Annotated in this window: 50 protein-coding genes (2 of these 50 only partly in view); 12 read left to right on the top strand and 38 right to left on the bottom strand. The window is 56.2% G+C overall.

Annotated features, from left to right (window positions below; all coding sequences use genetic code 11):
- Together iolB and FY156_18290 are read left to right on the top strand one after the other, a co-directional pair.
- Positions 1 to 704 carry the 3' portion of a 5-deoxy-glucuronate isomerase gene (gene iolB, locus FY156_18285; protein UXS03506.1) on the top strand. It extends 109 nt beyond the left edge of the window, so 704 of the gene's 813 nt are visible here — the last part of the coding sequence; its start codon lies beyond the left edge, outside the window; its stop codon occupies positions 702 to 704.
- Positions 705 to 745: 41 nt separating this feature from the next.
- On the top strand, positions 746 to 1,873 hold the full coding sequence (locus tag FY156_18290; protein UXS03507.1) for a Gfo/Idh/MocA family oxidoreductase: 1,128 nt from the start codon (positions 746 to 748) through the stop codon (positions 1,871 to 1,873).
- Positions 1,874 to 1,928: 55 nt separating this feature from the next.
- Here FY156_18290 and FY156_18295 read toward each other — a convergent pair whose 3' ends face one another.
- From FY156_18295 to FY156_18310, 4 genes are all read right to left on the bottom strand, one after another.
- Positions 1,929 to 2,753 (bottom strand): TIM barrel protein, encoded by an 825-nt coding sequence (locus FY156_18295; protein ID UXS03508.1) that lies wholly within the window; start codon positions 2,751 to 2,753, stop codon positions 1,929 to 1,931.
- Between the two features lie 56 nt (positions 2,754 to 2,809).
- Positions 2,810 to 3,841, bottom strand: coding sequence for an ABC transporter permease (locus FY156_18300; protein ID UXS03509.1), 1,032 nt, complete (start codon positions 3,839 to 3,841; stop codon positions 2,810 to 2,812).
- A 30-nt stretch (positions 3,842 to 3,871) separates the two neighbouring features.
- A complete protein-coding gene (locus FY156_18305; GenBank protein ID UXS03510.1) occupies positions 3,872 to 5,413 on the bottom strand; it encodes a sugar ABC transporter ATP-binding protein in 1,542 nt (513 codons plus the stop codon).
- A gap of 73 nt (positions 5,414 to 5,486) precedes the next feature.
- Positions 5,487 to 6,416 (bottom strand): sugar ABC transporter substrate-binding protein, encoded by a 930-nt coding sequence (locus tag FY156_18310; GenBank protein UXS03511.1) that lies wholly within the window; start codon positions 6,414 to 6,416, stop codon positions 5,487 to 5,489.
- 630 nt (positions 6,417 to 7,046) lie between these two features.
- Here FY156_18310 and FY156_18315 point away from each other — a divergent pair.
- The 3 genes from FY156_18315 to FY156_18325 all read left to right on the top strand — a co-directional run bounded on the left by FY156_18315 (position 7,047) and on the right by FY156_18325 (position 9,339).
- Positions 7,047 to 7,820, top strand: coding sequence for an amino acid ABC transporter substrate-binding protein (locus FY156_18315; GenBank protein UXS03512.1), 774 nt, complete (start codon positions 7,047 to 7,049; stop codon positions 7,818 to 7,820).
- Between the two features lie 86 nt (positions 7,821 to 7,906).
- The gene (locus tag FY156_18320) at positions 7,907 to 8,587 is read left to right on the top strand and encodes an amino acid ABC transporter permease (GenBank protein ID UXS03513.1); all 681 of its coding nucleotides are present in this window, start codon (positions 7,907 to 7,909) and stop codon (positions 8,585 to 8,587) included.
- A complete protein-coding gene (locus tag FY156_18325; GenBank protein UXS03514.1) occupies positions 8,584 to 9,339 on the top strand; it encodes an amino acid ABC transporter ATP-binding protein in 756 nt (251 codons plus the stop codon). The genes FY156_18320 and FY156_18325 overlap by 4 nt, the downstream gene beginning before the upstream one ends.
- A 469-nt stretch (positions 9,340 to 9,808) precedes the next feature.
- Here FY156_18325 and FY156_18330 read toward each other — a convergent pair whose 3' ends face one another.
- From FY156_18330 to FY156_18350, 5 genes are all read right to left on the bottom strand, one after another.
- Entirely contained in the window at positions 9,809 to 11,209 is a 1,401-nt protein-coding gene (locus FY156_18330; GenBank protein ID UXS03515.1) for a CehA/McbA family metallohydrolase, read from the bottom strand.
- Positions 11,210 to 11,222: 13 nt separating this feature from the next.
- Positions 11,223 to 12,323: an ABC transporter ATP-binding protein gene (locus tag FY156_18335; protein ID UXS03516.1), complete on the bottom strand. Its 1,101-nt coding sequence runs from the start codon at positions 12,321 to 12,323 to the stop codon at positions 11,223 to 11,225.
- A gap of 15 nt (positions 12,324 to 12,338) precedes the next feature.
- Entirely contained in the window at positions 12,339 to 13,169 is an 831-nt protein-coding gene (locus FY156_18340) for a carbohydrate ABC transporter permease (GenBank protein ID UXS03517.1), read from the bottom strand.
- Positions 13,169 to 14,077: a sugar ABC transporter permease gene (locus tag FY156_18345; protein ID UXS03518.1), complete on the bottom strand. Its 909-nt coding sequence runs from the start codon at positions 14,075 to 14,077 to the stop codon at positions 13,169 to 13,171. Before FY156_18345 ends, FY156_18340 begins: the two co-directional genes overlap by 1 nt.
- An 80-nt stretch (positions 14,078 to 14,157) precedes the next feature.
- Positions 14,158 to 15,522 carry an extracellular solute-binding protein gene (locus FY156_18350; protein ID UXS03519.1) on the bottom strand — a complete coding sequence of 455 codons (1,365 nt, stop codon included), beginning with the start codon at positions 15,520 to 15,522 and terminating at the stop codon, positions 14,158 to 14,160.
- 266 nt (positions 15,523 to 15,788) lie between these two features.
- On the opposite strand from FY156_18350, the gene FY156_18355 reads away from it, so the two are divergent.
- Together FY156_18355 and FY156_18360 are read left to right on the top strand one after the other, a co-directional pair.
- Positions 15,789 to 16,829 carry a LacI family transcriptional regulator gene (locus FY156_18355; GenBank protein UXS03520.1) on the top strand — a complete coding sequence of 347 codons (1,041 nt, stop codon included), beginning with the start codon at positions 15,789 to 15,791 and terminating at the stop codon, positions 16,827 to 16,829.
- Between the two features lie 11 nt (positions 16,830 to 16,840).
- Positions 16,841 to 18,778: a DUF5054 domain-containing protein gene (locus FY156_18360; protein ID UXS03521.1), complete on the top strand. Its 1,938-nt coding sequence runs from the start codon at positions 16,841 to 16,843 to the stop codon at positions 18,776 to 18,778.
- A 77-nt stretch (positions 18,779 to 18,855) separates the two neighbouring features.
- Here FY156_18360 and FY156_18365 read toward each other — a convergent pair whose 3' ends face one another.
- From FY156_18365 to FY156_18385, 5 genes are read right to left on the bottom strand one after another with little or no spacing between them, the layout of a single operon-like run.
- Entirely contained in the window at positions 18,856 to 19,620 is a 765-nt protein-coding gene (locus tag FY156_18365) for an amino acid ABC transporter ATP-binding protein (GenBank protein UXS03522.1), read from the bottom strand.
- Positions 19,620 to 20,726, bottom strand: a complete 1,107-nt coding sequence (locus FY156_18370) for an amino acid ABC transporter permease (GenBank protein UXS03523.1) — start codon at positions 20,724 to 20,726, stop codon at positions 19,620 to 19,622. The genes FY156_18365 and FY156_18370 overlap by 1 nt, the downstream gene beginning before the upstream one ends.
- Positions 20,723 to 21,847, bottom strand: coding sequence for an ABC transporter permease subunit (locus tag FY156_18375; protein ID UXS03524.1), 1,125 nt, complete (start codon positions 21,845 to 21,847; stop codon positions 20,723 to 20,725). Before FY156_18375 ends, FY156_18370 begins: the two co-directional genes overlap by 4 nt.
- Before the next feature lie 16 nt (positions 21,848 to 21,863).
- A complete protein-coding gene (locus FY156_18380) occupies positions 21,864 to 22,889 on the bottom strand; it encodes an amino acid ABC transporter substrate-binding protein (GenBank protein ID UXS03525.1) in 1,026 nt (341 codons plus the stop codon).
- A 39-nt stretch (positions 22,890 to 22,928) separates the two neighbouring features.
- Positions 22,929 to 24,125, bottom strand: a complete 1,197-nt coding sequence (locus FY156_18385; protein ID UXS03526.1) for a PLP-dependent transferase — start codon at positions 24,123 to 24,125, stop codon at positions 22,929 to 22,931.
- A 109-nt stretch (positions 24,126 to 24,234) separates the two neighbouring features.
- Here FY156_18385 and FY156_18390 point away from each other — a divergent pair, with 109 nt between their 5' ends.
- The 3 genes from FY156_18390 to rpsU all read left to right on the top strand — a co-directional run bounded on the left by FY156_18390 (position 24,235) and on the right by rpsU (position 27,562).
- The gene (locus tag FY156_18390) at positions 24,235 to 25,122 is read left to right on the top strand and encodes a LysR family transcriptional regulator (GenBank protein ID UXS03527.1); all 888 of its coding nucleotides are present in this window, start codon (positions 24,235 to 24,237) and stop codon (positions 25,120 to 25,122) included.
- 225 nt (positions 25,123 to 25,347) lie between these two features.
- On the top strand, positions 25,348 to 27,219 hold the full coding sequence (recQ, locus tag FY156_18395; GenBank protein ID UXS03528.1) for a DNA helicase RecQ: 1,872 nt from the start codon (positions 25,348 to 25,350) through the stop codon (positions 27,217 to 27,219).
- A gap of 112 nt (positions 27,220 to 27,331) precedes the next feature.
- Complete coding sequence (gene rpsU / locus FY156_18400) at positions 27,332 to 27,562, top strand: 30S ribosomal protein S21 (GenBank protein UXS03529.1); 231 nt, start codon at positions 27,332 to 27,334, stop codon at positions 27,560 to 27,562.
- Between the two features lie 92 nt (positions 27,563 to 27,654).
- Here rpsU and FY156_18405 read toward each other — a convergent pair whose 3' ends face one another.
- The 16 genes from FY156_18405 to FY156_18480 all read right to left on the bottom strand — a co-directional run bounded on the left by FY156_18405 (position 27,655) and on the right by FY156_18480 (position 47,937).
- Complete coding sequence (locus tag FY156_18405; GenBank protein ID UXS03530.1) at positions 27,655 to 29,097, bottom strand: amidohydrolase; 1,443 nt, start codon at positions 29,095 to 29,097, stop codon at positions 27,655 to 27,657.
- A 122-nt stretch (positions 29,098 to 29,219) separates the two neighbouring features.
- Entirely contained in the window at positions 29,220 to 30,764 is a 1,545-nt protein-coding gene (locus FY156_18410; protein UXS03531.1) for an ABC transporter substrate-binding protein, read from the bottom strand.
- A 30-nt stretch (positions 30,765 to 30,794) separates the two neighbouring features.
- Positions 30,795 to 31,637, bottom strand: a complete 843-nt coding sequence (locus FY156_18415; protein UXS03532.1) for a class A beta-lactamase-related serine hydrolase — start codon at positions 31,635 to 31,637, stop codon at positions 30,795 to 30,797.
- A gap of 13 nt (positions 31,638 to 31,650) precedes the next feature.
- On the bottom strand, positions 31,651 to 33,285 hold the full coding sequence (locus FY156_18420) for an ABC transporter ATP-binding protein (GenBank protein ID UXS03533.1): 1,635 nt from the start codon (positions 33,283 to 33,285) through the stop codon (positions 31,651 to 31,653).
- A complete protein-coding gene (locus FY156_18425) occupies positions 33,282 to 34,100 on the bottom strand; it encodes an ABC transporter permease (GenBank protein ID UXS03534.1) in 819 nt (272 codons plus the stop codon). The genes FY156_18420 and FY156_18425 overlap by 4 nt, the downstream gene beginning before the upstream one ends.
- Positions 34,097 to 35,041, bottom strand: coding sequence for an ABC transporter permease (locus FY156_18430; protein ID UXS03535.1), 945 nt, complete (start codon positions 35,039 to 35,041; stop codon positions 34,097 to 34,099). Before FY156_18430 ends, FY156_18425 begins: the two co-directional genes overlap by 4 nt.
- Positions 35,042 to 35,222: 181 nt before the next feature.
- Positions 35,223 to 36,128, bottom strand: a complete 906-nt coding sequence (locus FY156_18435; GenBank protein ID UXS03536.1) for a LysR family transcriptional regulator — start codon at positions 36,126 to 36,128, stop codon at positions 35,223 to 35,225.
- Positions 36,129 to 36,300: 172 nt separating this feature from the next.
- A complete protein-coding gene (locus FY156_18440) occupies positions 36,301 to 37,245 on the bottom strand; it encodes an isoaspartyl peptidase/L-asparaginase (GenBank protein ID UXS03537.1) in 945 nt (314 codons plus the stop codon).
- Positions 37,246 to 37,278: 33 nt separating this feature from the next.
- Positions 37,279 to 38,817, bottom strand: a complete 1,539-nt coding sequence (locus FY156_18445; protein UXS03538.1) for a hydantoinase/oxoprolinase family protein — start codon at positions 38,815 to 38,817, stop codon at positions 37,279 to 37,281.
- Positions 38,814 to 39,890 (bottom strand): DUF917 domain-containing protein, encoded by a 1,077-nt coding sequence (locus tag FY156_18450; protein ID UXS03539.1) that lies wholly within the window; start codon positions 39,888 to 39,890, stop codon positions 38,814 to 38,816. Before FY156_18450 ends, FY156_18445 begins: the two co-directional genes overlap by 4 nt.
- 152 nt (positions 39,891 to 40,042) lie before the next feature.
- Positions 40,043 to 41,638: an ABC transporter substrate-binding protein gene (locus tag FY156_18455; protein UXS03540.1), complete on the bottom strand. Its 1,596-nt coding sequence runs from the start codon at positions 41,636 to 41,638 to the stop codon at positions 40,043 to 40,045.
- Between the two features lie 39 nt (positions 41,639 to 41,677).
- Positions 41,678 to 42,811, bottom strand: coding sequence for a DUF917 domain-containing protein (locus tag FY156_18460; GenBank protein UXS03541.1), 1,134 nt, complete (start codon positions 42,809 to 42,811; stop codon positions 41,678 to 41,680).
- Positions 42,804 to 44,360 carry a hydantoinase/oxoprolinase family protein gene (locus FY156_18465; GenBank protein ID UXS03542.1) on the bottom strand — a complete coding sequence of 519 codons (1,557 nt, stop codon included), beginning with the start codon at positions 44,358 to 44,360 and terminating at the stop codon, positions 42,804 to 42,806. Before FY156_18465 ends, FY156_18460 begins: the two co-directional genes overlap by 8 nt.
- A gap of 17 nt (positions 44,361 to 44,377) precedes the next feature.
- Complete coding sequence (locus FY156_18470; GenBank protein UXS03543.1) at positions 44,378 to 46,024, bottom strand: ABC transporter ATP-binding protein; 1,647 nt, start codon at positions 46,022 to 46,024, stop codon at positions 44,378 to 44,380.
- Between the two features lie 3 nt (positions 46,025 to 46,027).
- Positions 46,028 to 46,909 carry an ABC transporter permease gene (locus FY156_18475; GenBank protein UXS03544.1) on the bottom strand — a complete coding sequence of 294 codons (882 nt, stop codon included), beginning with the start codon at positions 46,907 to 46,909 and terminating at the stop codon, positions 46,028 to 46,030.
- Positions 46,909 to 47,937: an ABC transporter permease gene (locus FY156_18480; GenBank protein ID UXS03545.1), complete on the bottom strand. Its 1,029-nt coding sequence runs from the start codon at positions 47,935 to 47,937 to the stop codon at positions 46,909 to 46,911. The genes FY156_18475 and FY156_18480 overlap by 1 nt, the downstream gene beginning before the upstream one ends.
- 132 nt (positions 47,938 to 48,069) lie before the next feature.
- Between FY156_18480 and FY156_18485 the strand changes: the two genes are divergently transcribed.
- Positions 48,070 to 50,424, top strand: a complete 2,355-nt coding sequence (locus FY156_18485) for a helix-turn-helix transcriptional regulator (GenBank protein UXS03546.1) — start codon at positions 48,070 to 48,072, stop codon at positions 50,422 to 50,424.
- Positions 50,425 to 50,435: 11 nt separating this feature from the next.
- On the opposite strand, the gene FY156_18490 is transcribed toward FY156_18485, so the two are convergent.
- The 4 genes from FY156_18490 to FY156_18505 all read right to left on the bottom strand — a co-directional run bounded on the left by FY156_18490 (position 50,436) and on the right by FY156_18505 (position 54,626).
- The gene (locus FY156_18490; GenBank protein ID UXS03547.1) at positions 50,436 to 51,194 is read right to left on the bottom strand and encodes an ABC transporter ATP-binding protein; all 759 of its coding nucleotides are present in this window, start codon (positions 51,192 to 51,194) and stop codon (positions 50,436 to 50,438) included.
- Positions 51,188 to 52,255, bottom strand: a complete 1,068-nt coding sequence (locus tag FY156_18495; protein ID UXS03548.1) for an iron ABC transporter permease — start codon at positions 52,253 to 52,255, stop codon at positions 51,188 to 51,190. Before FY156_18495 ends, FY156_18490 begins: the two co-directional genes overlap by 7 nt.
- Complete coding sequence (locus FY156_18500) at positions 52,256 to 53,392, bottom strand: ABC transporter substrate-binding protein (GenBank protein ID UXS03549.1); 1,137 nt, start codon at positions 53,390 to 53,392, stop codon at positions 52,256 to 52,258. It abuts the gene before it with no gap.
- Between the two features lie 100 nt (positions 53,393 to 53,492).
- A complete protein-coding gene (locus FY156_18505) occupies positions 53,493 to 54,626 on the bottom strand; it encodes an ABC transporter substrate-binding protein (GenBank protein UXS03550.1) in 1,134 nt (377 codons plus the stop codon).
- Between the two features lie 110 nt (positions 54,627 to 54,736).
- Between FY156_18505 and FY156_18510 the strand changes: the two genes are divergently transcribed.
- The gene (locus FY156_18510) at positions 54,737 to 55,561 is read left to right on the top strand and encodes a class I SAM-dependent methyltransferase (protein ID UXS03551.1); all 825 of its coding nucleotides are present in this window, start codon (positions 54,737 to 54,739) and stop codon (positions 55,559 to 55,561) included.
- A gap of 48 nt (positions 55,562 to 55,609) precedes the next feature.
- Here FY156_18510 and FY156_18515 read toward each other — a convergent pair whose 3' ends face one another.
- The 4 genes in view from FY156_18515 to FY156_18530 are tightly spaced (each overlapping or abutting the next) and all read right to left on the bottom strand, a layout consistent with a single transcriptional unit that may run on beyond the window.
- Positions 55,610 to 56,392 (bottom strand): methyltransferase domain-containing protein, encoded by a 783-nt coding sequence (locus FY156_18515; protein ID UXS03552.1) that lies wholly within the window; start codon positions 56,390 to 56,392, stop codon positions 55,610 to 55,612.
- On the bottom strand, positions 56,389 to 56,832 hold the full coding sequence (locus FY156_18520) for a pseudoazurin (protein ID UXS03553.1): 444 nt from the start codon (positions 56,830 to 56,832) through the stop codon (positions 56,389 to 56,391). Before FY156_18520 ends, FY156_18515 begins: the two co-directional genes overlap by 4 nt.
- Positions 56,829 to 57,629 (bottom strand): ABC transporter ATP-binding protein, encoded by an 801-nt coding sequence (locus tag FY156_18525; protein ID UXS03554.1) that lies wholly within the window; start codon positions 57,627 to 57,629, stop codon positions 56,829 to 56,831. Before FY156_18525 ends, FY156_18520 begins: the two co-directional genes overlap by 4 nt.
- Positions 57,626 to 57,671: the final stretch of an iron ABC transporter permease gene (locus FY156_18530; GenBank protein UXS03555.1), read on the bottom strand. It continues 953 nt past the right edge of the window; 46 of the gene's 999 nt are visible here — the last part of the coding sequence; the start codon falls outside the window, past its right edge; it ends in the stop codon at positions 57,626 to 57,628. The genes FY156_18525 and FY156_18530 overlap by 4 nt, the downstream gene beginning before the upstream one ends.

A 57,671-nucleotide genomic window follows, 5' to 3' on the forward strand; every position in this document is an offset into this window, starting at 1 on the left:
CGGGCGAAACGGCGGCGGAAAAGACGGGAGATACGGAAGTCATTCTTGTTCTTGTCGAAGGAAAGGCAAAAATCTCTGCGGGTGGCAAGGACTTCGGTGAACTCGGTGACCGTATGAATGTCTTCGAACGCAAGCCGCCGCATTGCGTCTATGTCCCTGCCGGCTCCGAATGGTCAATTGAAACGACCACGAATTGCACGGTCGGCGTATGCACTGCTCCGGCTGATGCTGGTACCCGTGAAGCAAAGCAGATCGGTCCGGCAGGGGTGGTGTTGACCGAACGTGGCAAGGGCGCCAACACACGTTATATTTTCCCGATCGCCATGGAAGAGCGAGATGTCGCTGATAGCCTGCTTGTAACCGAAGTCTTCACGCCGTCTGGAAACTGGTCGTCTTACCCCCCTCATCGTCACGACGAGGATAACTACCCTGAGATGACCTATCTGGAAGAAACCTACTATCACCGGCTGAACCCGTCACAGGGTTTCGGTTTCCAACGCGTCTTCACTGAAGATGGATCGCTGGACGAAACCATGGCCGTCGCGGATGGCGATGTCGTACTCGTTCCCAAGGGTCATCACCCCTGCGGCGCGCCTTATGGTTACGAGATGTATTACCTGAATGTCATGGCGGGCCCGATGCGCAAATGGCGCTTCAAGAACCATCCTGATCACGACTGGATTTTCAAGCGCGACAACCCCTGATCGCGTCGGACAAGCATTCACGATTTCTGGAGGAGGAAACGATGGCCGCTTTGGGTGTGGGCCTCATCGGCACCGGCTATATGGGCAAATGCCACGCACTTGCCTGGAACAATGTCGCCAGCGTTTTTGGAGATGTCGAACGACCGAGGCTCGTTACCCTCGCCGAGATAAATCCGGAACTGGCTCGTCAAAAAGCACAGGAATTCGGTTTTTCCCGATCGACGGCAAACTGGCGCGATCTTTTGTCTGATCCCGATATCGATGTGATCTCTGTGACCACGCCGAATGCGTTTCACCCGGAAATGGCAATTGCCGCCCTTGAGGCTGGCAAACACGTCTGGTGCGAAAAGCCAATGGCACCGGCGTTTCAAGACGCGGTCAAGATGTGCGAAGCAGCACGAAGCTCGGGCAAGACTGCAGCCATGGGCTACAACTACATCCAGAACCCGGTGATCCGGCACATGCGCCGCCTGATCGATGAAGGGGCAATCGGCACGGTCTACCACGTACGTGCGGAGATGGATGAAGACTTCATGGCCGATGCCACCGCACCGTTCTATTGGAAGAGCGAGGCGTCATCCGGTTACGGCGCATTGGACGATTTTGCCGTTCATCCGCTTTCACTGCTCTACGCCCTCTTCGGCCATGTCGAAAGTGCGATCACAGACATGGTGAAACCCTACGCGACGCGGCCACTCGCAAGCGGTGGCACGCGGGCCGTCGAAACCCACGATCTTGCCAGTGTGCTGCTGAAACTGGAGGGCGATATTTCCGCCGTCCTGATGGCCAACCGCTCCGCTTGGGGACGCAAGGGGCGCATTGCCATCCAGATTTTTGGGTCAACCGGCTCTATGCTTTACGATCAAGAGCGGATGAACGAGTTCCAACTTTATACCACCGACGGCCGTTCGGAAGAGCAAGGTTTCAGAACCGTCCTGACGGCACCGCATCACAAGCCCTATGACCGGTTTATCCCGGCGCCCGGCCATGGCCTCGGCTTCAACGACCTCAAGGTTATCGAATGCCGTGAACTGCTGACGGCAATCGGGGGACAGAACGCACACATCATTGATTTCGAGAACGGCCTTCGCATCGAACGGAGCATTCACGCGATGGCGCGTTCGTTCGCAGAGCGGCGTTGGGTGACAGCGAACGAGGTCCACGAATAATATCGGCGAGGCGACCTGCGACTGGCATCGCGCCAGTCGCAGGGACCTTAAAACACTAGCGTGCTCCGCCAGATGCACCGCTGATATGTGACAGGGACGCCATTAGTGCTGCGCGCGGATCATCAAGCGAATGAACCGTTGCAGCAAAGGGCTCGAAGGAAAAGAACCCTCTGTAGCCGCGGGCGACAAGGGTCTTGACCTGATCGATATTGCCAAGCCTGTCGTTTTCATCGACCAGTACGCGGTGCGCATCCAACATGTCGGCGACCGGCACTTTGGCGTCTGTAACTCCGGAGATATGCACCAGGCCTGTTCTGTCGGCAAAGAACTCCGGTTCACCGGCGAGGTGATGATGGAACGTATCGTGGACGAGGCGGAAAGTGCTGTCTGCACCAATATCTGTAATCGCTTCGACAGCTTCACGCTTCGAGCGCAGTGAGCAAATGGCAAAACCGAGCGGCTCGACCAGGCCGACAATTCCCGCATCAGCCAGGATCGGCAACAGTTCCTTGAGCGCACGGCGCAAGTTCGCCTGACGCTCACCGTCTCCACGACCGGACCCGTCATTGACCGGTACGAGGACAAGTGCCGCTGCACCGCAATTGCGTGCGTAAGAGACCAGCTCACGGGCTTCCTTTTCCCGTTCAGAAGACCACTCATTGAACCGTTGAAGCGCATTGATCGACAGGATCGAGATTTCGGCCGAAGCTGCGATATCCCGTATTCTTTTCGCTGGCGTTCCATCAATGATGGCATTGCCTGCGAGATCGTTGCGGATTTCGACAGCTTTAATACCGAGCTGTCTGGCGAGATCGAAGAACGCTTCGGCAGATTTCTGTGGCGCGACCATGTGGTTCAGCGCAAAGCGGAGAGATGTCATGAGCTTTTCCAAAAAAATGGGCAGGATCGCTCCTGCCCCAGGTCTGGGAGGAAAGACTAGCGTTTTGCGCGCTTCTTCTGACGGTAAACGTCGGCGACAACCGCTGCGACAATGATGAGGCCTTTGACGATCTCCTGATAATAGGCATCGACACGCAGGAACGTGAAACCCGAGGTCATGACACCAAGAATGATCGTGCCGATCACTGTCCCGGTGATACGGCCAGCACCTCCGGCAAGCGACGTGCCGCCGATTACGGCCGCCGCAATCGCATCGAGCTCGTACATAACCCCCATTCCAGCCTGCGCGGTTTGCGCGCGGGCCGCTGTCACGACGCCGGCAAGCCCTGCCAGCATACCGGCAATGGCATAGACTTTGATCAGGTGAGCCTCGATATTAATACCGGAGACACGCGCGGCCTGTTGATTGGCCCCGATCGCGTAGGTGAACTTACCGTAGCGGGTATAACGAAGGGCGATGTGGAAGATCACGGCAACGGTCAGGAACACGACAACTGGCCAGATACCGGAACCGATGAAGTTAAACCCATCAGTCAGGCCCGAAATTGGTTGTCCTTTCGTGTACCACTTCGAAATACCGCGCGCCGTCACCATCATGCCGAGCGTTGCGATGAAGGGCGGAATTTTCGTTCTGGCAATGAGCTGTCCGTTGATGAACCCTGCCAGCATGCCGGCGAGAATGCCCACAGCGAGAGGAATTACAAATGGCAGGTCGGTCAGTCCAGGATAAAGCGCCCGCGGCCAGGTCGAGGATTGACCGACGCTTGCTGACAGCATTGCTGTCATGCCCACGACCGAACCCGAGGAGAGATCAATGCCCCCGGTGATAATGACCTGCGTTACTCCGACAGCGATGATGCCGATAACGGAGACCTGCAGGATCATGATCGTCAGTCGCTGCTGGTTCATCAAAAAGCTCTGACCGATCAAAATCCAGCCAAGTATCTCATAAACGAGAGCTATGCCGATCAGAACGAAGAAAATATTGGCTTCCGGTGGCATGCGACGATGCGGCTTACGCCCCGATTTGACGTCCTGCTCGCTCTTTGCCGCGATGTTGGTATTCATCAGTTATCCTCCCAAAAATCTCGCCGCGCCTTAACGCGATGCGAGATCCATAACCTTGACCTGCGTGGCTTCGCTTCTTTCGAGAAACCCTGTAACCCGGCCTTCATGCATGACCATGATGCGGTCGCTCATGCCCAGAACTTCAGGCATTTCCGACGAGATCATGATCACCGCGACACCCCGACGGGCCATTTCGCATACCAGCTTGTGAATTTCCGCCTTCGCGCCGACATCGATCCCGCGTGTCGGCTCATCGAGGATCAGGATACGCGGATTGGTCAACATCCAGCGACCGATAAGCACCTTCTGCTGATTGCCGCCCGACAGATTTTCGATCCTTTCCTGCAGATTGGGGGTTTTGACACGCAATTTGCGGCACATATCCTCGCAGGCTTCGGAAAGCCCTTTTTCCTGCACAAAGCCGTTGCTGACGAATTTGTCCTGCAGAACAGCAATCTGCATGTTTTCGAGTATGTCGAGGATCAGGAGGCAGCCAGTGTCCTTGCGGTCCTCTGTCAAAAACGCCATTCGGTTGCGAATTGCCTCCGTCGGGTTTGTGATCGTCACGGGCGTTCCATCGATCTCCACCTTGCCGGATGAGGCAGGCGTAACACCAAATACGGTCTCCGCCACGTTCGAGCGGCCAGAGCCGACCAGGCCTGCAACACCGAGAATTTCGCCGGCCCGGACGTCGAAGGAAACATCCTGGAACACGCCGTCCAGGCTGAGGTTTTTCACCGACAGCACGACCTCACCGATCGGCACGTCTTCCTTCGGGAACATTTGCGTTATCTCGCGCCCGACCATCATGCGGATAATGTCATCACGGGTAACGTCGGTCGACGCATGCGTCCCGATGTATTTGCCATCGCGAAATACCGAAAATTCATCGGCAATCTCGAACAACTCGTTCATCTTATGGGTGATGTAGACGATGCCGATGCCACGTTCGCGCAGGTCACGAATAATCCGGAACAAATGCTCCACTTCGCGTTCCGTCAGCGCCGAGGTCGGTTCATCCATGATGAGAACATCGGAATCGTAGGAGACGGCCTTGGCAATTTCCACCATCTGACGGCTGGCGACAGAAAGCTCCTTCACCGGCGTTTCTGGATCGATATCGATCCCGAGCCGCTCCAGAAGGGCTTCCGTGCGCCGATACATTTCACCGTGATCGATGAAGCCGAGGCGGTTCTTCGGTTCGCGGCGTATCCAAATATTCTCCGCAACTGTCATATAGGCCATCAGGTTAAGTTCCTGATGGATCATGGCGATGCCGTTCTCGAGCGCGTCGAGTGGGGAATTCAGCCGGATCGGAGCACCTTTCAGGCGGATTTCACCTTCATCGGGCTGATAAATACCGGCGAGAATTTTCATCAGCGTGGACTTGCCCGCGCCGTTTTCTCCCATCAGCGCGTGGACACTTCCTCGTTTGAGACGGAACGACACATCATCGAGCGCAACCACGCCCGGAAACTCTTTTCGGACACCTTCCGCCGCAAGAAGAAATTCTGCATTCGGTATGGCACCGCTGGCGCGCACAGCGGCCATCGTAGACGGACTGACGACCATCTCATCCTCCACAAGACAAGGAATTTATCAGAGGAAGGGGAAGCGATTAACGACCCCTTCCTCCCGGGAGGTTTTAGTTCTTAGCCACGTAGTCCTTGACGTTTTCAGGCGTCACGAGCTGGAAAGGAATGTAGACCTTCTTTTCCACCTTATCGCCCTTGGCAAGCTTGAGGGCGGCATCAAGAGCGCCCTTGCCCTGTCCGGCTGCGTCCTGGAAAACCGAGACATCGAGGTCACCGGCCTGCATGGCGGCAAGAGCGTCCTGGGTCGCATCCACGCCGGCAACAACATAATCCTTCATGTCCTTACCTGCAGCCTTGAGGGCCTGGATGGCGCCAATCGCCATTTCATCGTTATTTGCGATCACAGCGTTGAATTCGATGCCGCTGGAGAGCCAGTTCGTTACGAGGTCCGCGCCCTGTGTGCGCTGCCAGTTTGCTGTCTGCTCCTCGACGATCTCGATCCCCTTGCATTCATCGGTCTTCACGACGTCATGCACGGCCTGCGTACGCATGCGCGCACCCTGGTTGGAAAGCTCGCCCATCATGACGACGGCTTTGCCCTTCCCACCAAGAAGACGGCAAACTTCCTTAGTTTCGAGCGTTCCGGCGACGACCTCTTCGGAGGCGACGAAAGCCTGTCCGTCAGGAAGGCTATCAACATTCACAGGCTGGCGATTGACATAGACGAGCGGGATTTTGGCTTCAGCTGCAAGCTTCGACATCGCAGCGGTCGCATCTGTGTCGACCGGATTGACGATGATTGCATCGACCTTCGATGCTATGAAGTTCTGGATCTGGCTTTGCTGCTTGGCTACGTCGTTCTGTGCATCCTCCACCTGCAACGTCACGCCGTTCATTCCCTTCGCATAGTCCTGCATGCCGTTGCGCAGAACCGTCAGGAAGTTGTCATCAAACAGAGCCATCGAAACACCAACGGTTTCGGCATGCGCCGCGGTACCGAGCAGCAACGACATTGCCGCGCTGATAATAAGCTTTCTCATTGTGATTTTCTCCTCCTCAGTGTCCGGCGCCACCTCTCCCAGCCGGAAGCGAACTTGAGTTCGCCGCTCCTCCTCACATCAAAAACGGAATAATGAAACCGATTTATCTGATGTACGGTATATTTATTCTATTTTTAGACCAAACGTCAATCTTTTCTTGATGGCCATCCCGGTGATCCAGTTTCTTTAGTCTGAGCAGCCTTGCCGTGGCAGGATCGAAACTTAGACATGGCCACATTCTGGTGTTGCACCGTTGGCATGATCTTCATTGCAGTAAGATCGAGTGCCAAAGTTACTAAGAGAAATAACGGCGTATGCGACGCGCAAGCGGATAACTTGGCCGAGAAAGATCAGCGGCCCTTGCAACCTTCACAAACTCTGTGAATTCGGCCTCGACGATACACGCTGCGATCCTATCTTCTGACGATAGATCGGCCTCGCTGACTGGGCGGCGGTTGGCATGTTTTTCGCCTCAGTATTCACCAGGCAGCGCACAAGAGAGAAATGCTTGGGGAAAGCGTTGGAAAAATATTCTATCCGGATGCGGATTTTTACTTTTCTTTGTCGTGCGAATGACCATGCCCCACCCTATATGGCTGTGCATTCGAAATCCTCTAAAGGAACCCGGACATGGGCTGGATAAAAATCATCGCGACTGCGGCTGCACTTCAAGCATTAGCTTTTTCTCCGTCGATGGCGGGCGAAAACCTAGACCAGGTCAAGTCGGCTGGCGTCATCAAGATCGGGACTGAAGGCACCTACGCTCCATTTACGTTCCATGACTCATCCAACAAGCTCGTTGGGTTCGACGTTGAGATCGGCGAAGCCGTAGCAAAGAAACTCGGGGTTAAAGCCGAATTTATCGAAGGCAAATGGGACGGGCTGATCGCAGGTCTCGATGCGAAGCGATACGACGCCGTTATTAACCAGGTCGGCATCACGGAAGCACGTAAACAGAAGTACGCGTTTTCCGAGCCGTATATTGCCTCGAAAGCTGTCTTGATCGTGCGTGATGATAATACGGACATCAAGGGCTTTGAGGACCTGAAAGGCAAGAAGTCTGCACAGTCCCTTACGAGCAACTTCGGAAAGCTTGCCGAGGCAGCTGGAGCAGAGTTGGTTGGCACAGATGGTTTCGATCAGTCTATCCAACTGGTTCTTACCCGCCGCGCTGACGCCACGGTGAATGACAGCCTGTCGTTCCTCGACTTCAAGAAGCATCAACCTGATGCTCCTGTGAAGATCGTTGCCGAAAAGTCGGACGCAGACTTCTCGGGCATCATCGTTCGCAAGGGGGATGATGATCTCATCGCTTCTATCAACAAAGCCCTCTCGGATATCAAGGCAGACGGGACCTACAAGGCTATTTCCGACAAATACTTCGGACAGGACGTATCCAAGTAAACCTGTCATTCTGCTCTCATCTGCGCAGTCACGTTCAATCAGTCGTCCGGTGTTTACGCCGGACGGCTTTGTTTTAGAGGTGTGCTTTGCCCCACTGGCTTCAGTTGATGTTGGATTCATTTCCCACTTTGTTGTGGGCAGGCATCCGCTTCACCATTCCACTCACACTGCTCTCTTTTGCACTTGGCCTCGCTTTAGGTCTGGTGACTGCTGTTGCTCGGCTATTTGGACCCGCACCGGTCTCGGCGCTCGCCCGTTTTTACGTCTGGATCATTCGTGGCACACCCTTGCTGGTCCAGTTGTTCGTGATCTTCTACGGGCTGCCAAGCATCGGTGTGCTTCTCGATGCATTTCCTGCGGCGCTAATCGGCTTCACCCTCAACGTCGGAGCTTACACGTCCGAGATCATCCGTGCGGCGATCAGTTCTGTTCCCAAAGGGCAATGGGAGGCGGCATATTCAACCGGAATGAATTGGCAGCAGGCGATGCGCAGGACGATCCTACCGCAGGCTGCAAGGGTATCCGTGCCACCACTTTCGAACTCTTTCATCTCGCTCGTCAAGGATACCTCACTTGCTGCGGCGATCACGGTTCCGGAGTTGTTCCAGGCGGCACAGCGTATCGTTGCGACAACGTATGAACCACTCATTCTCTACATCCAGGCTGCACTGATCTATCTCGTATTGAGTTCCGTTCTTTCCGCCTTGCAATCGCGGCTGGAAACCAGGTTCTCCCGCTACGGCGGGCTATTGGAGGCGAACCGATGATTGAGCTCAGCAATATCGAAAAACGCTTTGGAGAAGCGGTGATCCTCAAAGAGGTCTCACTGCAATTTCCGGAGGGAAGCGTCACGGCACTCGTCGGACCTTCCGGTGGTGGCAAGAGCACATTGTTGCGCTGCATCAACCTTTTGGAACAACCTACGTCGGGTTCGGTCAGGGTCGGTTCCGAGGTCGTGGAGTTTCATCCTGGTCGTAAGGCTCGTTGGCAGGATATCCAGAAAATCCGGAAGCAAACCGGGATGGTTTTCCAGAACTTCCAGCTGTTTCCACATCGAACGGCCATAGAGAACGTGATGGAAGGCCTTCTTGTCGTCCAAAAATGGACGAAGGAAAAGGCCCGCATCCGAGCCATGGAGTTGCTTACAAAAGTCGGAATGGCGCACAAGGCGGACGCTTGGCCTGCCAATCTCTCCGGTGGGCAACAACAGCGCATCGCAATCGCCAGAGCCTTGGCACCGTCGCCCCAGGTACTCCTTTGCGACGAGCCAACTTCCGCTCTCGACCCTGAGTTGGCTGCAGAGGTGGTGGACGTTCTAGGCCAGCTTGCCAGGGAAGGCACGACTATGGTCATGGCGACGCACGATCTGCGGCTTGCATCACAGGTATCCAACCAGGTCGTATTTCTAGAGGCTGGCAGAGTGGTGGAAGCAGGCACTCCGGATGAACTTTTCCGTTCTCCCCGGCATGAACGAACACGTCAGTTCGTTTCATCGATAAGTGCGGCACAAGCTTTGTGACAGATAGCCCAACCGGTATGAGCTGCCATCCATTTTAAACAATAAAATGTGACGCGCGGAAATGAGACGAGATCACAACAACCACTGTTTGTCACCGTAGACGCAAATATCCTTAGACCCGCGCACAAAAAAATGGGGACGCTCAACTCTTCATGAGGAGCGCCCCTTTGCACCTCGAAAGTCATGCTCTAGCGAAGTCATTTCGCGAAGACTCAGACGTTCGTGTTTCGTAGGTGGTGCTCCGGGAATATACAGCACCCAATTGCTCTTCAACATTAGAAGGCCCTGCGAGCCCCATTTTCCACAAGCATGGACTTAAATACACCCATCCCAGCTGACCAAAACAGCTTAGGAAAGCGCATGCGATGCATGCTTTGCACCAACGAAATTTTTCGACAAAATTCCCTTCACGACGCTGGAGTTTGCCAGGCAGACGGCAAGGCCACTACGCCGCAGCAACTCTAATGCCTCAACTAATGACATAGACTGGATTGCTGATCGCACGACGCAAAGGCTGCCCATGGACGTCCGCACCATGGAGCTGCCAAGGAAGTGACCGTCCCTCCTGCGCCTTCAAGAATTCGCCGATCAATTGCTCGCGACTTTTCTCGGCGACAATTTCTGCACGCAAGAAGGTTTTCGCATCGCCGCTAAACCTTCCTGTCCATGCATCAGTTTCAATCTCCTCGGTAGATACCGGGCCAGTCGCATCTATCCAGACAAGCAAGTCGCCACCCGCCCCTTTCACATCTGCCTCGGCGAGGACCGGACCGTCAATTGTTGAACCCATTGGCTGACCATTCACCGTCAACGCCAAATGGGGCCCTGTAGGACTTTCGGTCACGTAACCGCGCCCGGCCTTCATAGCCGCAATGACCGCATCCTCAGACAGTTCATCCAACCAGAATACGGTCGTGGGGCGAGCAAGCGTCAGCGGACCTTCCGGAATGAGACGGGCTGGCTGATGGAAATCGCTCCCACCTATCGCAGTAATCTTTAGTCCCGAGGCCAACCTGTCTTGATAGCGACCGATTGACACCCAGTTCCACGCCATCCAATGGGATTGCCAGACCTCCATACAGTCGATCGCTGGAAGTTCATAATCCCACTGGATTGTCGGTTTGTCGTGATTGATCGATAGCAATCCACCTCGTTCATGGACCAACCGGGATAGGGTATGGGCATGCTCAGGCTTCGTCATGCGGAAATCAATCCACTCATCGATACCGTAGACGTTCGCGTGACCGACCGCGGTCGTCACCTCCATTGACCGCAAGAAAACAAGATCGGGTGACGAATGTGGATGAAAATAGCGTCGCTGGGTAATGGTATTGTGGTCGGCGATCGCCAGAAAATCGAGACCAGCCTGTATTGCCGCCTGATGCAGGAGTTCCGGCGAACCTTTCGCATCGGAGTGGTAGGTGTGGCAATGAAGATCGCCACGATACCACCCGGCGCCTTTGCGCCGCGGCATTGTGCGCACCGGCTGTGGCTCCAGCCGACGTGGGGCACGATCGAGCTGGATGCTCACGGTGACATCTGTACCCTCAAACGGCACCTTGTAGAGACCGAGCATAACTTTCCACGCGCCAGCCGGTATCGCACCATGGATGTAACCAGGCGTCGCATCGTCGGTCGCAACAAAAAAGTGGTCCCGCGCACCACCGCTCCAACCGCGAAAGCCCGCTGTTGTTGGGTAATCTGTTGCAAGAGGGTCAAGTAATCCCAGATCGATGACGCAATCTTCGGCCTTCCGATAGACCATGCTCACGTCGATGCGTGTCACGCCCTCCGGGACATCGAAAGGAACATAGAAATATGGATCAGCCACTTGGTCGGCGCGGCGGATTTGAACCTTGATTTCGGTCATTTAAGTTTCAACTCTATTCGCCAATGGCCGGAACACGAATGCCGTCACCATCGAACAATGTCACATGGCGGATATCAAAGGCGAGCGTCACAAGGTCGTTCACGTGGATTTCATCGTCCGTAAAGATGCGGGCAGTTACTCGCCCTGCATCCTCACGCTCCATCGTGACAAGGCTTTCGGGCCCCATGTTTTCATTGGCAAAAAGCTTTCCTGTGATGGTGTTTTCATCGCCGGCGCGGGCAATCCGCAGGTGTTCTGGCCGCACACCAAGTGTCATCCGGCCGCCTTTGGCCGCCGCCGCAATGGCGTCGGATAAAGAAAGCCCTGGAAGCGTCAAACCATCGGCGCGCAACTGCAGCCTGCCATCAGCAACTGCGGCCTCGGTTGATACGAGGTTCATTGGAGGATTACCCACGAAGTTGGCAACGAAGGTCGTGGATGGCCGCCGATAGATCTCGATAGGTGGTGCGAATTGAACAATGCGGCCTTTGTCCATGACCGCAATTCGCGTTGCAAGCGCCATGGCCTCTGCTTGATCGTGGGTAACATAGACAGCCGTCATTCCCATGTCGCGCTGGAGGTGATTGAGGAAGCCGCGCGCTTCCAGACGCAGTTTGGCATCAAGGTTGGAAAGCGGTTCATCAAAAAGATAGACCTGACTGGGATAGACGAGTGCGCGTGCAAGCGACGTACGCTGTTGCTGTCCGCCGGAGATCTGGCTCGGCAGACGTTTCATCAGATCCCCGATCTTGAGCACATCGGCGACCTGCCGAGCGCGCGCATGGCGATTTTCCTCGCTCTCGCCACGCACTTTAAGAGGATAAGCGATATTGTCGGCGAGGTTCATATGAGGATAGAGCGCGTAGTCCTGGAAGACCATCGATATCTGCCGGTCCTTTGGGTGCAGGTAGGTGACGTCATTACCGCCGATCAGCACCTTGCCGGAGGTCGGCGTTTCAAGTCCTGCGATCATGCGCAAGCTCGTCGTCTTGCCGCAGCCGGACGGGCCGAGCAGGCAGACAAATTCACCATCAGCGATTTGAAAGCTGATGTCGGGTACCGCATTGAAGGAACCGAAACTCTTGGAGACATTCTGGAATTCGACAGAGGCCATGAAACTGATTTCCGATTACGACTTGATGCCACCAAAAAACCGGAAACCAAACTTCCAGTTCACGAAGAGGTAAAGCACGATGACGGGGAGTGAGTAGATAAGTGAATAAGCAGCGAGGAGTGTGACGATCGGTGTTCCTGCCTCCGAATAGAAGGAGTAGATCGCTACTGATGCCGGCATCAGGCTATCGCTGCGCAGCAGGATGAAGGGAATGAGGAACGATCCCCAGATATTGACAAAAGCCCAGACCACGACAACCACGATGCCAGGCCGAATGACAGGCAATGCCACGTCGAAAAATGCCTGCAGGGGCGATGCACCCGCCACCATTGCGCTTTCTTCATAAGACCGCGGGATGGCATCGATAAAATCCCGTAAAATGAACATTGCCGTAGGCAGAAGCCCGCCCGCAAAGACGAGGATAACCGCTATATGCGTGTTGATGAGGCCAATCGCAGAGATGATCAGGAAGATGGGCACCATGGCTGCTGAGCCTGAAACTACAGAAGAAAACAGCAACAGAGTGTAAGTGACCGCGCCCTTACCCGGGATCGAAGAACGGGACAGGGCATAAGCAGCAAGCGTCGCGGCTGCCCCAATCAGGATAACCCCGCCGAAAGACTGAATAAGACTGTTCAAAAGTGCACGCATCGCGAAGGTGTTTTCAAACACCGTGACAAAATTGGAAAGCGTGAAAGGTTCCGGAATTGCAAGCCCGAGTTCGGCACGCGCGTTGAACGGGGCGAAGATGAACCAGACAAGCGGCAGTGCGAAAATCACACCAAGCAAGGATGCAACTGCGGAAAAGAGAATACGGCGTTTGAAGACGCTTCGGGTAATCTGCATCACTCGGCCTCCCCTGCTTTCTTGCGCGCGATACGCAAATAGACAAGCGCAAAGGCAAGGTTCACGAGCATGATGATAACCCCGACCGCGGCACCTTTCCCAAACTCAAAGTCTTTGAATGCAATCCGGTACGTGTAGATCGACAAGAGCTCTGTACGATATGACGGGCCACCATTTGTCAGCAGGAACGGCGTAAACACGTTGAAGGTCCACATGGTGATCAAGATGAGGTCGGTGACGACATGGCCGCGGATGAGTGGTAGCGCGATGTCTCGAAGTTTCTGCCAGGAGGTTGCCCCTGCAACATCCGCAGCCTGGAAATAGCTTGGCGGGATAGACTGAAAAGCGGAATTGAAAAGCATCATCGAGAAGGCAGCGCCGCGCCACGTGTTGAAGAAAACAATTACCCAGAACGGCTGTTGCAGTAGCCAGTCGCCGGGCGGTAGCCCCAGACCCCGCATGATCATGTTCAAAGTGCCGTTGTCGTAGTCGAGGAAAGCGAACCACGCGAAGCCGATCACCACTTCCGGTAAGATCCACGCGGCAATAACGGCCGTCTGCAGGAAAGACTTCAGCGCTGGCGATACGGCCTGGCTGAGCCATGCGAGTACCAGGCCAATCAGCGCCTGGCCCGCAAGCGCGGAAAGCAACACGAATTGTAGGGTCAGAATGAACGAAAAACCAAACTGACCGCGCGTAAAAAATGTCTCTGGATTGAAGAGAGCAAAGTAGTTTTGCAGACCGACGAAATCCGGATCGACAGCTGTTTTCCCGATAAGCGTTCGGTTCGTGAACGAAACGAAGATCACCCAAAAGAATGGGACCATAACAAAAATGCCGACCAGCGCGGCAGCAGGAGCCAAAAAGACTGCGCCTGCTCGCGTGGATAGCAGCGAGAAGTTCTTCATGCCTTTACCTCAAAGCGGATCGCATAGATCCATCGCGATTTGCGTCTGACCGGCATGCGGCCAGACGCAGGCGTTACGCCTCAGAGACGACTGACAGTATTTTCAGCACCGACTATTCCAATCACGGAACTCTTGAACTGAGCCATCGCGTCTTCCGGGGAGAGTTCGCCGGAAACGACGCTTTCGGTCATGCGCTGAATCTCAGCAGAGACCTTGTTGTAGTTCGCATCATTCGGACGAGCCGTCGTAATGGGCAGCAACGTTTTGGCTGTCTCAGCCAGGAATTGCGAATTGGGGATAGGCACGTCGTTGCGAATGCGGATTGCAGGCTGGATTGCCTGGAACGCATCAAGCTGTGCCTTGCTGTTCATGAACGACAGCAATTCCCAGGATTCCTGCGGTGCGTCTGTATGAGGATTGATGACAAATCCGGTACCACCGGACATCGTAACAAAATCCTGACCACGCAGACCGCGGCCCGGTTTTTCCGACGGCATTTTCTTCCAGGTCATGACGTTATCGCGATCTGCGACTTCAAACTCTGCTCCGGGCTTTGTGACGGAGCGATAAAACCAGTCACCCTCGATCAGCATGGCGGTCTTGCCACTGCGGAAATTCGCGAAGCTGCGATTGCGTCCATCGGCCAGAAGCTGCGCGCGTTGATCACCGAGCTTCTCATCCAGATAGATCGTCTTGTAGAGTTTCAAGGTGTCGAGGATACCTTGACTGGATACAATGTACTTGCCACTTTCATCAGTAACTTGCTCGCCGGTCCCGAGCAAAGCCATCCAATAGCCCTGCATCGTTGTGGCTTCGCCCATGGAAACACCGGCATTTAGTTGGAGCGGGAAGCTCTCCGGGTCGGCAGCCTTGATCTTGCGTGCGGCATCCAGGAGTTCCTCCCAGGACTTCGGCTGCCAACCTTCAGCATCGATGCCAGCCTTCTTGAACACGTCTTTGCGGACAAATATCATGCGTGCATCGGTTCCGAGCGCGATGCCGTACGGCTTGCCCTGGTAGCTCATCAAAGCCTTAGAGCCCTGAGAGATGTGCTCCCAGCCTTCCCAATTTACAGCATCTGGACCGGCAACTTCTTCGAGAGACTTCAATAACCCACCCTGCACGAAGCTTGGGATCAGGAAGCCATCAAAATTTGAGACGTCTGGGCCTGCCCCGGTTGAAAAATCCAATGCAAGCTGCTGCGTGAGTTGCTCGTCCTCTCCGCCGAACTGGGTTAATTTGACGGCGACATCTTTGCCCTCGGCCTTCATTTTTTCTGTGAAAGCGGGAATGACGGCATTCTGGATCCATTCTGCCATGCCCGAATTAACACCACCGATTACACAGCGGCAGGTGATGTTGAGTTCTGTCGCGGCCAAGGTCTGGCTCGACAGCGCGATCGCCGCCGTCGCGCCCATCAGCAAAGTTTTGATGCTCTTGCGCATAAATAGTCCTCCCAAAAAACAAGTTCGCGCAGTAGCACGCGCTTTTTCGGTGATCCGGCAAGCTAGACTCCACCCACGGCCTACCCTATCCCTCTCCTAAGAATGAACACGCTTTCATTTTTGTCAACAAGGCGGCCATTTAAAAAATTTAGATCGCGCCCATTTGACAGTATAAAGCCAAATATTGACGTATTCTGCTTGACGCGCACCATCAAAAAAGCAATTCAATAGTGAACACGTTTTCATTTTTTAACGCCGAGCACACCATGACTGACCCCAGCAGCAAGAAAGCAGCCCGCGCGACCGCCGATCTTGTGGCGCGCGAAGCAAACGTTTCTCGCGTTGCCGTGTCGCGTGCGTTTAACCCCAACGCCTCACTGAAGCCGGAAAAGCGCGACCGGATTTTACAGGTGGCGCGTGAATTGAACTACACGCCTGACATGGCTGCGCGAGCACTGGTGACACGCCGCTCGCACCTTGTTGGCATGATTGTACCTGACGTCTGCAGCCCCTGGGAAAGCCAGGAGATCGACGCGCTAACGACTGCATTGCAAGCTGAGGGTTTTGCGACGCTGCTTTTCAAGGCAAAGGCCGACTTCAGCATGGACCACACCTTGCTGACCTATATGCGGGGCTTCAATCCGGATTCGGTGATTGCGTTTACCGAAAATATTGCGCCAGACATTCTCACCAGCTTTCTCGACCGCGCCGTGCCCATCTACGTTATCTATGATGATGCGACAGAATTTTCTGGCAAGCCGACCACCAGTGTCTACGACCGCCTTCTTGTCCGCCAAAGAGAGGGCATCGAGCAGGCGATCGCGCTGTTGCAGGGATACGGTGCACGCCGCATCGCCTATCTGGGGGGAAAGCAGCAGTCGCTCGCCAACAACGAGCGCGAGCGCATGATAACCGAGATCCTTGCTGAAAGGGGTATGGAGCCGCCAATCGCTGTAGCGGGTGACTACACTTATGACACCGCCTATCGCGCGACACTCGACCTATTTCGTATTGGTGACGGTGCGGATGCCATATTTGCCGCCAACGACGTCGGCGCTTTCGGGGCGATCGATGCTTTGCGACACGAGCTCGGCCTTTGCGTGCCGGATGACGTAAAGGTTGTGGGCTTCGATGACATCCCGCAATCGCACTGGAAAAGTTACAATCTCACCACGGTCCGCATTGATCTCGAAGATCGCGTCCGGGCACTCGTACGCCTTATTCTGAGGCGACTTAAAACCCCCGACGCTGATCCTATGGTCGAAACGCTCGGAACGAGGCTTGTCGTGCGCGGCACCGTGGGCTGAACGGAAAAGACATGACACAAAAGCGCGTGCATTTGGTCTTCAAGACCCATCTCGACATTGGCTTCACCGACCATGCGGAAAAAGTCCGCAAGCAATACCATGAACGTTTCATCCCGCAGGCGATCGAAACCGCTGCACATTTCTATGCGGAAAACCCAGAGGAACCGCAGTTCATCTGGACGACGGGCGCCTGGCTGATCTGGGATTATCTTAATACCAGGCCAACTTGCGACGTCGCGAAGCTTGAAAAAGCAATCGAACGCGGGCTCATCCGTTGGCACGGCCTGCCATTCACGACCCACACCGAACTCATGTCACCCGACCTTTTCCGCGCTGGGCTTTCCTATTCGCAGGAACTCGATCGCCGGTTCGCAACGAAAACGATCGCAGCGAAGATGACAGACGTTCCCGGCCACACACTCGGTATGGTGCCGTTGCTGGCCGAAGCCGGGATCCGGTTCCTTCACATAGGCGTTAATACGGCCTCGCCGCCGCCAGACGTTCCCGAGACATTTCGGTGGCGCGCCCCAGGCGGCGATGAAGTGGTTGTCATGTACCAACGCTCATATGGCGAGACATCTTTCCCTGACGGGATGACCGATGGGTTGGGCTTTGCGCACACGAGCGATAACATTGGCCCTCAGAGCGTTCCGCAGACGGCAGAAACCTATCGCGAGATCAGACACAGGGAGCCTGACGCTCTCATACGCGCGGCGACCCTTGAAGACTACGGCACGCTGATTTGGCAGGAGCGTGAGCGCTTTCCCGTTATCGACCTCGAACTGGGTGACAGTTGGATACATGGCAGCGCAACCGACCCACTGAAGATGTCCCGTTTCCTTGCATTGCAGCGCGTATATGATCGCTTCGCCACAGACGGACTCACCGCATCGCGGCTGGCCTTTGGACGCGGCCTTGCAATGGTGGCCGAGCACACCTGCGGTGTGGACATCAAATCCTATTTGCGCGACGAGAAGGCTTGGTCGCGAAAAGATTTCGAGGCCGCGCGTACGAGCGACCATCGCTTTACCTACTCCGAAGGCTCCTGGCTGGAACAGCGCACCTATCTCGACCAGGCAATAGCGGCTCTCGACGAAACAGACCGCGCTGAAGCAAAGGAAGCAATCGCTCAGGTGGCTCCCCCGGCCATGCCTGTGACGCGCGGCACCGAAACTGTTCTAAAGGCAGGGACATGGTCTGCCCAGATCGATCCTGTCACAGGTGACATCACAACCATCATAACGCCAACAGGCCATCGGATTGAGGGCCTCAACGGTTCGCTGATCGGCTACAGATACGAAAGCTACGACGCCCAAGACGTTGTACGTCATATGGATACCTATCTCACTCACCAGCAGGAGTGGGCGATCCTCGACCATAACAAGCCCGGACTTGCCGTTTCTGGAGCGGGCCTCTCAGAGATTTTTATTCCCGAACTTGAAGGCGCGCAGGGCGATAGTCTGGTCGCCTTGATGCCTGCGCGCGCGACAACCGAATTTGGCGCCCCGCCGGCGGTCTCGCTGCGTCTTTCGCAGGACCAAGATTCTCTCCTCATGACTTTCGTCCTCCACAACAAACCGGCGAACCGAATGCCGGAAGCAAGCTTCCTGTCTTTCACTCCCAAGTCAAAGGCCGGCTGGGATTTCAAAAAGATGGGCCTTTGGCATGAGGCGGAGAACATCGCAGAAAGTGGTGGCGCTCAACTACAGTCGATAAGTCTTGCACGCGCAACGTGTTTGAACGGTTCCAAATACATGATCGAGCCTTTAGACACACCACTTGTCGGACCCGCAAGCTGGGATTTCATGACGTTTTGCAGGACACGTCCGAGCTTCGAAGAAGGCATCCGTTTTAATTTGCACAACAATAAGTGGGGCACCAATTTTCCGATGTGGTGTGAGGGGGACATCCTCGCGCGGTTCAGGGTCACTGTGATCACCGGCAGCTAATTTGCCCTGGCAATTGACGAAGCGCCACTTACCCGCGGGAAGTGACGGGGGGCTGAATAAGTATTCGTCCAAGGGTACTAGTGAACGATCTGACTGAGGAAACTTTGGGTGCGAGGATTGGTTGGAGCGTCAAAAAATGCGTCTGGCGTGTTCACCTCTACGACAGCGCCTTTGTCCATGAACACAACACGGTCTGCGACACGGCGCGCGAAGCCCATTTCATGGGTCACGACGACCATTGTCATTCCCTCTTCAGCGAGCGAGACCATGGTTTCAAGGACCTCCTTGACCATCTCCGGGTCAAGGGCTGATGTCGGCTCATCAAAAAGCATGATCTTCGGCGTCATGCACAGAGCTCGAGCGATCGCGACACGCTGCTGTTGGCCACCAGACAATTGGCCAGGGAACTTCTTAGCCTGTTCCGGGATCCGCACGCGCTCAAGGAACAGCATTCCCCGTTCCTCAGCTACCTTCCTGGGAAGGCCACGTGCGAGAATTTGCGGCAAGGCACAGTTCTCGAGGACGGTAAGGTGTGGAAACAGATTAAAATGCTGAAACACCATCCCTACATCGCGGCGGATTGCATCAATGTTTTTCAGGCTTCCGTTGAGCGTGACACCATTGACGGTTATCTCCCCCTTTTGATGTTCCTCAAGATGATTTACGCATCTGATCAGCGTTGATTTTCCGGATCCCGACGGACCGCATATAACAATTCGCTCACCCGTGCTAACGTTCAGATTGACGTTTCGGAGAACGTGATAGTTTCCGTACCACTTATCGACATTATGAACATTGATCGCGCTTTCATGATCAGCATGTGCAGTCGGGTCGAGTGACATTAGCGATAGTCCTTTGCTTTGACGCGAAGTTCAAGCCATCGCGCGTAATAAGAAATTCCGACGCAGATCGCGAAGTAGATAAGGCCAACAAAAAGATAAGCCTCCGCATAAGGGGCGGGCCAAACTGGGTCCATCGCGGCGGATCGTCCCGCGCTCAACATGTCAAAAACCCCGACAATCATCACAAGACTGGTATTTTTCACCATCACGATTGCCGTGTTGGTGAGAGGCGGAATGACTTTTTGAATAGCCTGCGGCAGCACGATATGCTGAATGGCTTTCCACGCAGGTATTCCAAGCGCTTTTGACGCTTCAACCTGCCCTGCTGGGATAGCCTGCAATCCACCCCGAATGACTTCTGCCAGATAGGCGGCGGCGAACACTGTTAATGCCGCGAAAGTTCTCCCGAGCTTGTCGATCGTCCATGTGGGCGGCAGCAGGAGTGGCAGCAGGATCGATGCGACAAACAGCAAGCCGATGAGTGGCAGTCCACGGATCGTTTCGATGAGACCGATAGAAAGAAACTTGGGTATTGGCAGTGACGACCGGCGTCCGAGTGCAAGAAGAACAGCAAAGGGAAAGCCTAAGCCCAAAGACAGAAGCGCCAAAAGAAGGGTAACCGGCAATCCGCCCCATTGAGACGTGGAGACGAACGGTAATCCCGTAAAACCACCCCACATAAGTCCAAGCATTACGGACACCGCACTCAACCAGGCTCCAATCAGCTTTCGCCCCCAAATGGAAGGGGAAAGAGAAAGAAGGACCATTACAACGATAAGGCCCATGACAATCATTGGCCGCCATTGCTCTTCCCGCGGATAAAGTCCGAACAGGATAAATCGCAGCTTAGCGCCGATGAATGCCCAGCATGCGCCTCCCACCCGGCACGTTGCAGGGTCCGCGGTGACCCAGGTGGCGTCGAATACACCCCACTTAAATGCGGGCATTAGAGCGAGAATAACGAGGACTGCACCGACAGTTAGCGCCGCACTCAAAATGTCCCCAAACAAGACCTTGATCATCGGGATCGGTCTGTCAGGTGGCGCCTTTTGAGGAGGTAGAAGTTCTGTCGACACAAATTTTTGGGAAATAGGCAGACTGTTCATCGCGTCACCAGGGCTACGTGAGCATTGTACCAGTTCATGAACAACGACACCGCGATACTGATCGTCAGAAAAACTGCCAACAGAATGGAAATGCTCTCTATCGCCTGTCCTGTCTGATTTATAACAGTACCAACCACGAGACCCAGCTCAGGGTATCCGACGGCAAGGGCAAGCGTCGTGTTCTTGACCGTCGACAGATACTGGGAGGTCATCGGAGGAATAATGATGCGGAGTGCCTGCGGAATTATTATACGGAACAAAGTATGCCGCTCCGAAAGACCGAGTGCCCTGCCCGCCTCCCACTGCCCCCGCGAGACCGCTTCAATCCCACCCCGGATAACTTCGCTGATGAACACCGATGTGTAGATCACAAGGCCCAACATCAGGGCTGCGAACTCAGGCGATAGGCGAAAACCGCCGACAAAATTGAATCCTCGCAGCTCAGGCAGGCTCACCGACGGCCTGATGAGGAGAACGGTGGCAACCATAACTGCAGCAACTGATCCCAGTTTGACCAACGACACCCATTGCACAGGCATAATCCGCCTGAGAAGGGCAAAGCCGACAAGTATCAATCCCGCAAAAAGTAAAAACGTCCCAACCCTCTCTCCAAAAGATATCGATGGAACATAGAGCCCTCTCAGTGAGAGAAATATGCCAGGCAGAGGATTGTACGCGAGGCGCGGAGCAGGAAGTAACGTGGTTGCCAAGGCATACCAAAACAGCAGTTGTACAATGAGCGGCATGTTTCTCACACCGCCTACGAAGGTCGACGCCATTCGGGATGCGAGAGGGTTATCGGAGAGACGCACCAGCGCAATGAGAAGACCCGCGACGGTCGATATGACTATTGCAGCCAGCGAGATGGCGGCAGTGTTCGCCACTCCCACGACGTATGCCCATCCGAATGTATCGGAAGGGTCATAGGGCAAAACACTTTCAGAGATCGGAAAATTTGCCTGACGGTCGAGGTACTCGAACCCGACACGAATTCCGCGAGCGGAAAGATTTTCGGCAGTGTTCGACCAAAGCCAGAACAGAAGGCTGGCAACCCCCGCAAAAAGCAGGACCTGAAGCGCGATGTTTCTGACGCTACGGTTGTCCCATAGTGTTAACAGCATACCAGCCTCCCCTGCCTTACTGGAACGCCAGTGGGAACATCAGGCCGCCGTCAGAAAACAGCCGGTTTGCACCTCGCTCGAGCTTGAGAGGACTGTCCTTACCGACGTTGCGGTCAAACATTTCGCCGTAGTTGCCGAGTTGGATCACGATATTTGCTGCAAATTTCTCGTCCAGGCCAAGGGCGGCCCCATTGCCCGGCTCAATGCCAAGAAAGCGCTTCACTCTAGGATCCTCAGATTTTTCCATCTCGGAGACATTTCCTTGGCGAATGCCGAGTTGCTCTCCCGCGATGAGCGCCTGGATCGACCAGTTGACGATATCCAGCCATTGGTCGTCGCCATGACGAACAGCAGGGGTTAGGGCATCCATAAATCGCGTCGCAGGAAAGATGACATAATCATCGGGATTTTTTGCGGAGGTTGCCCGGATAGAGGCTAGCGCGGCAGCATCGGTGATGAGGGCGTCGCAACGACCGGAAAAAAACGCCTGGCTGACAGCAGAACTGTTTTCGAAGACAACCGCATTCAGCCCAAGATTGTGTTCCTTGGAAACATCGTTTGCGACGACTTCAGTTGTCGAGCCCGTCTGAACGCAGACGGACGCCCCAGACATATCTTCAACCTTTGTCACACCGAGAGCCTTGGGCATCATGAAGCCGGTAAACTCGTAGTAATTTGGTGTCGTGAAATTGAGGCCGTTCGCATCACGCCGCAATGTCCATGTGAAAGTACGCGGCAGAATATCAATTTCTCCCGTTTGCAAAGCCGGGACACGTTGCTGACCACTAAGCGGGACGAACTCCACTTTGTCTTTGTCATTGAATATCGCAACGGCCACCGCTCGGCAGGTCTCAACGTCGAGGCCCCGCCAGTAACCCTTTTCGTCGGGGGCACCAAAGCCGACCGTACCCTGACTCGAGGCGCATTTAAGGAAGCCGCGCGCCTTGACTGCATCAAGCGTTGGTCCAGACAGCGCCGGAGATATTCCGGCGACAAGGAAAGTTGACAGCGCAATGCTCATTACCAGTGTGCTCGACCGCATTTTGTTCCCCTATTTATGAATGTTGCGAATTCGATTTGATTAGTTTGCAAGCCCGACTGTGCTGTTCTTGGTTCGATCAACGATGTCGGCGAAGAAGGCTTCGATGTCTGCCTGCAGATCCGCTGGATCTTCGAGACCAACGCTGATACGCAAAACCAAGTCGTCTGTGAGCCACTCTGTGGCACTGCGGTTTTGGCGGACCGGCATGGGTGCGATTAGGCTTCTCGTTCCACCCCAGGATGCTCCGATGGCGATCGTTTTGAGAACATCGAGTGCTGCAGCCATGTGTGGGACAGCCTCAGACTTCAACACGACGGAGAACACACCGCTTGCACCAAGGAAGTCGCGTTTCCAGATATCGTGGCCCTGCGATCCAGGGATAGATGGGTAAAGGACCCGTTCGACGAGCGGATGACGCTCGATCCACACGATCAACTTCTCTGCACCATCTCGTGCGTGCTTGAGACGGACGCCCAGCGTCTCCATGCCCCGAAGTACCAACGACGCATCGTCGGGAGAAACGCCGATCCCAAACCGGCCGAGCGTCGTGCGAACCGGAGCGATGAGGTCGTCTGTCCGAACAGTGACCGAACCCATGAGAAGATCGGAATGACCTGAGATATACTTGGTCAGAGCTTCGGTCACGATATCAGCACCAAGCGTCAGGGGCTTGTAGTTCAGTGGCGTTGCCCAGGTGTTGTCACATCCGACGAGCGCACCATATTTGTGGGCAATCGACGCGATTGCCGGAAGATCCTGGATTTCCATAGTTGTCGAACCCGGGGACTCGCACCACACCAGTTTCGTCCGGCCGTCGATCTTCTCGCTAAGATCGTCGATCGATATCGGATCGTAATAGACCACCTCAACGCCAAATCGTGCGAGATCACGGTTGGCGAAATCACGCATTGGCGGATATGCCGTATCGGCGATAAGGATCTTGTCATGGGCCTGGAGAAATGGCAGCGCCGCTATCGCGTTGGCCGCTTGTCCGGACGGGACGAGAAAGGTCCGTGCACCCTGCTCGAGTGCGGTGAGCTTTGCCTCGAGCGCTCTTGTCGTCGGTGTACCGTAAAGACCGTATGTGTAACCGTCATGGCCCCTTTGCCCTCTCGTCGCATAGGCTTCTGCATTTTTGAAGACAATCGTTGATGCACGATGCGTTGCGACGCCAAGCGCCTCAAAACCATCTGTCTTTACGTCCGGTGTCATTACACACTGGGTAAGGTCTTTCATTCTGCTTGATCCCGAGCAATTTCGATACCGGGATTAAAACATCGGCATATCAATTCCGTCCAATATCAATATCCTGTCACCTTATTCGCTCTGGTTATAAGGTCCGCACATGAATATTCGTCAAGTTGAGGTGTTTTACTCCGTCATGACCAATACCACGGCGTCGCGCGCGGCAGAGGTTTTGCGTATTTCACAGCCGGCTGTGAGCAAGGCCATACAGGAACTGGAGCGAGATATCGGTTTCGCTTTGTTCAGACGTGAACGCGGGAGGATGTTTCCGACAGCCGAAGCGCATATATTCTTCAGGGAGGTCGAGAGCTCTTTCTCGGGCCTGACGAAACTTAAAAGCGCAGCTGCAAGGATCCGCGATTTTGGGTCCGGAGAAATCAGGGTAGCCAGCCTGTCGGCCCTGAGCACAAACGTTTTGCCCCGCGCTTTGGGCGGCTTCAGGTTAAAACATCCCAATGTCGCAATAACATTCCAGGCCCAGCTATCGTCGACCGTGAAGGACCTTGTCGCTTCCGGGCAAGTCGATGTGGGATTGGCCGCAGACGAGATCGATACTGACGGCGTTACAGTTAAACCCTTTGCGCGTTACCGGGCAGCAATTGCCGTGCCGGAGGGGCACCGCTTTCAAGATTTGCCTGAACTGACGCCCGAACACCTCAATGGGGAAGATTTCATCGCCCTTTCACCAGAAGACACAACCCGTCGAGCCGCGGAGGCCATCTGTCTGGATAGATCGGTAAAACCGAAAGTGGTTCTGGAAACCCCGTACTCCACGACAATTTGTGCCATGGTCCAAGCCGGGCTCGGAGTTGGAATGGTCAACCCGATGACCGCGGAGCCGTATATTGGACGCGGTTTGAAGGTCATACCGTTCAAACCGTCTATCTATTTCCGCACACTTTTGGTCCTGCCGCCAAATAAATATCCCTCTCGCATCGTGTCAGACTTCGTCGGGGAACTCATGAAGTTTTCTGTGTTCCAAGACTGAGTTGAAACGGTCCCAACACTTTCCATGTCCAGGTGAGTTAAACCGCCTGAGTGCGCACGGCCGTCACGAGGGTCAAGTGAAACCTCAAAAAGATCAGCTCGCGTGAAAGCGTGCCATAACGCCGTTGATGTCTAGCCTTACGCCGCTCGACCGAGCGATAGAACGAATCGTGATAAAGAGTGAAAACGCTTCGCCCTTAAACAAGACCTACGGCTAGACCTAAAAATGCCAGCATCACAGCAGCAGCCCGCCATTCGAGCTCTCTTCAACGGTAGTCCGATAGAAAAACCCCTCGACGCTCTCAGGCGTATCTGGGGCTACCAGGATTTTCGCGGCAAGCAGGACGACGTCATCGCACATATCATGAGTGGCAATGACGCAATGGTTCTTTTCCCTACCGGCAAGGGCAAATCACTCTGTTTTCAGCTTCCCGCTGTATGCCTTCCCGGCGTGACGGTTGTCATCTCGCCTCTAATCGCATTGATGAAAGACCAGGTGGAAGAATTGAAGGCTCTGGGCGTTGAGGCAGATTGTCTCTGGTCGCAGCAATCAGAAGAAGAAGCGCGCGAAGTCAGATCCAAGCTTCGGGCCGGAAAACTGAAGCTCATCTATGTGACGCCTGAACGGGTGGTGCTCCCGGGATTCGCAGACCTGTTTGGCAATGTCGCAATATCACTAATTGCCATAGATGAATGCCACTGTGTCAGCAGTTGGGGACACAATTTCCGAAAAGACTACCTCGGGCTTGGTAGGCTGAAGGAGCTATATCCCGGCGTGCCGCGCATCGCCCTGACGGCGACAGCCGATCCCCATACCCGAGACGACATCATACGTCAGCTCGACCTCGATAACGCGACCATTTTCGTCGACAGCTTCGACCGCCCCAACATCCACTATCGCATCGCAGAGCGGGACAATGCCCGCACGCAGCTTCTGAGGTTCCTTCAGCGCCATGACGGGTCGAGTGGCATCGTTTATTGCCTGTCACGTCGCAAAGTCGAGGAAACGGCTTCATGGCTTAATGATCATGGCATCAAGGCGCGAGCCTATCACGCAGGAATGGACCCGCAGGTCAAAGCGGACAATCAAGATGCCTTCCGAATGGAAGAAGACCTTTGCCTTGTTGCCACTGTTGCGTTCGGGATGGGTATCAACAAGCCCAACGTCCGTTATGTCGCTCATCTTGACCTGCCTTCATCTGTCGAAGGCTATTATCAAGAGACAGGGCGCGCCGGCCGTGACGGGCTGCCATCGGAAGCCTTCATGATCTACGGTATGCACGACATCGTCCAGCGTCAGAGGATGATCGATGAAGGCGAAGCTACAGACGACATAAAACGTATCGAGAGGGCAAAGCTCAGCTCACTTCTCGGTATCTGTGAAACGGCAGGTTGCCGGAGAAAGGCCATCCTCTCCCATTTTGGGGAGGCGGCTCCTTCCGGCTGCGGAAATTGCGACACCTGCAATAGCCCGGTCGAGACCTGGGATGCCAGCGAAGCGTCCATCAAGGCACTCGCGGCTGTCTATCGGACCGGCGAACGGTTCGGTACAGGCCACGTCATCGACGTGCTGCTTGGCAAGGTCACTGAACGAACCACAAAATTCGGCCATGACGACCTGGCTGTCTTTGGGGTTGGCAAGGAACTGACCGTCCACGCTTGGCAGTCGGTATTCCGGCAACTTCTTGCTCTCGGCTATATTCGTGTAGCCCATGACGAGTTCGGAGCCTTGAAACTCGAACCATCGGCCCACGGCGTGTTCAAGAAAGAAGTCGCCGTTATCCTGCGCCGAGACACGATTGACGCCGTCCGAAAGCGTGAGCGCGGCAAACCGGCGGCCTCTGCAGCAAGGACAGGAATGAGTGAAAACGACGAATCGCTCTTCCAGGCATTGAGGGCCGAACGGATGGCGATCTCAAAATCACTCGGTGTTGCGCCTTATGTGGTCTTTCCAGACACAACTCTGATCGCTTTTGCGACCACTCGCCCAAGATCCGAGCGAGAAATGCTCGCAATTTCAGGGGTGGGAGCCACGAAATACGAAAGATATGGCGAGCAATTCATGGCGGTTATTGACGAGCACGAAGCAGATCGATAAAGAGAGGCACAATTCATCCGAAAAGAGTCCATTTGGCGCGCAGGCGCTCTTGGATTTTGCGTCAAAATGAGTATGGTGGCGCACCATTTAGATTCGACCTCAAGAGGGGCATATGCAGGTTTTAGTTCGCGATAACAATGTTGACCAGGCGCTGCGCGTTCTCAAGAAGAAGCTTCAGCGTGAAGGCATTTTCCGCGAGATGCGTCTTCGTGAAGCTTTTGAAAAGCCTTCCATCAAGAAGGCTCGCGAAAAGGCAGAGGCTGTCAGCCGTCAGAGAAAATTGGCACGCAAGCAGTTGCAGCGTGAAGGTCTTCTTCCTTCGAAGCCTAAGAAGACTCGTTAATATCGGCGCTCCTAAGGGAGCGTAAGCAAAATAATAACGGCGCTGGAATGTTCATTCCGGCGCCGTTTTTCTGCTGGCTTAGTTCCCGCTTCTTATTGATGTGCACCCGGCATGACATCGTCGGGAATCGGGCAAACATAGGCTTTGCCGCCGGTCTTTTCGCGCCACTCCATCTTAGCGTTCTCAAGCAGTTTTGGTGATGTCATCAAGGACAATCCGGTTGCCGCCAAGGTTTTGGCTGCATGGGCCATCGCCTTGTGGGCTGCAGCACTCTTGCCCTGCGCAACCACTTGCCAGGTGTGCGGATTGGTCCCTATCGCCCATGCCGGCGTCCAGCACTGAGCAGTCGGCGTTACCCAGCTCACATCGCCAACATCCGTCGAACCGGCACGGAAATGGGAATGGCCTTCAAATTCGCGCAATCCCCTATGTAGGGGTGCCGACCCATCCACCTTGTCGTTCAAGAACACGTCGCCGCTGATCTGATAGAGCTTCACGCTACTCGTGATCGCTTCTTCCGAAAACGTCGACTGGATCGACTTCGCAAACGCGATGTCTGCTTCATCGAATGCAATCGGTCCCAAGGCGACCATGTTGGCATGCATCGCGCTCTCGAGTGTTATGTTGGGAAGAAGATTTGTTGAGGCCGTGTCGAAGACGATTTCAACGTCCGTTTCCGTCATCATAGCCGCACCGCGCGCGACCTTGTCGACCCGTTGCGCGAGAGCCAGCGCCTGCGACATCTCGGGCGCCCGAACGAGGTAAAGCACCTCAGCCTTGGCCTGAACGACGTTGGCCGCCTTGCCGCCCGTGTCGGTGATCGCATAATGCACCCGGCAATCCTGCGGCATGTGCTCGCGTAGGAAATTGACGCCGACATTCATCAACTCCACGGCATCCAGGGCCGAGCGCCCGAGATGTGCAGCATTCGATGCGTGGGCGGCGACACCCTTGAAGCGGTAGAAGTACTCAAGAACCGCGAGGTTGTTGGTGGAGCGGACACCATTGAAGGGCGCCGGATGCCACGTAAGCGCCGCATCGACATCATCGAATAGCCCTGCCCTGACCATGAAGGTTTTACCGGAGCCGCCCTCTTCACCTGGGCAGCCGTAATACCGGATAGTGCCGGGCAAACCATTCTCCTTCAGGTGCCTTGCGAGCGCAATCGCCGCCATTAGCGATCCGACGCCAAGGAGATTGTGGCCGCACCCATGCCCGGTATCGCCAGAGCGTTCGGACAACGGTTCAGCAACATTCGCCGTCTGGTTCATCCCTGCCAGCGCATCGAACTCGCCAAGAAGCGCAATCACCGGCTTTCCAGAACCAAACTCGCCGATGAATGCCGTATCCATACCGGCAACACCTCGACGGACGGCAAAACCGTTTTTCTCGAGCGTGTTTGACAGAATGGCGGAGGATCGTGTCTCTTCGAATTTCAGTTCCGCGTAATCCCAGATGCTGTCGCTGATAAGCGCAAAATCCGGCTTCATTTTTTCGATCGCCGCCGCAATCGACATAACGGCATTTTGGTCCATGGCTTGTCCTCGCATTCACTTGCCCGAAATCGGGCGCAAAAAATCCCCCGGCGGCAAGACCGCCGGACTCGTGGTCGTAAAAGATGAAAGTCCGCGTCAGATGTCTGACGCGGACAGAAGAGTTAGTTCTCGACCGATACTTCCCAGAGGCGGGCGTTGGATTGCCACACGGGCTGGCCCTTCAACTTCTTGGTCGCGCCCCACACATCGACCATGTCGTAAAGGAAGATGCCGGGCATTTCCTTCAGCATCAGTTCGTGGAACTCGTCGAAAATCTTGCCACGCTTGGCCGGATCGGCCTCCAGATAGGCGGCATTCATCAGTTCGACCGCTTTTGGATCATCCCACATCAAGGACGCGTTCTTGTCCTTGTTGCCGACGTAGAAGGAATACATGAGCGCAGGATCAAGGCGCGGAGCGACAGACTGCGAGATCACCTGATAGTTGCCCGAACGGCGGCGATCGACCTGTGTTGCGTAATCGAGAACTTCAATCTGAACGTTGAGCCCGACCTGTTGCATCATGGCCTGCGCCATGACGGCAGCCGGGAAGCTTGGAACGTTGCCGCGCTTGTTGGCGATGATGGAGATCGGCTCGCCCTTGTAACCGGCAGCTTCAAGTTCCTTTTTGGCGGCTTCAGGATCGTAAGGCAGCCGCTTCTTCTGGGTATCGTCAAAGTAGACGGAATCCTGCGACACCATCGAGCCGTTGGCTTCACCTGTTCCGTTTGAAGCCGCCGCCGCCAGTTCATCAAGATCGAGTGCCATGGCCATCGCGCGACGCACGCCCGGGTTGCTCAGGACCTTGTCGCGGGTCTGGATATAAAAGAGGTTCTTGCCGTTGTTGCGCGATACGATGAGCTGGGTCTTGTCGTTCGACTGAAACTCCGGGATCAAGTCAGGTGAAATTTCGGCCGTGTCGAGAACACCCGATTCCAGACCGGCCTTGACCGTCGATGCATCCGGAATGACCATGAACTTGATGCCATCCGCCAGCGGACGCTTGGAACCGACCATGCCGTCGGGTTTTCCATCGTTTTCAGGCGACACATACTCGGCGAATTTCGCCAGGCGAATATATTCGCCCTTCTTCCATTCGTCCCACTGGAACGGTCCGGTCCCGATGGGTTTGATGAAGCTGCCGTCTGCACTGACCGATTCAGGCGAAATGATGCCGGTATAACCGCACTCAGGGCGCGACATCAGACCAAGGAAAACCGCGGAGGGTTTTTCCAGGGTGATTTCGACGGTTCCCGCGTCAACCGCCTTGACGCCAGTCACATGGGCTGCGCCTCCCTCGGCAAAATCGTTACGGCAAGTCCACTTTGTCTCAGGCTTCAGGTAGCGCGTCCAGTTCCAGACGACGTCATCCGCAGTCAGGGCCTTCCCGTTGTGGAATTTTACGTCGGTCCTGAGCTTGAAGGTGTAGTTCAGGCCATCAGCCGACGTTTCAAAGCTCTTGGCGAGAAGCGGCTTGACCTCTCCACTGTTGGTATAGCCCACCAGGCCCTCGACAATATGGAGGATGACGCCATCGGTGTTGCCGTCGCGATTAACGCCGGGATTGTTGCTACGCAGGTCAGAACTCTGCGCAATTGTGATGTCGCGCGCCGCAGCAATATTGGTGGTCACAAGCAGGGCGACCCCTGCCAAAAGAAGCTTTTTCAATGTTCTACCCTCTTTTTCTGTTGTTGGTTTTCAAGATTGAAATCCGGACCAGCAAACCTGCGAGAGCTTGCCGATGGTTTCGAGTGCCATGGTGTAACCCGGCGTTCCGTCCGCCATCGTCTGGGCGACGTCGTCGGTATAGGTGGTGATGATGAAGAACGGTGCGCCGTTTTTATAAACGATGCCGGCGTCCATCCTTCCCCGCTTGCCGCGACCGCTCTTGCTGGCAACGACTGCCTCAAACGGCAGGCGGGATCGAATCCCGTAACGCAGCACCTGATTTTTCAGTGTCTGCAGAGCCCATGCACAAGCCTCGGCGCTGCAGCCTAGTTTCTCCTGTGCCAGCTTTGACGATTGGGCATCGAGAATGGTCTGCAGCAGAAGGACCTGGTCTGCGGCCGATGTGGTTGTGACGGTTTTCAGAGGATGATCAGCGGCAAGTGCCAATGGCGGGATCAGGAAACGATGGTGTGTGTTGGCCATGCCAAGCGACTTGCAGTAGCCGTCTACTTCCTCGAGCGTCAGCCGTTCGAGGACCATCTTCGTGCAGACGTTATCGCTCAGAACCATCATGCCTGTGACGGCATCACGCAACGAGATCACGATACCGGGTGTCATGTAGCGGAACATGCCGCTTGCAACTTCTTCCGCCAATCTCTTTTCGTAGGTGACGGGCTGGTCGAGATCGATCCGTCCTTCGGTAGCGGCTTTCAGAACCGCCATCATGATCGAAGTCTTGCGGGTGCTTCCGGACGGTGTTTCCACGTTTTCCCCTCGTCCAATCTCCTCACCCGTTAGGAGGTTGCGGACCATAAAACGTGTTACGAATGGCTGTTCATCACAGATCGCATTCAATTGAGCGGCCACGGTCATCGTCATTTCCCTGTCAAGCTTCATCTTCAAGACGCCATTTGAGTGTCACGCCGCCCTTTTCGTTCTGGTCAAGGGCGGGAATGGCCGAGAGGAGCCGGCGCGTATAGGCCTCCTTCGGGCTGTCGAAAATCGTATTGCGATCCCCTTCCTCGATGATGCGTCCGTCCTGCATAACGACGACCCGATCAGCGACCTGTTCGACGACACCAAGGTCGTGGCTAATGAACAGGCAGGAAAACCCGTAGCGTTTCTGGAGATCGGAGAAGAGGTCGAGCACCTGGGCGCGAACGGTCACATCAAGGGCAGAGACCGGTTCATCGGCGATCAGGAACCGAGGGCGCCGTGCCACTGCACGGGCAATCGCCACACGTTGACGCTGACCGCCGGAAAGTTCATGCGGATAACGGTTGGCATAGTCGGCCCCTAGGCCCACCTCCTCCAGCGTTTCCAGCGCCCGTTTGCGCTTTGCAGCACTGTCGAGCCCTGGAACCTGGCGCAAAGCCTGCTCCACGAGCGCCAGGATGGTCATACGTGGATCGAGCGACGAGTAAGGATCCTGGAAGACCATCTGGCAATTGAGGCGGTAGTCCGACCAATTTTCATTGCGCGCCTTGCCCTGGAACCGGATCTGGCCTTCGCTTTCACTGACCAGACCGGCAATTGTACGCCCGAGCGTTGTCTTACCTGAACCAGAGCCGCCAACGAGCGCAACGACCTCGCCGGCATGAATATCGATGCTGACACCATGCAGAGCACGCTTAGCCTTTGCTTTCTTCAACAGCGATTTCCGGCCAGCATAATCAACGACAATATCTCGAGCGGACACCATCGGCGTCTGCGACCTGTCGACAGAGCGCAATTCGCCTCGGAACGGCAGCGAAGACAGAAGCTTTTTCGTGTACGGGTGCTGTGGCGCTTCCAGGAGGTCTTCGGTTCGCCCTTCCTCGACGATAGTGCCCTTTTCCATGACGACGATGCGGCTGGTGTAGCGCGCGACCATTGGCAGGTCGTGGCTGATGAGCAAAACGGCAGTACCTTCCGCGCGCGTCAGTTCGACCATAAGTTCCATGACGTCTCGCTGGATCACAGCGTCGAGTGCCGTCGTCGGCTCATCAGCAATAAGAAGCGCCGGCTTTAGCAGCATGACGGATGCCAACATGATGCGCTGGCGCATGCCGCCAGAAAACTCGTGCGGATAGGACGTCAGCGCGGCTTCCGGATCGCGAATGCCAACCCGTCGCAGCATATCGAGGATACGGACCTTGCGCTCCTCCGCCGATGCCTTGGTGTGCAGGATGAGGCCTTCCTCAAGCTGCTTGCCAATCAACATCGACGGATTGAGCGAGGTCATCGGCTCCTGGAAGACAACGCCAATCTCGGCGCCGCGCAACCTGCGGAGGTCACCATCTGACAGGGACATGACGTCCTTGCCCTTGTAGGAAATCGATCCACCGGTCGTCCGGACAGCTGGCGGTAAAAGCGAAATCAACGCTCTTGTGGCCAGCGTCTTGCCTGAGCCGCTTTCGCCGACGATGCCGAAGATTTCTCCAGGGGCGATATCGAAGGAAATACCCTTGACGACCTCGTGCCCCGATCTTGCCACTTCGAGCGAAAGATCGCGAACGGTGAGTAGAGTGTTCGTGTTCATTTCAGACCTCTCATGCGCGGGTCAAGTTTGTCGCGAAGGGCGTCGCCTAGGAGATTGATGCCAAGCAGCGTGAGGGCGATGCACAGGCCCGGGAAGAGGCCCAACCAGACGGCCTGCTGGATGAACGGGCGACCGGCAGCCAGCATATTGCCCCACGTCGGCGCCGGAGGCGGAACCCCAAGGCCAAGGAAGGACAGCGCACTCTCTGAGAGGATTGCCCAGCCGAACATCGAGGTCGCGAGTACGGTGATCGGTGCCACGCAGTTCGGCAGGATATGGCGAAACATCGTGTAGAGTTCGCTGTTGCCCATCACCAGCGACGCCTCGATGAACTCACGTTCCCGTAACGATAACACAGCGCCACGCACCACGCGGGCCATGGATGGCGTATAGGCGATGCCGAGCGCAAAGATGATGCCGTATTGGTTGGCACCGAAAACTGCGAGCAATCCGAGCGCAAGCAGGATGCCTGGAAAGGCCAGGAGTGCATTGTTGGCGGCCATGATTACACCATCGACCCAACCGCGGGCATAACCGCTGACAAGACCTATAAGCGTGCCGAAGATGGTGGCAAATGCGACAGTCAGGAAACCGATCCAGACGCTGGCGCGAGCGCCAACCATGAGGCGGCTGAGGACATCACGGCCAAATTCGTCCGTTCCGAGCAGATGCGCACCCCCGGGGCCGGCCAGTCGTGCGGTGAAGCTGAGCTTCATCGGGTCGTAAGGGGTCCAGAAGAGGCCGATCACGGCGGTGAGAAGAAGTAGGGCGATCAGGAAGCCACCGATGAGCCCGTTGAAGGTAAACTTTTTCATTCGGCAACAACACGCGGATCAAAGAGGGGATAAAGGAGGTCGACAACAAGGTTGACCAGCACATAGGACAGCGACACGAAGAGCAGGCATCCCTGAATGACGGGATAATCGCGAGCGAAGATGCTATCGACCATCAATCTGCCGAGGCCGGGAATGGTAAAGACTGTCTCGATGACTGCGATACCTCCGAGCAGGTTGCCAAGGATGAGACCGATCATCGTCCACGTCGGACCGAACGCGTTCTTGAAGGCGTGACGCCAAAGTACGGCGCTTTCGGAGAGGCCCTTGGCACGTGCGTGGGTGATGTAGTCGAGCCGCAAGACTTCAAGCGTCGATGCGCGTGCCATTCGGATCAAAACGCCCATTTCATGAATGACAAGCGTCATTACCGGCAGAACCAGATAGAGCATGCCACCGACAATGTTGTCGCCGATGGAGACATACCCCAGCACGGGCAGCCAACCGAGCTTGAGCCCGAACAGCAGCATCAAAAGAAGCCCAAGCCAGAATGTCGGGATGGACAGAAGAACCGTCGCCGTTCCGACAAGCGCGAGGTCGGTAAGGCTATTTTGCCGCCACGCAGCGATCACGCCCGCAGGAACCGCGAGCAGACTTGCCAGGATGACGGCAACGACGACGATTTCCGCACTGACCATGAACCGGGAAACGACAAGCGGCAGAACCGCCTCGTCATTCACGATCGAGCGACCGAAATCGCCTTGCAGTACATTTCCCGCCCAGATGACGAACTGCTGCGGCATCGACTTGTCGAGCCCCAGTTCGGTGCGCATCTGCGCGATCTGTTCCGGTTGCGCCATATCGCCCAGCATGAGGGCGGCGGGATCGCCAGGAATAAAGCGGATAAGTGCAAAGACCGTGATCGAAACGAGTACGATCGTCGGCAACGCCATCAGAAGGCGGCTGAGTATGAATCTAATCATTGGTTCCCCACGATTCGAAGCGGAGACAAAATCTGCCGCCTCTATCGGTTTCATTGTCAAAAACTATGACGGATTGAGATACGCTTCGCAATATTATGCGAAACCGTCATACCCCTATGCGGATTAGACAGGGTAACAGGGCGCCCATAATGACTGAAGAACCAGCGGCAGGCTTCTGTTTTCAATCGTCTTTTTGCGAGAGCTGAATTTGCCGCTTTAATGCGTCACTCAGCGCTTGCGCGGCGATCGACAGCGGTGCGCCGGCTGCCCGCGCAAGGCCAAATTCCTGCGTGGCCTGCGGTAGGAATGGTCGCGCGACGACAGGCAGATGCTTGTAGAGGTTTGCATAGAAGCTGCTGATGATTGTTACACCAAGCCCATGGGCGACGTAAGAGCATGCGGAACTGTTCGTATGTGTCTCGATCTTGATCATGGGTTTGACGCCAGCTTTCTTGAAGACCTGATCGAGTGCCATTCTGTTCGGTCTTTGGCGACCGATCAGTATGAGTGGGACATTGCGGAGATCTTTTGCCGTAATTGCCTCGAACTCGGCAAGAGGGTGATCACGCCTGACGACACAGACGCTGTTGCCGGTCGCAACCTGCTCGACGTCGATCCCGGGTGCGATCTCGCCTTCCATGCGCAAGAAACCGATGTCGATTACACGCTCATCGACCAGCCTGTTGATGGCCGTCGTGCTTTCAAAGAATGTTTCGATCTTGATGCCGGGAAAGTCCCTGACGTAGTCAATCAGCATGGCAGGGGCGAAATTCTCCCACATGCTGCTTGGCAAACCGATGCGCACGGTTTCCGGGCCTGCTGCTCCATTGCGCAGGTCTTCTGCGTGGCCCGACATCCGGTCTATGGCAAGCAGAACATTTTCTGCGTCATTTGCAAGAATTGCCGCTTCCGGGGTCGGGATCAACCGTCCTTTGTCACGGGCAAAAAGGGTGAGCGCGAGGTCTTCTTCAAGCTGCGCAAGTAGGCGGCTCACACCCGATTGGCTAAGCCCCATCGCCTTGGCCGTGGCGATGGTCGACCCGGTTGAGAGAAGGGTTCGCAAGACTTCGAGTTGCTTGAAATTCATGATCCCCGCCCCTTTTGCATGCCAACCGCGCGGCTTCAGCCCTACGGTTATGGCACGTCTGTTCAGCGGCAAACACAATACCGCTGAAAAAACGCTATAGGATACGCCCGTTCCAGTCTCAAGCACCCTCGCCGCGGAGCATACGCACTCAAACCCTATGCGGTTTTGGTTTTCAGAGTGTTATCTCGAAAACCTTGTCATGCGTCGCAACGAAGGCTTTGCCATCCGGCGCGACCCATCCACGGAACATGCCGGCCGTATTATAGGGGGCAGTAACCAGACCGTCCTTGTCGATGGCAACAAGGCCAGCACCGATCTTGTGCGGCGCGAGGTCTCCATGCACCAATCCGCCAGCCGCCGTTTCGAGATCCTGGCCGAGATAGGCGACACGGGATGCGATTTCGTGACCGACGACATAACGGATAAAAAATTCGCCCTTTCCCGTACCGGAAACAGCGCAAACACCATCTCGTGCATAGGTTCCGCCACCGATCACCGGACTGTCGCCGACACGGCCATCAGGCTTGTTCGTGTAACCGCCCGTCGATGTCGCAGCAGCAAGATGTCCTGCCGCATCCAGTGCAACAGCACCCACCGTCCCGTGTTTTTCGTTTTCAGTTGCCTCGGTCCCAGCCACTACGTGAGCTTTCATTGCCTCAAGAGCCTCAAGACGTTTTTTTGTCGTAAAATAGCTTTGCGGCTCGACCGGGAGACCCTTTTCTTGGGCAAAACGATCTGCCGCAGCACCTGTCAGGTAAACGGCTCTTTCGTCCTCCATAAGGACACGGGCTGCTTTGACTGGATTGCGGATGGAGCGGGCTGCGCTTATGGCACCTGCGGCAAGCGTTGCACCGTCCATAATCGAGGCATCCAGCTCGTGAATGCCCTTCTCATTCAAAGCCGCACCGTGGCCTGCGTTGAAATGGGGACTGTCTTCCATCACCATAACAGCAGCCTCGACCGCCGCCAGAGCCGTTCCGCCAGTTTTAAGCACCGTGTAACCGGCCCGTAGCGCTTCGGCAAGATCGTCGCGAGCCTCGGACCACTCCTGTGCCGTCATACTGTCTTCCGGCATCACGCCGCAGCCACCGTGGATCGCCAATGCGATTTTCGTCATTGTTTCACTCCGTTACGGTCAGACCGTCATCCATCATGCGAATGCGATATCGCCGATGACACGTACGCGCACGCGCCGCGCTCCGCCAGGCAAATAGGCAATCGGGATATCCTCTACCTCAAGTGTCTTGAGGCTGGAACGGTCAGCACCTGACGAAACTGCCGCATCCTGTGCCTCGGTTTCCGCCTTTACCAGGGCCTCATCCCGGCTCATGCCCGAGAAGACCTGATCGACTTCTCCGGAAACCTGCGCCATGGCAGCACCAAGCGCGTTGGCGACGCCCGCGTTTTCGACACGCAACACTTCAGAGGCGCCTGGAACATCTTCCGGGATAAGAAACGCACCGCCGCCAACAGCAACGAGCGGGACATCCTCGGCAGAGGTCTTCATCTGGTCGAAACTGTCTGCGACCATGTCGCGGATACGCGAAAGCGTCGACTGAACGAAAGCAGGATCGAGGTCCTTGACCCGGTCCCTATCGCCCATCTCGATCAGACCGGCAGCAACGGCAATGTCTGAAGTCGTCAACGTGTTACCACCGAAGACGCGCGCTTCAGTCAGAATTCGATAACCGACCGAGCGCGGGCCGATCTTGCCCGTTTCGGGGTCTATGATCGTACCGCCGCCAAGCGCGATCGGCAAAAGGTCCGGCATCCGGAACAGGGTTCTGACACCACCGATATGCACGATGTTGTTTGCCTCCCTCGGGAACCCACCGACAAGGCAGCCGATATCGGATGTTGTTCCGCCGACGTCCACCACCATGGCATCCGCGAGACCAGTCAGAAAGGCTGCGCCACGCATCGAGTTCGTCGGGCCGGATGCGAAGCTGTGAACAGGGTTTGCAGCAGCAATATCGGCAAGTGCAACAGTGCCGTCATTCTGCGTGAGGTAGAATGGCGCTGTAACGCCGGCTTCAGACAGGGCATCGGAAAATGCCTGAACGGTCGTCTTGCCGAGTGTCTGCAGGGCCGCGTTGAGAAGCGCCACGTTCTCGCGTTCGAGTAGGCCGATACGGCCCAAGGTGTGAGACAGGGTGATGCGTGCATCCGGGATGACAGACCGGACGATTTCTGCGGCGCGGATCTCGCATTCCGTTGTCAATGGCGAGAAGGTCGCGGAAATGGCGATCGAGGTGATGCCGGCATCGCGGATCTTCATCGCCGCATCTCGGATTTCGCCAGGGACCATCGGCACCAGCGGGCTGCCGTCATATTCATGACCGCCATGCACCATGAAGATCATCGGATCGACGGCGTCGTAGAGATCTTTCGGCCAGTCACACATCGGCGGCAGCGACGCCCCCGTTGGCAGCGCGATGCGAATAGCCGCAACGCGTTCAAGGCGGGCACGTTCAACGACTGCGTTGGTGAAGTGTGTGGTGCCGATCATCACGGCATCGATTAGACGATCCGCCGGGCCAACATAACCCGCAACGTGCCCAAGAGCTGCCTTCACACCCGAGAGAACATCCTGCGTCGTCGGAACCTTGATCGACGCTACGATCTTTTCTCCATCAATCAGAACGGCATCCGTATTGGTGCCGCCAACGTCAATACCGATGCGTTTCATGGGAATACCGATCTGAAATCAATGTCATAACCGAAGGCGCGCGGACCGACGGCGGCGATGCCCGCAGGCGTCGTCAAAAGCTCAGGTGCCGGCAGAGCGACAACCGTCACACGCTGGCCGTAACGAACGGATTCCGTTCCGATGGCACTGCCAGAGATAGTATCGAGCAGGCACAACAAATCCGGTGTCATGCCAACCGGTTCGCCATCGCGAAATGCCACAGCCCATTCATTCTGAAACGCAAGTTCCATGCGCGAGCCTTTGTCGGCGTCGATGCCTTCAATGATCGTATTGCCGCGCAGGAAGCCGCCGGTCGTTTCGCGGGCAACGTCGATCACCTTGCCACGGAACAATTGCTTACCACCTTCGTGGTCGAGAACCGCCTTTACCGGATCGTCATGGCGGGCACGAGCCTCCATCACAGCCCTGCCTAGCGCCGTTGCCTTGGTGACGGTGTAGTGGATGCCCCACTCTTTTACTTCTTTTCCGGTGCGTGGCGCCTTGCATGTTGCCGCCGTCGATCCAACCTCGGTGCAGACCTTGCGCGATAGCCGCTCCATCCATTTCCAGGAAGCAGCGCGGGTTACGATGACCTCGTTATCACGCACGTCAACGAGCGACAGCGGGAACATAGGCAGGTTACCGATGGCAAAAGACGTCATCTGCGCTTCTGGATAGGCACGACCCATTGCATCGGCATTCACCACAGGCCGATCAAGCATGGCGGCAGCGAGGAAAGATGAGAGCGCGTTCGATCCACCGATTTCGACGCTCATGATCGCACGGAAGGGCCGTCCCAGATAATCCTCCATGACCTCGACAGCGCGAGCGAGGTGGGTAGGATCACCCAAACGCTCCTGGCCGACGAGTGGCGCCCCCATCTTGGAGACGACCGCGACCATATCATCATCCTCAAGCGCCATGGGGTCCATGACCTGTACCCGGCGTCCTTCGGCATAGAGACGACGAAGATTGAGGGTCGAGATGTACGGGTTGCCGCCACCTCCCGTACCCAATATCCACGCACCAGTGGCTAGAGGTTCGATATCGTCTTCGGAAAATTCCTGGAACATGCGTCACCCTGAAGCGTCGCGCATCCAAGGGATGCGACAGCGACGCCCTATCCTTTTTCAGATTGCGCACCGCATTCAGGCGCGTGCGCAGGAACGTTTGGGGGTTGGCCCCGCCCGATCGGCGAGACCAAGTGTCGTCAAAGGGAAAGCGATCAGTTCGCCTTGCAGTCCCAATGGAAGTTGGAGAAATTCAGATCCCAGCTCTGCATCGGAATAAACTCGTAGCCCTGAAGGCACTTGTTGGCACCGTAACGACGGTTCGGGGAAACCGCCCATACATCCGGCTGAAGATCGGCAATCTTGGTCTGCAATTCCTTGTAGGTCGCATTCTGCTCGGAAACGTCGGTTGTCGAGCGGACCTTATCGATCAAACCGTCGACCTCTGCGTTCTGCAGCCATTCCATGGACATCCACGTACCCGATGCCTTTGAATGATACTGGTTGTAGAACATCGCATCCGGCGACGGATAGGTCGGCGAAATGTTCACCTGTGTCGAGGCAGGCGTGGTTTCCGGCTTAGAGGAGAGTTCCACGATGCGGTTCCACGGCTCCGGCTTGATGTCGAGCGTAATACCGATCTGCTCCAGGCTGGATTGCAGCAACAGGGCCACTTCCGCCTCAAAGGCAAGCGACGCGACGTAGCTGTTGACGAGCGTGATCTTCTGCCCGGCATATTTCGACTTCGCGAGTTCTTCCTTGGCTTTTTCAAGGTCGTAAACGCCCGGCTGAATGTCGCCGTTATGTGCATCCTTGAATGCTGTAGAAAGCGGGCCCTGCATGTCGAAGCCGGGATAGATTACTTCCTGGATCGTCTTGTAGTCCGTCGCATAGGCAATTGCGCGGCGAACGTGGACGTCGTCAGTTGGGTAGACCTTGGTGTTGAGCTTGATGACAAAGCCGCCGGATGTGCGGGTCTGGATCAGCTTGTAACCATCCATCTTGCCAATGGACTCGTAAGTGTCGTTGCCAAGGCCGTGGGACGTAAGGCCGAGTTCACCCTTTTCAGCCAACGCTTTAACCGTCGCATCGTCGCTTGTCTGCACAAACCGGACTTCATCGATCGGTTTGCCCTTGTTCCAGCCAAGGAAGTAATCCGGGTTACGGTCGATCACCATGTCGGCGGAGCGATTGTAGCTGACCAGCTTGTAAGGGCCGGAGCCGGCAGAGTGTTCACCGACATACGCCTCGCCCCACTTGTCGTCAGGCTTTGCGTTGGCTTCGATCAACGTTTTGTTCAGTGCCATCATCAGTGGAGTCGCTGCCATGAACGGCGAGAACTGGCGCTCGATCTTCATGACAACGGTCTTTTCGTCCGGAGCAGTCACGTTTTCGGGTTTCAGCACGCCGACGATAAGGTTCGACGGTCCCTTATTAATGCCAACCAGACGCTGAACGGACCAGACGATATCCGATGCCTTGACCGCGGTACCGTCCTGGAACTTCGCATCGTCGCGCAGGTGGAACGTATAGGTCAGGCCGTCTTCAGAGATGTCCCAGGACTTGGCCAGATGCGGAACGATCTCACCCTTGGGATTAACTGTCGTCAGGCCGTCATACATGTTCACGATGGCCATGTAACCGGTGTAATCCGTTACCTTGGCCGGGTCGAGAGAGCTGAAGATCTGCATGGTGTTGACCGCAATCGACACCTTGTCTTCCGCTGCCTTGGCAGAGAAAGCCATGGGCAAAGCAAGCGCCGTACCGAGCGCAAGCACGGCAAGACGGGAATGAAGGGCAGGCACTTTCATTTTAGTTCTCCTCTTTATGCGGGATCATCCCGCTTATGATCAGGCAGCCTTCCGCGTCAGCGCGGGCAATGGCGAAAAAGCGATTTCCGGGTAGCCAAAAGCAGCAGGCCCCACGACGTCGAGTGCACGTGCAGTCCGCAAGAGGTCGTGGCAGGGAATGGCAACGACAGCCACGCGCTGGCCGTAGCGCAGAACTTCTGTCGTGATCGGATAGCCGGTATCAACATCGAGCAACACGATGAGATCGGGCACCGTTACTTCAACCTTGCCATCGCGGCTGAACAGCAGGAACTCGTTCTGGATGGCAACGCCTGCGGTCTGGCCGGCACAGTCATCGAAACCTGAGAGTTCGATATCGCCAACCGCAAAGCCGCCGCGCAGATGACGTTTCAGATCAGTGATCTTGCCGTTGAAGATGCGGCGGCCACCTTCCAGCGCGCAGATGGCTGCAATCGGGTCCTGCTGTTCTTTCCGGGCACGGATCACCGCCTCACCGAGTGCAATCGCCTTGGTGTAGGTTTTCGGGATACCGTACTGGTGCACGTAATGCGCCTGCATTGGCGCGGTCGCCAACATTGCGCCACCGCCCTGCGCCACGACGCAAGCACGCGCCATACGCTCGTGCCACACTTCGGAAACAGCGTGGCTGAAGATAACGGCGTTGCCGTGCAGATCACACATGACAGACGGCGTGGAACTGTGGCCGTAGATCGAGAAGGTGGTCATCTGCATTTCAGGGAAAGCGCGCCCCATGCCGTCGCAATCGAGGATTGGCAACCCGCCGAGTGCCGCCGTTACCAGCGGGTTCATCGAGTTGGACCCCCCAATTTCCTCACAGACGATCGCATCGATCGGCGTGCGGATCAGCTCTTCCATGGCGCGCAGGCAACGCAGCCCTTCGCGACCTTCGCGAATGCGCTCGACGCCTACTACCGGCGCGCCAATGCCTCCGATAGACATGCAGAGCGCGTCCGGCTCGATGGCATCTGTTGCGAGGATTTTCATCTCGTAACCGGCCTTCATCGCCTCAAGCGCCAGCAGCTTGCCCTGGTACGGATTACCGCCACCGCCAGTACCGAGAATACCAGCACCGATTTCCAGCGCATCCAGATCCTCGACCGTCAGCGTACGCAATGCCGCCTCGTCATATTTGAGCTTGTGCGTCTCAGCCATGATAGGCTCCCATTTCTCCAACGACTTTCACATGAATACGGGTGGCATTGCCCGGTAGGTAAGCGAGCGGCATATCCTCGCGCTCGATCACCTCAAGCGTTTCTGCAGAAGCCCCTGCAGCGATAGCCTTTTCACGGGCTTCCGCTTCCGCCTCGGCGAGTGCACTCTCACGTGTACGACCATCGATCAGCGAGAAGACGCGATCTGTTTCACCGCTGATCTGGGCAATGGCTGCACCGACAGCGTTGGCAACGGCAAAGTTTTCCGGACGGATAACCTCGAGCTCACCGATGCGATCAGGCATCAGGATCGATCCCCCACCAACAGCAATAACCGGCACCGGTGAGGAGGAAATGCGGCTCCGCTCGACGCAGGATTCCAGCATGGCATTCATCTTGGAAACAGCGGCTTCGACCAGAGACGTATCGAGACCCGAAACGAGCGCCTTGTCACCCACGTCAGCCTTGCCGGAGGCGACCGCAATGTCCGTGGCCGTCAGTGTCGAGCCACCAAAGCAGAGAGCGTCTTTGCGAACGCGGTAACCGACCGATTTCGGGCCAACGGTCAGTCCGTGATCGCCATTGACGACAAGCGAACCGCCGCCGAGGCCGATCGAAAATACATCCGGCATACGGAAGTTTGTACGAACACCGCCGATATCGACGGTTGTCGAAGCCTGCCGCGGGAAGCCGTGAGCGAGAGACCCGACGTCTGATGTCGTACCGCCGACATCCACCACAACCGCGTCTTTGAGGCCCGTCAGGAAGGCTGCACCGCGCATGGAGTTTGTCGGGCCGGACGCAAAGGTCAAGACCGGGAATGCCCGGACAACGTCTGCCGCCATCAGCGTGCCGTCGTTCTGGGTAATGTAAAACGGGCATGTGATGCCAGCTGCCTTCAGCGCCTTGCCGAAGGCTTCGACCGTGCGATCGGCAAGCGACAGCAGGCTGGCGTTCATGATCGCCGCGCTTTCGCGTGCCAGGAGACCGTGGCGACCGATATCCTTGGACATCACCACAGGCAGGCCCGGGCAACGCTCTTGCAGAATTTCCTTGGTGCGCAGTTCCATCGCGTCATTGATGCCGCTGAACACGCAGGTTACGGCGGCAGCCTTGAGGCCCTTGGCGCGAATGTCGGATGCAATGCGGATAATGGCGTCTTCATCGAGGGGCGCAATTTCGCGCCCGTCGAACTCATAACCGCCCTTCACCTGATAGCCGTGATTACCGACGATTTCTTTGAGATCATCAGGCCAATCCACCATCGGAGGCAAACCCGCTCCAGACGGCAGACCGAGGCGGACAGCCGCCACCTGGTCCATGTGGCGGCGCTCGATCACCGCATTGGTGAAATGGGTCGTGCCGATCATCACGGCACCAATCGCAGTCCGGTCTATACCGGACGCTTCGATAACTTTTTCCAGGGCCTCGATGACACCCGTGGTCACATCTTCCGTCGTGGATGCTTTCACCCCCGCCAGAACGGTTTTTTCCTGTAGCACGACAGCATCAGTATTCGTGCCGCCGACGTCAATTCCAACGCGATACACGTCAGGCTCCTCTTTCATCAATCGGTCGATTTCACAAGGAAGCGCATGCGCTCTTCCTCTGTCACAGTGGGCTTCAGACGCTCCTCCTCATCCGTCACGACGGGGATCGCGGCAATCAGCGCACGGGTATAGGGGTGCTCCGGGCTGGCGAAGACCTCGGGGGTTGCGCCCTCCTCCACAATTTCGCCACGCAGCATGATGGCAATGCGCGAACAGAAATTCCGCATCAGCGAAAGATCATGGGAGATCATCATGTATGTGAGCCCGAGTTCCTCGCGAAGCTGCAAAAGCAGGTCGATGACCGTCTTCTGCACGGACACATCAAGTGCCGCAGTCGGTTCGTCGAGGATCAGAATTTTCGGCTCGGCAGCGAGAGCACGGGCAATTGCAACACGCTGCTTCTGCCCGCCTGAAAGCTCGTGCGGATATTTTCCGAGATAGGATTTTGGCAGGCGCACGAGTTCCATCAGTTGCGCCATGCGGGCGTCCCGTCCGGTCGCATCCATACCGATGGATTTCAGCGGCAGCGTCAGTGTCTGCTTAACGGTGCGCTTCGGATTGAGCGAGGTGCCGGGGTTCTGGTAGACGATCTGCGTCAAGCGTTTGCCGCGGCCAGGATCCGGCGCATCAATCACGAGACTGCCCGAGGATGGGCGAGACAAGCCCATGACCATGCGTGCCACAGATGTCTTGCCTGAACCGGACTCTCCCGCCAGGCCGAAAATCTCGCCTTCGCGCAGCGTCAAGGTGACGTCGCGCACGGCATGGTAACCGTTGCGACGGCCATAAATCTTGTTGAGCTTGTCAATGGTCACGATGGGAGCGCGCGTGCTTTGCGGCACCTCTGCAACACGCGGGCCATAAAGTGGCGGCACGGCATCAAGCAGCGAACGTGTGTAGTCGCGGCTCGGTTCGCGCAGGATGTCCGCGCATGGTCCGGTTTCCACGATATCGCCGTGATGCATGACGACCACGCGGTCGGCAACCTTGCGGACCACACCAAGATTGTGGGTGATCATCAGCAGCGCCATGTTTTCTTCGGCAACAAGCTGATTGATGAGATTGAGGATCTCATCCTGCGTTGTGACGTCGAGCGCGGTACCAGGTTCGTCGGCAATCAGCAGCTTCGGCTGATGCAGCAGAGCCAGACCGATCAGGACACGTTGCCGCATGCCGCCGGAGAGTTCGGACGGATAGGCATTCATCACGCGCTCGGTATCGCCGAGCTGCACACGCCGCAGGACGGCTGCGATACGTTTGCGGCGTTCGGCCTTGTTGGAGGAGATCCCATCACGCCGATCGGAAAACCGCATGACATCATCGAGATGCGTGCCGATCTTGAAGACCGGATTGAACGAGGAAAGCGGGTCCTGCATGATGAGCGAGAAGGCTGTACCCTTCAGCGCTTCACGCTCGGAGCGGGGCATGGCCAGGATTTCGCGTCCTTCGATGACAATCGACCCGGAGGTGATGGCGGCATTTTTCGGCAAGGTGCCGATGATTGCCTTCGCAGTAACAGACTTGCCCGATCCGGTTTCCCCGATCAGCGCCACGCGCTCGCCGGCGGCAACCGTGAAGCCGACATTGCGCAGCACCTGCCGTGTACGGCCATAATTCGTAAAGGTAACGTTGAGGTCTTCGACCTTGAGAAGCGGTTCAGTCATTGCTCAGCTTTCCACGTCGAACATATCGCGCAGGCCATCGCCCAGGAGGTTGAAACCGAGCGTCACGTAAAGAACGGCAGCACCCGGGCAGAGAACTTCCCACCAGAAGTCCGGCATGAACTGGCGCCCGTCGGCGACCATCGAGCCCAGATCCGGGATCGGTGGCTTGACGCCAAAACCGAGGAAGCTCAGCGTCGCACCGAACAGAATGACGAAGGCTGCATCCAGCGTCGTCTTGACGGAGATGACCGATACGCAATTGGGGAGGATTTCACGAAAGAGGATGTGCATCGGTCCGGCACCGGCAAGGCGGGCGGCTTCGATATAGTCTTCGGAGGCGATGGATTTGGAGACGGAGTAGATCAGACGTGCGTGCCAGGTCCACCAAAGAAGCGTGATGGCAATCATGGCATTCATCAGCGTTGGCTCGAGCAGGTTCGATACGGCAAGCGCCATGACGAGCGGCGGCATCGCCAGCATCACATTGGTCAGGCCGCTGATGAGTTTTTCGACCCAGCCACCGAAATAGCCGGCAACGAGACCGAGAACTGTACCGACCGGGACCGAGATGCCAAGCACCCCGATGACCAGTAAAAGCGAGATACGCAGCCCGAAAATTGTACGCGAGAAGATGTCGCGTCCGGCTTTATCTGTGCCGAACCAGTGGTCGAGATCCGGCGGCATGTGACGCGCACGAAAATCGACGACGGCACCGATATGTTTCGGATAAGGTGTCAGCCAAGGTGCGAACACCGCCAGAATGACAACTGATAGAAGGATCAGCGAGCCGATCACCGCAGCCGGATTACGGCTGAAGCGGTACCACATCATGTAACCGGTGCTGAGATCGCGGTCCGATTTGTCGAGAATATTGATATCGGCCATCAACGGGCCTCCTTGCGACGCAGGCGCGGGTCGATGATCGAAATCAAGACATCCACGATCAGGTTGGCAACGATGAAGAACAGCCCGGCCACCAGAACGACGGCGGTTACGGCATTGAGGTCTTTCTGAAGGATCGCGTTCAGGCCGTAGGACGCAAAGCCACCCCATGCAAAGACCATCTCGATCACGAACGCATTGCCAATCAACGATGCGAATTCGAGCCCCATGATGGTCAGCGGCGCGATGGAGGAGAGCTTCAGCAGATAGCGGAAGATGATGACACGCTCAGGCACACCGAAGCTCTGCAAGGTCAAGACATGGTCCTTGCGCTGATTTTCGATCATCGAAGAGCGAGTGATGCGCGTGATCTGACCGATCCCTGCCATAGAAAGGGCGAAAGCTGGCAACGCAAGATGCTGGAATGCGTTCAGCATAACATCGAAACGGCCAGCCAGCAGGCTATCGAGCAGAATGAAGCCCGTCGGGCCACCTTGCCAGCCAAGCGAGTGGTCGATGCGACCGATGATCGGCCATCCCGAAAGGAAACGGGCTGCAAGCAATTGCAGCGTGATCGCGAACAGGAAGCTTGGAATGGTCACACCGGTTAGCGAAAGGATGCGGCCGATGTGGTCCAACGACCGATCACGATAATGGGCAGTGATAACGCCGAGCGGGATCGCGACCGCGAACATGAAAATAACGGACACAAGCACCAGTTCCACGGTCGCCGGGACGGTTTGTGCAAGATCGGTCGTTACGGGACGCTGGGATACGAGCGAGAAGCCGAGGTCGCCATGGAGGGCGTTCTTGACGTAGTCGACGTACTGCACGGCGAGTGGCTTATCGAGACCCATCTGGCCTCTCAGTGCGTCAACTTGCTCCTGCGTTGCCGCGGGGCCAAGCGCCATGCGGGCCGGGTCGCCAGGCACCACGCGGGCCAGCACGAAAATCATGATGGACAGGGCGACCATGACCAGCACGAACGTGCCAAGCCGGTTCAAAATCGCGACCAACGGATGTTGCTGCATCGGCGGGAAGTTCCTTGTGCATCAGTTGTCTGACCGCAACTTTTCACCGCTTCCAATTTCGAACAATCTCAAATCAGTATAGTTTTTTGAAGAAATGGTATAGGTTTTGGTTGCTGTGCAACAGGACCACTCATGACGCAGCTACTTCCCCGCCCTCACCTCTGCGACCGCATCATTGGCGAGAGGTCGGGCATCATTTTCTTGCGCGCGCCGGCAGGAGCGGGAAAAAGCGTTTTGCTGGATTTGCTGGCAATGCGCTTGGGGAAAGCCGTGTGCCGAACGCAACAGCCGCGCATGGTTGACGCGACTGGTGGATGGTTGCTGTGGGATGTGCCAACCCATGTCCGTGCAGCGCGGCTTTCCGCCAATATCCTGGATGCGGCGCAACATGTGGTCATAGCCTGTCGCCCGGATCAACGCATCAGCGGTCTTGCACGGCAGATCCTGCATCGAGGTTCGGCCAGCATTACCGCTCAAGATCTGGCATTCACCCAGGCGGAACTAATGGCCCTTCCAGCCGATGAGGCCCAAACAGCGTTTGATGCCTACGCCGGCTGGCCGGCATTTTTGCCTCTTTCGTCGACGCCTGACGAGCAATTATGCGCTGACTATCTGCGCGAGAATTACCTTCCACATCTGTCACCATCTCAGACAGTCGCGCTTTCTCTCTGGCTTGATAGCCCCCAGACCGAGCCGGACAAGGAGTGGGCCGAACTGCTACCACCGTTCCTGACCCGCAATCCGAGAGATCACCAACCGCTGATGCGGCTTTTGACCATGGCAGTTCAGGAGCGCCTTGCAGCACTTGAAGCAGGAAGTGCTGTGATGGAGATTGGAGCCGCGCTCGAAAAGGAGGGGCACTCGCTTTCTGCAATGGCGATGTTGCTCGGGCACGGCTACGAAACGCAAGCCGCGCAGATTCTGGAACGTGCTCACGGGCGCGAACTGATCTACCGGAGCAGTGTGACCACCTTCCGCGACATAATCATGCAGTTTTCACAAGAGATGATCGCCGCCAACGAGACGGTGCTGTTTGCCGTAACACGCGCTTTGCTCAAACAGGGTGAGCTGCAGCGTGTGCGGCATTTGCTCGGCAAGAACCTGGGGTCCGATTTTCTTGACCCGCTCAAGGTGTTGACGCGCGGTTCGCGTTTTTCATTTGCGGCGCGAACCTTCCGCCTCAACCTGATGATTGCAGAAGACTTTACACCCAACGACGCGATCATCCAGCGTCTCGGTGAGTTCATGGCCGACTATCCCATGGACGATCACGGCAAATGGGCGGCCTATTACAATGCGCTGCTTGAGTTTGAAATTCGTCGTCGCAATTTCCGGGAGGCTGAAGCGGCGGCTGCACGTGCCCTGATCTACCTCAACAAAATGGGCGGACAGCCTCTTCTGGAGTTCTTCATCCATCTTCACCAGATCGTTCTCAGGCTGATGAGTGGTGATGTCCTTCTGGCTCGAAGGGCAGCGCAGGATGCCCGACAAAAGCTGGAGCAGGTCCCACATGATGCTGTGCAGGAATTCAGAATGCTGCGTCTCGCGGAAGCCTGCCTTGCCTATGAGACAGGGCGACCGCGCGATCTCCTGGCCTTCGTGCAACAGGAATTCGAGCACTTCGCGGCTGCAGAAATCTGGCCGAGCCTGATGCAGTTTGCACTCCAGTACGCGTCACAGGTTCTGATCGACCACTTCCCCATGACGGTCCGTCCCGGCTTCCTCGACGGATTGTGGATCCATCTTTCCGAGGGGCTACAATTCCACGCTATGATGGAGATCCGTACGGCAATCGCATATCAGAATGCCAATCGCTGGTCAGAAGCCGCTGCCACCCTGGCAGCAATTCGCATGCCGATGGGACGCAACTGGGTGGAAAGCGCCACAGACGATCTGTCGCGTCTGACGCGACGCGACGAGATCTCATACGTCATGGCCTGGTTACGTGATGCCGTACGACTATGGACGCCACGCCCTTATCTTTCGCGCCAGATAGAAGCCCTGCTGGCCAATCCGAATGTGACGAACCGCGAAAGGGTGGCCTTGCAAATCTGGCAAGGTTACGCGGCGCACCAGCGGCGGGACAATGCCGCCGCCCGTGGTCACCTGTTGTCTGCTCTCGAAGCTTCGACCAGGCTTGGCTGCAATGGCGTACTATCAGAAGAGAGGCTTTTCCTGTCACCACTTTTGAACAACCGGCGTATCCGCAGTTTCATCGAAACATCCTCAGATGTCAGAACTGCACTTGCGATCTTTGCCTCAGCAGTCAATTCGCCGCAGGCGCGCGCCCTGCACGGTGGGCTTTCTCAGCGGGAAGCGCAGATGCTGCAATTGCTGGCGAGTGGCATGCCGAACAAGAAGATCGCCCAGACGCTTAATATTTCCGAGGTGACGGTCAAATTTCACCTCGGAAACCTTTTTCGCAAACTTGGATGCAGCAAACGCGCCGAAGCCATTCGCGGCGCCAAGGCGCTCGGCTGGCTCTAGAGCCGAAGCGCTTATTCGTAGATCGCACCATCCACGATAACCATCGGCCGGCCCTGCGAACAGGGTTCGATGCGGGCGTCGATGCGATAGATATCGCGCAGCATCTCCGATGTTATGACGTCTTCTGTCGTACCGCTGACCACCATTTCACCTCTTGAGATGACCATGGTGTTTTCGCAATAGCGGAGTGCGTGGTTGAGGTCGTGCAGCGCAATGAGGACGATCATACCAGTCTTGCGGGCAAGTTCCTGCACGAAGCTAAGAACTTCAATCTGCCGGTGAAGATCGAGTGCGGATGTCGGCTCATCCATCAGCAGGACCTCGGGCTTGCGCGCCAAAGCCTGCGCCAGAGAAACGAGCTGTCGCTGACCACCGGAAAGTTCGCCAAGACCACGGAACGCCAGATTTTCAATTTTCAGCGCCTTGAGAATGGCGTCGATCTCAAACAACTCTTCATCGTTGACCCGCCAGCCACCACCCTGCTTCGCCGAAAGAAGAATGGATTCATAGACCGTCAAGACAGCATTCGCGCCGGTATCCTGGGGCATATAGCAAATGCCGCGGCTGCCTCTGGCCGTATCTGACAGTTCAACGAGACCCGGACCGGAAATAAGGCTCGCAATCCGTTTGAAAAGCGTCGACTTGCCCGCCGCATTCGGACCGATCACAGCAGTAACGCTTCCGCTCTGCAATGTATCGATACCAACTTTGGAAAGAACGACAACACGGCCGTAAGCGGCGCCGACGTCCTTGAGTGCCAAGGCTACCATGCGCGCCTCCTGTTGGAGAAGATGAGAATGAAGAAGAAAGGAACACCGACAAGCGCCGTAATCACACCGATCGGCAAAATAGCGCCGGGGATCAACATCTTGCTCACGACAGACGTGACCGACAGCAAGAGCGCACCGCAGATCACCGAACCTGGCAGGAAGAAGCGCTGGTCTTCACCAACCACCATGCGGGCAATGTGCGGACCGACGAGGCCAACGAAACCGATCGTACCGACGAACGAAACGGGAATTGCGGCGAGCAGGCTGACCGTCAGCATGGTTTGCAGACGCAGACGCCGGACATTTACGCCCATGCTAGCGGCCTTGTCATCACCAAGACGTAGCGCAGTCAGCGCCCAGGCGTTTTTCATGAACATCGGCACCGTGACGAGCAGAATGGCGCCGGTCACAAATACCTTGCTCCATGTGGCCTTCGTCAGGCTCCCCATCGTCCAGAACACAACGGCTGCCAACGCCTGTTCGGAGGCTAGATATTCGAGCAAAGAGAGTGCGGCATTGAAGGTAAAGACCAATGCGATACCCAGGAGAACGATGGTCTCAACGGTGACGCCGCGCATTGTCGAGGCAAAATGAATGAACATTGCTGCCAGCATCGCCATCAGGAACGCATTGATTGGGACCATATACTCGACGGCACCGGGAAAAATCGCGATCCCGCCAACCAGTGCCAGGGCTGCGCCGAAACTCGCAGCAGCCGAAATGCCGAGCGTAAAAGGGCTTGCAAGCGGGTTGGAAAGGATCGTCTGCATCTGCGCGCCGGCAACCGAGAGCGATGCGCCAACAGTCACCGCCATCAGGGCAATCGGCATACGGATGTCCCAGATCACGACGCGGAGCTGGTTGGTGACAGCCGCCGGATCGAAGATCGCGCCAACAACTTCAGAAAGTGTGTAACGCGCCGGTCCAAGCGCCATATCGGTTGCCAAACTGAGGCAGAGTGCGACCACAAGACCGATGAGGATCAATATTCTGCGTGCGGCTAGAGCGCGATACTGATCGCGCCCTGTCGTCTTCACGTCGGTTTCACCAATGGAAGCCATTTAGTTCGAACCTTTTTCGAGTGAAACGAAATAACCCGGCTTGTAGGTCACGGGTAGAAACGTCTTGTGGAACTCCTCGAAATTCTTCTCCGGGTCAAGGTCAGCAAACAGCTCGGGGTGAAACCACTTCGCAAATTGCTGGATCGGGAAAAACTCGTATGGCGCACCATAGAACTGGTGCCATGCAGCGTGGACATTGCCTTCCCTGACCGCCTTCAGCGTCGGGAACGGTGTGCGTGTCATCAGATTTTTAAGACGTTCACGAGCAAGGGTCATATCGGCACCGCGTCCAACCGGGACGAACTGGTTGATATCGGATTCCGCCGCCCAGTTGGAGCCTGTAACAATAACATGGTCCGGATCGGCCACGACGAGTTGCTCCGGATTGAGATCACCAAAGGTCGTCTTGATAACGTCGGCGCCAATATTGTGGCCGCCTGCCTGGTCCACCATCGCCCCAAAATTGACCGGCCCAAAGGTTCGGCAGCAGTTGTTTTCGCCGGAAATACCTGGCGAACGCTCGATAAACACGTTTGGACGCTTGAGGTCCTTCACCGCGGCAAGCCTGTCAGTCACGAGTGCGATCTGGGCGCGGCGATAGGCAATGAAATCTTCCGCACGCTGCTCAGCGCCGAAGATCTGGCCGAGAATACGGATCGAGTTTTCACTGTTCTTGTCGGGATTGATACGGAAATCGAGATAGACGACCTTGATGCCTGCAGCACCAGCCTTGTCCTCGAAGCCACTTTCCTTGGCGCTTTTTTCCGCTTCCAGATTGAGCGTGATGATGTCGGGAGAAAGCGCGATAGCCGTCTCGAGGCTGAAATCACCCTGCGGCACATAACCGAAACGCGGCAGCTTTTCGATCTGCGGGAAGCGCTCCACATACGCCTTGTAACTGTCCGGGTCCTTGGTCAGCAGGTCATCGCGCCAGCCGACGATCGTGTCGAATGTCTTTTCGACGCGCAGTGCTGCGATCACGTGAATTTGCCGCGCCTCGCCGACAATGACCCGCTTGGCGGGCAGATCAAGTTCAACCGTGCGGCCTGCCGCATCGGTGATCTGCGCTGAAAGAGCCGGTGTCGCAATCATCGCCAGAAATGCGAGAGCGATATGTTTGACCAGGTTGAGCCGCATGGGCGGGGTCCTTTCGTTCTTCAAACAAAGATGGCGAAGCCGTGTTTTACGGCTTCGCCTGTTCCGCCAGCGCCCCCCATGCGCCGCCAGTCCTGTGCTGTTACTTTTCGTCCTTCAGAGAGACGAAGTAACCAGGCTTGTAGTCGAGTGGCAGGAAACGCGCGTGCAGTTCCTTGAATGTTGCTTCCGGGTCGAGATCCGCGAAGAGCTCCGGATGCAGCCACTTCGCCATCTCCTGAATGGCGACGAACTGATACGGATTGTTGTAGAACTGGTGCCAGATAGCATGGACATTGCCGTCCTGAACCGCCTTGACGCCTGTGAACGCAGGGCGCTTCGTAAGGTCTTCGAGCTTGCGGCGCGCTTCCTTCAGATCTGCACCATAACCGACGCCAACCCACTTGCCGCCAGGAACATAGGCGTCCCACTTGCCACCGGTGACGATGATCTGGTCCGGGTTGGAGGCGATAACCTGCTCCGGGTTGACCGTGCCGAACGTGCCGGGAATGATGTCCTTGGCCATGTTGATGCCACCGGCGATCTCGACCATCTTGCCAAAGTTCTCGTTACCGAACGACATGCAGCAATCGTCCGAATAACCGCCTGCACGTTCGACGAAGACCACCGGCTTCTTCGGATTTTCCTTTTCAAGAACGTCCGTGACACGCTTGATGCTGTCAGAACGGAACTTGATGAAGTCTTCAGCAAGTTCTTCCTTGCCCATCAGCTTGCCCATGACGCGCATGCTCGGCTCGGTGTTTTCCATCGGCTTCTCACGGAAGTCGACATAGACCAGCGGGATGCCGACCTTGCCGAGCTTCTCGATATAACCGGCTTCTTCCGTTGCGGTCTTCGCATCGATGTTCATCAGGATGACGTCGGGCTTCAGCGCAACAGCCTGTTCGATGTCGAACGTGCCGTCCTTCATACCGCCAAACGTTGGCAGCTTGGCAATATCGGGGTATTTCGCCAGATAGGCGTCATAGGTTTCCGGATCGGCCTTCGGCAGGTCGTCACGCCAGCCGACCACGTGCTTGAAAGGGTTTTCCTTGTCGAGTGCGGCCAGGAAGTAAATCTGGCGCCCCTCCCCGAGGATGACGTTCGAAACGGGGACATTGACCTCCACGTCACGACCCGTCACATCCTTGAGGGTGATCTTTTCGGCGAATGCCGGCCAGACAGCGGAAACAAGAAGGCCAAAAGTAAGCGCAGCAAATTTACCTGGGACGCGCATCGGATTATCTCTCCAGTGATGACTGTGCGGGCCTCTATTCTTTTATGACTGCCGTAGTCAACATTTATGTTTTAGAGCGGTTCTCAACTACCGACACGAAAGCCAGAAAAATGCACGAACTAGCCGAGCACGGACGAAACGACAGTCTTCGAGACGAAATAAAGGCCTATTGGTCGGGACGGGCTGCGACCTTTGACCTGTCCCCCGGCCACGAAATATTTTCCGACATCGAACGGGAGGCCTGGCACGCCCTGGTTCTGAAGCATCTTGGGCCGGGAGATGGCCGTGCAGCGCTTGATCTGGCGAGCGGCACGGGCGTCATTTCACATCTGATGGATGATCTCGGCTACCGCGTTACAGGCATGGACTGGTCTGAGGACATGCTGCAACTCGCACGGGCCAAGGCGAAGACACGTGGCCGAAATATCCGTTTCTTCGTCGGCGACGCCGAGAGAACCATGGAACCGGATGAAAGTGCTGACGTGATTATCACCCGGCATCTGGTCTGGACGCTTGTCGATCCGAAGGCAAGTTTTGAGGAGTGGTTCCGTGTTCTCAAACCTGGTGGACGCCTGCTCATCATCGACGGGGATTTCGTCAATACAGGTTTGCGAGAGCGCCTCGTCAAAAAGCTGGCCGCAATCCTTGAACGGACAGGCTTCATCAAAGCCGATCAGCCACACAGGCCGGCAGACAGCGCCAATACCTTCAACAGCATTCTTTCTCGTGTCTACTTTGCGAAGGGCGCTCGGGCCCCTGATGTCGCCGCCCTGCTTCGTGGCACCGGTTTCATGCCTGTCACCATCGACCAGGACCTGCGTGCGATCCACCGCGCACAGGCCAAGAACTTCACCTTCTTCAAAAGCGTTTTACGCGGCCTGCAACATCGCTACGCAGTTGTGGCCGTTAAACCCGATACCAGCCTGAAAGCCTGATGCTTTCGTCCCCGAGCCATCAGCCGTTCGCAGTCGTGTCGCAGCCCTTTACGCTTTGCGGCACGACAGAATGAAGCGACGATAGACATAGGTTCGCAATCTATTGCGCAGATCTGCCGTCTTTCGTTGGGCCGCGGCGATCGGAGCATGCGACGCCGTCTGGACGTCGACGAAACCCGCGCCCTCAATGAAAGGTTGCAGCTTTTCAACACTCAGACCGTCTCCGAACGGCAGTCGCGCCATGATATTCTGGTGGCGATCACTCAACGCGCCGTCATAATGGTGATCCTTACCAAGCATCCGATCAATCATGCCGATCGCAAATAGTGCGAGACGCCCAAACGGCGCGGGTTTCGCCCAATCACCGTCAAAAATCAGAAGTTTACCGCCCGATCTCAAAACGCGATGCCAGTCAGAGAATGCACGTTCCGCATCCGTCAGCGTCCAGACTAGGTGCCGGCAGACAACTGCATCATAGTCGCCGTCCGGCTCCATCGTATTCTCCGCATCGGCGAGAATGAAGCGCGCTTTGGGATTACCGGCGTGTTTGCACTTTGCAACTGCGAGCATATGCTCTGAAAAGTCGAGCGCCGTTACCTCATGTCCAAGTGACAGCAAGACATTCGTCACCTCCCCGGTTCCGCAGGCAAGTTCAAGCACCCGCAGCGGTTTCGTACCGAGATGCTGCCTGGCAGCCTCTGCCCACGCATCCAGTTCGGGTCCCGGGGGTATGCGATGTCCAAAGGCCAGATCGAAGGTCTTTGAACGCTCTGACCAGTAGTCGCGAATGTCTTCCTTCAGGCCGTGGTTGATGCCGAATGCTTCGCTCAATTTCCCACCTCACCCGCACGTTGGAAGAGTGCATCCATCCGAGGCTTGGCCCGCCCCGGCACATCGATCGTCTTGTAGCTTTCGGGCAAGGACGCCTCGCCGACCTTGATGAGCATGACCATTCCCATCCCGTAATGCGGTGAGCATTTGATCCCGTAGAAGCCCTGGGTCTCGAACGTCGTTACGAATTCGTCGTTGATCTTGCTCTTGCACCCTTCAACGCCATCTGGAACCATGCCGTCAATCGTCGCGGCATTGTGGCTTTTATGCGTGGGAACAAAGCGTACAACGTCGCCCGGTGAAATTTCCAGGAAATCGGGCTCGAAGACCATGGAGCCCTTTTCGCCGCGATTGAGCATCTTGACCTCAAAGGTTTCCGCCATCGCCTGCATCGAGAGCCCGACTGTAAGGCAAAGCCCGAGCGTGATTGCCCTGATCATATTATTGATACCCTTTTCGGTGAATTTTCCTGCCTGTGCGCAGGCAAAAAGCGAATGTGGCAGAAGCCGCTCTCGTCTGTCGTGACCACAGCCTCGACACCAAAAACTGCGCCAATGCGCGCGGCGGTAAGAACCTCGTGCGGCGATCCAATGGCGACAATCTGGCCCTTATCCATGACGGCAATCCGGTCGCAAAACATCGCCGCATGATTGAGGTCGTGAAGAGCCGCGACCACCGTCAACCCCTGCTTGCGCACGAGATCGAGGAGGCCAATCTGATGACCGATATCGAGATGGTTGGTCGGCTCGTCCAGGAGCAGTATCCGGGATTCCTGCGCCAATGCGCGCGCAATGTGCAATCGCTGGCGCTCGCCGCCTGACAGATGGTGCCAGCTCCGTTCGGCCTTATCAGACATATCGACGTCCGAGAGTGCCGTATCGACGATGGCATCATCCTTTTGCGACCAGCCGGAAAGCGGCCCGAGATAGGGTGTCCGGCCGAGTTCAACGGCCTGCCGTGCGGAAATTCGTTCCGTAGTTTCAGCCTGCTGCTCGACAAGTGCCAGTTTTCGGGCAAGTTCGCGGCGACCGAAAGATAAAAGCGGACGGCCTTCCACCATTACGTTGCCACGACGCGGACGGCGTATTCCCGCCAACATCGACAGGAGCGTGCTCTTGCCGGACCCGTTCGGGCCGATGATCCCAAAAAACTCGCCGGAACGCACATCAAATGATGCTCCGCGTACGATCTCGAGACTTCCGGCGCTCCAGTGCAAATCGTTCGCTGAAATGTTCATCGCCCGACCCTCTTCTGTCCAAGAAGGAACGCGAAGGCAGGC

Origin of the sequence: Agrobacterium tumefaciens (genome assembly GCA_025559845.1) — a bacterium.
GTDB lineage: Bacteria > Pseudomonadota > Alphaproteobacteria > Rhizobiales > Rhizobiaceae > Agrobacterium.

Excerpts from the sequence above, each read along its gene's own strand:
- FY156_18485 (UXS03546.1), top strand. The coding sequence starts at position 48,070 with ATGACGCAGCTACTTCCCCGCCCTCACCTCTGCGACCGCATCATTGGC.
- FY156_18325 (UXS03514.1), top strand. The coding sequence starts at position 8,584 with ATGATTGAGCTCAGCAATATCGAAAAACGCTTTGGAGAAGCGGTGATC.
- FY156_18430 (UXS03535.1), bottom strand. The coding sequence starts at position 35,041 with ATGATTAGATTCATACTCAGCCGCCTTCTGATGGCGTTGCCGACGATC.
- FY156_18455 (UXS03540.1), bottom strand. The coding sequence starts at position 41,638 with ATGAAAGTGCCTGCCCTTCATTCCCGTCTTGCCGTGCTTGCGCTCGGT.
- FY156_18330 (UXS03515.1), bottom strand. The coding sequence starts at position 11,209 with ATGACCGAAATCAAGGTTCAAATCCGCCGCGCCGACCAAGTGGCTGAT.
- FY156_18505 (UXS03550.1), bottom strand. The coding sequence starts at position 54,626 with ATGCGCGTCCCAGGTAAATTTGCTGCGCTTACTTTTGGCCTTCTTGTT.
- FY156_18345 (UXS03518.1), bottom strand. The coding sequence starts at position 14,077 with ATGAAGAACTTCTCGCTGCTATCCACGCGAGCAGGCGCAGTCTTTTTG.
- FY156_18480 (UXS03545.1), bottom strand. The coding sequence starts at position 47,937 with ATGCAGCAACATCCGTTGGTCGCGATTTTGAACCGGCTTGGCACGTTC.
- FY156_18520 (UXS03553.1), bottom strand. The coding sequence starts at position 56,832 with ATGATCAGGGCAATCACGCTCGGGCTTTGCCTTACAGTCGGGCTCTCG.
- FY156_18350 (UXS03519.1), bottom strand. The coding sequence starts at position 15,522 with ATGCGCAAGAGCATCAAAACTTTGCTGATGGGCGCGACGGCGGCGATC.
- FY156_18385 (UXS03526.1), bottom strand. The coding sequence starts at position 24,125 with ATGAAAGACCTTACCCAGTGTGTAATGACACCGGACGTAAAGACAGAT.
- FY156_18525 (UXS03554.1), bottom strand. The coding sequence starts at position 57,629 with ATGAACATTTCAGCGAACGATTTGCACTGGAGCGCCGGAAGTCTCGAG.
- FY156_18490 (UXS03547.1), bottom strand. The coding sequence starts at position 51,194 with ATGGTAGCCTTGGCACTCAAGGACGTCGGCGCCGCTTACGGCCGTGTT.
- FY156_18445 (UXS03538.1), bottom strand. The coding sequence starts at position 38,817 with ATGAAACGCATCGGTATTGACGTTGGCGGCACCAATACGGATGCCGTT.
- FY156_18300 (UXS03509.1), bottom strand. The coding sequence starts at position 3,841 with ATGAATACCAACATCGCGGCAAAGAGCGAGCAGGACGTCAAATCGGGG.
- FY156_18435 (UXS03536.1), bottom strand. The coding sequence starts at position 36,128 with ATGAATTTCAAGCAACTCGAAGTCTTGCGAACCCTTCTCTCAACCGGG.
- FY156_18510 (UXS03551.1), top strand. The coding sequence starts at position 54,737 with ATGCACGAACTAGCCGAGCACGGACGAAACGACAGTCTTCGAGACGAA.
- rpsU (UXS03529.1), top strand. The coding sequence starts at position 27,332 with ATGCAGGTTTTAGTTCGCGATAACAATGTTGACCAGGCGCTGCGCGTT.
- FY156_18375 (UXS03524.1), bottom strand. The coding sequence starts at position 21,847 with ATGCTGTTAACACTATGGGACAACCGTAGCGTCAGAAACATCGCGCTT.
- FY156_18475 (UXS03544.1), bottom strand. The coding sequence starts at position 46,909 with ATGGCCGATATCAATATTCTCGACAAATCGGACCGCGATCTCAGCACC.
- FY156_18370 (UXS03523.1), bottom strand. The coding sequence starts at position 20,726 with ATGAACAGTCTGCCTATTTCCCAAAAATTTGTGTCGACAGAACTTCTA.
- FY156_18315 (UXS03512.1), top strand. The coding sequence starts at position 7,047 with ATGGGCTGGATAAAAATCATCGCGACTGCGGCTGCACTTCAAGCATTA.
- FY156_18425 (UXS03534.1), bottom strand. The coding sequence starts at position 34,100 with ATGAAAAAGTTTACCTTCAACGGGCTCATCGGTGGCTTCCTGATCGCC.
- FY156_18360 (UXS03521.1), top strand. The coding sequence starts at position 16,841 with ATGACACAAAAGCGCGTGCATTTGGTCTTCAAGACCCATCTCGACATT.
- FY156_18415 (UXS03532.1), bottom strand. The coding sequence starts at position 31,637 with ATGACCGTGGCCGCTCAATTGAATGCGATCTGTGATGAACAGCCATTC.
- FY156_18335 (UXS03516.1), bottom strand. The coding sequence starts at position 12,323 with ATGGCCTCTGTCGAATTCCAGAATGTCTCCAAGAGTTTCGGTTCCTTC.
- FY156_18295 (UXS03508.1), bottom strand. The coding sequence starts at position 2,753 with ATGACATCTCTCCGCTTTGCGCTGAACCACATGGTCGCGCCACAGAAA.
- FY156_18460 (UXS03541.1), bottom strand. The coding sequence starts at position 42,811 with ATGGCTGAGACGCACAAGCTCAAATATGACGAGGCGGCATTGCGTACG.
- FY156_18310 (UXS03511.1), bottom strand. The coding sequence starts at position 6,416 with ATGAGAAAGCTTATTATCAGCGCGGCAATGTCGTTGCTGCTCGGTACC.
- recQ (UXS03528.1), top strand. The coding sequence starts at position 25,348 with ATGCCAGCATCACAGCAGCAGCCCGCCATTCGAGCTCTCTTCAACGGT.
- FY156_18495 (UXS03548.1), bottom strand. The coding sequence starts at position 52,255 with ATGGCTTCCATTGGTGAAACCGACGTGAAGACGACAGGGCGCGATCAG.
- FY156_18340 (UXS03517.1), bottom strand. The coding sequence starts at position 13,169 with ATGCAGATTACCCGAAGCGTCTTCAAACGCCGTATTCTCTTTTCCGCA.
- FY156_18290 (UXS03507.1), top strand. The coding sequence starts at position 746 with ATGGCCGCTTTGGGTGTGGGCCTCATCGGCACCGGCTATATGGGCAAA.
- FY156_18500 (UXS03549.1), bottom strand. The coding sequence starts at position 53,392 with ATGCGGCTCAACCTGGTCAAACATATCGCTCTCGCATTTCTGGCGATG.
- FY156_18365 (UXS03522.1), bottom strand. The coding sequence starts at position 19,620 with ATGTCACTCGACCCGACTGCACATGCTGATCATGAAAGCGCGATCAAT.
- FY156_18470 (UXS03543.1), bottom strand. The coding sequence starts at position 46,024 with ATGACTGAACCGCTTCTCAAGGTCGAAGACCTCAACGTTACCTTTACG.
- FY156_18450 (UXS03539.1), bottom strand. The coding sequence starts at position 39,890 with ATGTTCCAGGAATTTTCCGAAGACGATATCGAACCTCTAGCCACTGGT.
- FY156_18380 (UXS03525.1), bottom strand. The coding sequence starts at position 22,889 with ATGCGGTCGAGCACACTGGTAATGAGCATTGCGCTGTCAACTTTCCTT.
- FY156_18405 (UXS03530.1), bottom strand. The coding sequence starts at position 29,097 with ATGGACCAAAATGCCGTTATGTCGATTGCGGCGGCGATCGAAAAAATG.
- FY156_18420 (UXS03533.1), bottom strand. The coding sequence starts at position 33,285 with ATGAACACGAACACTCTACTCACCGTTCGCGATCTTTCGCTCGAAGTG.
- FY156_18355 (UXS03520.1), top strand. The coding sequence starts at position 15,789 with ATGACTGACCCCAGCAGCAAGAAAGCAGCCCGCGCGACCGCCGATCTT.
- FY156_18390 (UXS03527.1), top strand. The coding sequence starts at position 24,235 with ATGAATATTCGTCAAGTTGAGGTGTTTTACTCCGTCATGACCAATACC.
- FY156_18305 (UXS03510.1), bottom strand. The coding sequence starts at position 5,413 with ATGGTCGTCAGTCCGTCTACGATGGCCGCTGTGCGCGCCAGCGGTGCC.
- FY156_18440 (UXS03537.1), bottom strand. The coding sequence starts at position 37,245 with ATGACGAAAATCGCATTGGCGATCCACGGTGGCTGCGGCGTGATGCCG.